Annotated in this window: 39 protein-coding genes and 1 other RNA gene; 15 read left to right on the top strand and 25 right to left on the bottom strand. The window is 50.8% G+C overall.

The window, feature by feature from the left end; translation table 11 throughout:
* From TJ79_RS17360 to TJ79_RS17370, 3 genes are all read right to left on the bottom strand, one after another.
* Positions 1-516, bottom strand: a 516-nt coding sequence (locus TJ79_RS17360) for an NAD-dependent epimerase/dehydratase family protein (RefSeq protein WP_040951616.1), incomplete at its 3' end; no start/stop codon positions are given.
* An 82-nt stretch (positions 517-598) separates the two neighbouring features.
* Entirely contained in the window at positions 599-1,765 is a 1,167-nt protein-coding gene (locus tag TJ79_RS17365; RefSeq protein WP_040951617.1) for a galactokinase, read from the bottom strand.
* 149 nt (positions 1,766-1,914) lie between these two features.
* On the bottom strand, positions 1,915-2,691 hold the full coding sequence (locus TJ79_RS17370; protein WP_040951618.1) for a DeoR/GlpR family DNA-binding transcription regulator: 777 nt from the start codon (positions 2,689-2,691) through the stop codon (positions 1,915-1,917).
* Positions 2,692-2,829: 138 nt separating this feature from the next.
* Here TJ79_RS17370 and xylB point away from each other — a divergent pair, with 138 nt between their 5' ends.
* The 3 genes from xylB to TJ79_RS17385 all read left to right on the top strand — a co-directional run bounded on the left by xylB (position 2,830) and on the right by TJ79_RS17385 (position 5,341).
* Positions 2,830-4,365: a xylulokinase gene (gene xylB, locus TJ79_RS17375; protein WP_040951619.1), complete on the top strand. Its 1,536-nt coding sequence runs from the start codon at positions 2,830-2,832 to the stop codon at positions 4,363-4,365.
* A gap of 248 nt (positions 4,366-4,613) precedes the next feature.
* Positions 4,614-4,976 carry a VOC family protein gene (locus TJ79_RS17380; protein ID WP_238323049.1) on the top strand — a complete coding sequence of 121 codons (363 nt, stop codon included), beginning with the start codon at positions 4,614-4,616 and terminating at the stop codon, positions 4,974-4,976.
* Between the two features lie 17 nt (positions 4,977-4,993).
* Positions 4,994-5,341 carry a VOC family protein gene (locus TJ79_RS17385; protein WP_040951621.1) on the top strand — a complete coding sequence of 116 codons (348 nt, stop codon included), beginning with the start codon at positions 4,994-4,996 and terminating at the stop codon, positions 5,339-5,341.
* A 40-nt stretch (positions 5,342-5,381) separates the two neighbouring features.
* Here TJ79_RS17385 and TJ79_RS17390 read toward each other — a convergent pair whose 3' ends face one another.
* From TJ79_RS17390 to cshA, 6 genes are all read right to left on the bottom strand, one after another.
* Positions 5,382-5,564, bottom strand: a complete 183-nt coding sequence (locus TJ79_RS17390) for a hypothetical protein (RefSeq protein WP_040951622.1) — start codon at positions 5,562-5,564, stop codon at positions 5,382-5,384.
* Positions 5,543-7,429 (bottom strand): ABC transporter ATP-binding protein, encoded by a 1,887-nt coding sequence (locus TJ79_RS17395; protein WP_040951623.1) that lies wholly within the window; start codon positions 7,427-7,429, stop codon positions 5,543-5,545. The genes TJ79_RS17390 and TJ79_RS17395 overlap by 22 nt, the downstream gene beginning before the upstream one ends.
* Positions 7,426-9,180, bottom strand: coding sequence for an ABC transporter ATP-binding protein (locus TJ79_RS17400; protein ID WP_040951624.1), 1,755 nt, complete (start codon positions 9,178-9,180; stop codon positions 7,426-7,428). The genes TJ79_RS17395 and TJ79_RS17400 overlap by 4 nt, the downstream gene beginning before the upstream one ends.
* 199 nt (positions 9,181-9,379) lie before the next feature.
* Positions 9,380-9,561: non-coding RNA, 6S RNA (ssrS, locus tag TJ79_RS26815), on the bottom strand.
* 52 nt (positions 9,562-9,613) lie between these two features.
* On the bottom strand, positions 9,614-10,387 hold the full coding sequence (locus TJ79_RS17405) for a YesL family protein (protein ID WP_238323053.1): 774 nt from the start codon (positions 10,385-10,387) through the stop codon (positions 9,614-9,616).
* Positions 10,388-10,645: 258 nt separating this feature from the next.
* Positions 10,646-12,271, bottom strand: a complete 1,626-nt coding sequence (cshA, locus tag TJ79_RS17410) for a degradosome RNA helicase CshA (protein WP_040951626.1) — start codon at positions 12,269-12,271, stop codon at positions 10,646-10,648.
* A gap of 653 nt (positions 12,272-12,924) precedes the next feature.
* On the opposite strand from cshA, the gene TJ79_RS17415 reads away from it, so the two are divergent.
* The 3 genes from TJ79_RS17415 (at position 12,925) to TJ79_RS17425 (ending at position 14,776) form a co-directional block, all read left to right on the top strand.
* A complete protein-coding gene (locus TJ79_RS17415; protein ID WP_040951627.1) occupies positions 12,925-13,464 on the top strand; it encodes a DUF4178 domain-containing protein in 540 nt (179 codons plus the stop codon).
* Between the two features lie 164 nt (positions 13,465-13,628).
* Entirely contained in the window at positions 13,629-14,450 is an 822-nt protein-coding gene (locus TJ79_RS17420; RefSeq protein ID WP_040951628.1) for a YitT family protein, read from the top strand.
* Positions 14,451-14,518: 68 nt separating this feature from the next.
* On the top strand, positions 14,519-14,776 hold the full coding sequence (locus TJ79_RS17425) for a hypothetical protein (RefSeq protein WP_337588954.1): 258 nt from the start codon (positions 14,519-14,521) through the stop codon (positions 14,774-14,776).
* A gap of 92 nt (positions 14,777-14,868) precedes the next feature.
* Here the strand turns inward: TJ79_RS17425 and TJ79_RS17430 are convergent, their stop codons facing one another.
* From TJ79_RS17430 to TJ79_RS17455, 6 genes are all read right to left on the bottom strand, one after another.
* Positions 14,869-17,007, bottom strand: coding sequence for a glycoside hydrolase family 3 C-terminal domain-containing protein (locus TJ79_RS17430; RefSeq protein ID WP_040951629.1), 2,139 nt, complete (start codon positions 17,005-17,007; stop codon positions 14,869-14,871).
* 585 nt (positions 17,008-17,592) lie between these two features.
* Positions 17,593-18,759 (bottom strand): Gfo/Idh/MocA family protein, encoded by a 1,167-nt coding sequence (locus TJ79_RS17435; RefSeq protein WP_040951630.1) that lies wholly within the window; start codon positions 18,757-18,759, stop codon positions 17,593-17,595.
* A gap of 29 nt (positions 18,760-18,788) precedes the next feature.
* The gene (locus TJ79_RS17440) at positions 18,789-19,670 is read right to left on the bottom strand and encodes a carbohydrate ABC transporter permease (RefSeq protein WP_040951631.1); all 882 of its coding nucleotides are present in this window, start codon (positions 19,668-19,670) and stop codon (positions 18,789-18,791) included.
* Positions 19,671-19,693: 23 nt separating this feature from the next.
* Positions 19,694-20,551, bottom strand: coding sequence for an ABC transporter permease (locus TJ79_RS17445; protein ID WP_081756973.1), 858 nt, complete (start codon positions 20,549-20,551; stop codon positions 19,694-19,696).
* A gap of 137 nt (positions 20,552-20,688) precedes the next feature.
* A complete protein-coding gene (locus TJ79_RS17450) occupies positions 20,689-22,329 on the bottom strand; it encodes a type 2 periplasmic-binding domain-containing protein (protein WP_040951633.1) in 1,641 nt (546 codons plus the stop codon).
* 142 nt (positions 22,330-22,471) lie between these two features.
* Positions 22,472-24,856: an AraC family transcriptional regulator gene (locus TJ79_RS17455; protein ID WP_238323050.1), complete on the bottom strand. Its 2,385-nt coding sequence runs from the start codon at positions 24,854-24,856 to the stop codon at positions 22,472-22,474.
* Positions 24,857-25,150: 294 nt separating this feature from the next.
* On the opposite strand from TJ79_RS17455, the gene TJ79_RS17460 reads away from it, so the two are divergent.
* The gene (locus tag TJ79_RS17460; RefSeq protein WP_081756971.1) at positions 25,151-26,179 is read left to right on the top strand and encodes a CdaR family transcriptional regulator; all 1,029 of its coding nucleotides are present in this window, start codon (positions 25,151-25,153) and stop codon (positions 26,177-26,179) included.
* 47 nt (positions 26,180-26,226) lie between these two features.
* Here TJ79_RS17460 and TJ79_RS17465 read toward each other — a convergent pair whose 3' ends face one another.
* From TJ79_RS17465 to TJ79_RS17475, 3 genes are all read right to left on the bottom strand, one after another.
* Entirely contained in the window at positions 26,227-27,369 is a 1,143-nt protein-coding gene (locus TJ79_RS17465; RefSeq protein ID WP_040951635.1) for a glycerate kinase, read from the bottom strand.
* 23 nt (positions 27,370-27,392) lie between these two features.
* Positions 27,393-28,688 (bottom strand): GntP family permease, encoded by a 1,296-nt coding sequence (locus TJ79_RS17470; protein ID WP_040951636.1) that lies wholly within the window; start codon positions 28,686-28,688, stop codon positions 27,393-27,395.
* A gap of 330 nt (positions 28,689-29,018) precedes the next feature.
* Positions 29,019-30,170 (bottom strand): MFS transporter, encoded by a 1,152-nt coding sequence (locus tag TJ79_RS17475; RefSeq protein ID WP_040951637.1) that lies wholly within the window; start codon positions 30,168-30,170, stop codon positions 29,019-29,021.
* Between the two features lie 223 nt (positions 30,171-30,393).
* Here TJ79_RS17475 and TJ79_RS17480 point away from each other — a divergent pair, with 223 nt between their 5' ends.
* Together TJ79_RS17480 and TJ79_RS17485 are read left to right on the top strand one after the other, a co-directional pair.
* Positions 30,394-31,572, top strand: a complete 1,179-nt coding sequence (locus tag TJ79_RS17480) for a putative glycoside hydrolase (RefSeq protein ID WP_040951638.1) — start codon at positions 30,394-30,396, stop codon at positions 31,570-31,572.
* Between the two features lie 147 nt (positions 31,573-31,719).
* Positions 31,720-32,562 (top strand): D-2-hydroxyacid dehydrogenase, encoded by an 843-nt coding sequence (locus TJ79_RS17485; RefSeq protein ID WP_238323051.1) that lies wholly within the window; start codon positions 31,720-31,722, stop codon positions 32,560-32,562.
* 64 nt (positions 32,563-32,626) lie between these two features.
* Here TJ79_RS17485 and pfkA read toward each other — a convergent pair whose 3' ends face one another.
* Positions 32,627-33,592, bottom strand: a complete 966-nt coding sequence (gene pfkA, locus TJ79_RS17490) for a 6-phosphofructokinase (RefSeq protein WP_040951639.1) — start codon at positions 33,590-33,592, stop codon at positions 32,627-32,629.
* A 49-nt stretch (positions 33,593-33,641) separates the two neighbouring features.
* Complete coding sequence (locus TJ79_RS17495) at positions 33,642-34,730, bottom strand: tetraprenyl-beta-curcumene synthase family protein (RefSeq protein WP_040951640.1); 1,089 nt, start codon at positions 34,728-34,730, stop codon at positions 33,642-33,644.
* Between the two features lie 261 nt (positions 34,731-34,991).
* On the opposite strand from TJ79_RS17495, the gene TJ79_RS17500 reads away from it, so the two are divergent.
* Complete coding sequence (locus TJ79_RS17500; RefSeq protein ID WP_238323052.1) at positions 34,992-36,206, top strand: MFS transporter; 1,215 nt, start codon at positions 34,992-34,994, stop codon at positions 36,204-36,206.
* 709 nt (positions 36,207-36,915) lie between these two features.
* Here TJ79_RS17500 and TJ79_RS17505 read toward each other — a convergent pair.
* The 4 genes from TJ79_RS17505 to TJ79_RS17520 all read right to left on the bottom strand — a co-directional run bounded on the left by TJ79_RS17505 (position 36,916) and on the right by TJ79_RS17520 (position 41,155).
* A complete protein-coding gene (locus tag TJ79_RS17505) occupies positions 36,916-37,431 on the bottom strand; it encodes a GNAT family N-acetyltransferase (RefSeq protein WP_040951641.1) in 516 nt (171 codons plus the stop codon).
* Between the two features lie 48 nt (positions 37,432-37,479).
* On the bottom strand, positions 37,480-38,526 hold the full coding sequence (locus TJ79_RS17510; protein WP_052339707.1) for an IS1595 family transposase: 1,047 nt from the start codon (positions 38,524-38,526) through the stop codon (positions 37,480-37,482).
* A gap of 162 nt (positions 38,527-38,688) precedes the next feature.
* Positions 38,689-38,886 carry a cold shock domain-containing protein gene (locus tag TJ79_RS17515; protein ID WP_040951642.1) on the bottom strand — a complete coding sequence of 66 codons (198 nt, stop codon included), beginning with the start codon at positions 38,884-38,886 and terminating at the stop codon, positions 38,689-38,691.
* A gap of 112 nt (positions 38,887-38,998) precedes the next feature.
* Positions 38,999-41,155 carry a hypothetical protein gene (locus tag TJ79_RS17520; protein ID WP_040951643.1) on the bottom strand — a complete coding sequence of 719 codons (2,157 nt, stop codon included), beginning with the start codon at positions 41,153-41,155 and terminating at the stop codon, positions 38,999-39,001.
* Between the two features lie 196 nt (positions 41,156-41,351).
* Between TJ79_RS17520 and TJ79_RS17525 the strand changes: the two genes are divergently transcribed.
* Complete coding sequence (locus TJ79_RS17525) at positions 41,352-41,600, top strand: hypothetical protein (RefSeq protein ID WP_040951644.1); 249 nt, start codon at positions 41,352-41,354, stop codon at positions 41,598-41,600.
* Positions 41,601-41,802: 202 nt separating this feature from the next.
* Positions 41,803-42,084, top strand: coding sequence for a hypothetical protein (locus tag TJ79_RS17530; RefSeq protein WP_040951645.1), 282 nt, complete (start codon positions 41,803-41,805; stop codon positions 42,082-42,084).
* 21 nt (positions 42,085-42,105) lie between these two features.
* Here the strand turns inward: TJ79_RS17530 and TJ79_RS17535 are convergent, their stop codons facing one another.
* Positions 42,106-42,768 carry a ThuA domain-containing protein gene (locus TJ79_RS17535; RefSeq protein ID WP_040951652.1) on the bottom strand — a complete coding sequence of 221 codons (663 nt, stop codon included), beginning with the start codon at positions 42,766-42,768 and terminating at the stop codon, positions 42,106-42,108.
* A 197-nt stretch (positions 42,769-42,965) separates the two neighbouring features.
* Here TJ79_RS17535 and TJ79_RS17540 point away from each other — a divergent pair, with 197 nt between their 5' ends.
* The 3 genes from TJ79_RS17540 to TJ79_RS17550 all read left to right on the top strand — a co-directional run.
* Positions 42,966-43,151, top strand: coding sequence for a hypothetical protein (locus TJ79_RS17540; protein WP_040951646.1), 186 nt, complete (start codon positions 42,966-42,968; stop codon positions 43,149-43,151).
* Between the two features lie 16 nt (positions 43,152-43,167).
* A complete protein-coding gene (locus TJ79_RS17545) occupies positions 43,168-44,241 on the top strand; it encodes an undecaprenyldiphospho-muramoylpentapeptide beta-N-acetylglucosaminyltransferase (protein WP_040951647.1) in 1,074 nt (357 codons plus the stop codon).
* A 265-nt stretch (positions 44,242-44,506) separates the two neighbouring features.
* Positions 44,507-45,244: M3 family oligoendopeptidase (locus TJ79_RS17550; RefSeq protein WP_040951653.1), on the top strand; the 738-nt coding region annotated here is incomplete at its 3' end.

Raw genomic sequence — 45,244 nt, forward strand, 5'->3', positions numbered from 1 at the left:
ACCAGCCGCATTGAAATAACGCAGCGCCACATATTTAACGCCGTGGGCTGTGTCAAACCACTTCATCATTTTTTCCATGGCCAATTTCGTTTCGCCGTAGGTATTTGTCGGCTGGGTCCGGTCATCTTCGGAGATCGGTACATGATCCGGTTCGCCGTAAGTAGCAGCAGTAGACGAGAAGACGATCTTGTTCACGCCGTGTTCCTGCATTTTTTCCAACAGGCAGAGAGTCCCATATACGTTATTGCGATAATATTTCGCCGGTACCTTCATGCTTTCCCCAACCAGAGAGCTCGCTGCAAAATGAATGACGGAGTCGATCTCGTTTTCCTGGAAGACCGTCTCAAGAAAGTCAGCATCCCGCAAATCTCCTACATAGAGCTTTCCGCCAAGCACCGCCTGCCGATACCCGGTCAGCAGATTGTCGACAACAACGACTTCCTCTCCCCGTTCCAACAGCTCTGCGACCATATGGGAACCGATATAGCCCGCTCCCCCGGTTACCATGACTGCCATACGAAAAACCTCCTAGTTTGGTTGATTTTTTCTTTATGTGGTTGGTGCCATGTGTACAATATGGATTTTTTCGTTGAGCCTCTTACAGTTCCTTGGCTCCGTCGCCGATTTCACCGACATAAAAGTCCGCTTTATAATCCGTCCGCTCCGCATAGCGCTTGCCCACTGTTTTAATGAAAGCCTCAATTTGATCTCCATGAACAAGGGATACGGTGCAGCCGCCGAAGCCAGCTCCGGTCATGCGTGAGCCAAGAACGCCGGGAACCATAAGCGCTTCCTCCACCATGACGTCCAACTCTTTGCAGGTCACTTCATATTGATTCTTCAGGGATTCATGGGAAGCGATCATCAGCTTGCCGAAGGTTTCCAGATTGTTGCCCTTCAGCGCTTCCACGGATTTCAGCACCCGGTCATTCTCTTCAATGACGTGACGGGCACGTTTGCGCACTGTTTCATCGGGAATCAGATGTTCATTATCTTTGAGCTGCTGCGCATTGATCTCGCCCAGCAAGGTCAAGTCGGGGAATGCTTCCCGCAAATAGGCGACAGCCTGCTCGCATTGAGCCCGGCGGGCGTTGTATTCCGAATCCACAAGCCCCCGGCGTTTGTTGGTATTGCCGATGACCAGTTTGTAGCCTTTTGCCTGGAAGGGCACGAGCTCATAGGTTAGGTCATTGCATTTCAAGAGAATGGCGTGATCCTTTTTGCCGTTGGCGACGGCGAATTGGTCCATGATTCCAACGTTTACGCCCATGAATTGATTTTCCGATTCTTGAGCCACCAGCGCCAACTCCACCCGATCAATGGGATGCCCTTCGCTGGCCATAAAACCGTAAGCCGTAACGAGCTGGATAGACGCGGAAGAGGACAGCCCGGCTCCGTTGGGAATTTCACCGAGATACAAGACGTCATAGCCGCCGAAAGTATAGCCCCGTTTGGCCAGATGCACCAGAACCGCTTTGGGGTAGTTGATCCAGTCATGCTCTTTTTCGAGACGCGCCGTTTCCAGCACGACATCTGCTTCCACCGGGAAATTTTCCGAAGCAAAACGAATCCGGCTGTCGTTGCGTTTGCGAAGCAGCATCGTCGTGCCGAAGGTCAATGCCGCCGGGAAAACGTACCCGCCGTTGTAGTCCGTGTGCTCGCCGATCAGATTCACGCGCCCGGGAGCAAAAAAGCTGCGGATCCCTTCCTCCGTGCCGCCGAATTTGGCGGTGAAGGTTTTTTTCAGTTCAGCCAGGTTTGCCATTATGACACCTCGATTTGGGATATGGATTGATTTTGCAACTTGTTGATCATTTTTTGTTTCGTATTTGATCATATACGATCGTTTTATTTCGTTTTCATTTTACTACGATCAAGGGGATTATTCAATAGAAATATTCCGTCTGTCCGGTGTTAGGCTAAAATCAGCTTGATATCCGTATCCTTGCGAATTTGCTCCGCATCGACTTCCGGCAGTTTGCTGTCCGTAACAATGGTATGTACCGTATCCAGTCCGGCGATCCGAGAAAACGCAACTTTGCCGAACTTGCTGCGATCCGCTACGATGATTACCTCCTTGGCGATATTAATCATCTGGCGGTTGACCCCCGCTTCTTCCATATTGGGAGTCGTAATGCCTTCCCGCAGATCAATTCCATCAACCCCGATGAACAGCTTATCTACGCGCATATCACTGAGGGACCGCTCAGCAAGGGGCCCGACCAGGGCAAAAGACTGGGGGCGCAGTCTGCCGCCTGTCAACATGACATTCCAGCCGGTTTGACCGCCTAGTGCGGCGGCGATATTGACCGCATTCGTCACCACCGTAAGCTCCTTTTTCCCGATGAGATGACGGGCAAGAACCATATTGGTCGTTCCCGGAGTCATCAGTACCGCGTCCCCGTCGTTCACCAAGCGTGCCGCTTCCTCGGCGATCCGCTCTTTTTCCTCGATGAAGGCGTCCTCTTTCTCTGCAAAAGAGCGCTCATGCGCTGTCTCCCGAAAACTCCGCTCCGGAGAAATGGCTCCACCGTGAGTCCGGTACAGCAGTTGCTCTTCCTCTAGTCTTTCCAAATCCCTGCGGATGGTGACAGGCGAAACGGACAGCGCTTCGCTAAGTTCCGCCACCGTCGCTTTCCCGCTTCTCTTCACCATTTCAACAATTCTGAGTAGACGTTCCTCAGCAAACATGACGTTTCCTCCGGTTTCGGCGATGGGTTATCTCAAACTTAGTTTATTCAATATACAAAGTCGATTTTCTCTGATAGAATACCAATTAGAATACCATTATAACAGATATAAATTCCATTCATTGACGAGGTGTTGTAAATGTCCTATTTTCTGGGGATTGACCTAGGAACATCGGCAGTAAAGTGTATTCTGGTAGCAAACGACGGCGCGGTAAAAGCCGGCCACAGCGTAGAATATCCGCTGTTAACGCCAAAACCAGGCTGGGCCGAACAGAATCCGGAAGACTGGTGGACCGGAACTGCTGCTTGTATCCGCCAGCTTCTTGACAAAGCAGGAGTAAAAGGCGAAGACATTGCCGGTGTCGGCTTGTCCGGGCAGATGCACGGATCGGTTTTTCTCGATAAGGAATTGCAGGTTGTCCGTCCTGCCCTTCTCTGGTGCGATCAACGTACTTCAGAAGAATGCGATTGGATCGAAAACACCATCGGCAAAGCACGTCTGGGCGAGCTTACGGGCAACCGCGCTCTCACCGGCTTTACCGCGCCGAAGGTTGTCTGGCTCCGAAATCAGGAGCCGGAAAACTATGCTCGAGTCTCCCATCTCATGCTGCCAAAAGATTACGTCCGTCTGCAACTGACAGACGCCTTCGGCATGGACGTGGCCGACGCCAGCGGCACGCTTCTCCTGGATGTGGCCGGACGCCGCTGGTCCGAAGAGGTCGTGGGCGAGCTTGGCATTCCGATGGAATGGCTGCCCCCCATCTTCGAGAGCAACGACGTGGCCGGGCACATCACCGCAAGTGCAGCGGCTGCCACCGGTTTGGCTGAAGGCACGCCGGTAGTCGCCGGCGGCGGCGACCAGGCCTGCGGCGCCGTAGGCGTAGGCGTTGTGAAGCCGGGCATCGCCAGCGTGGCTTTGGGCACATCGGGCGTTGTTTTTGTCCACGATGAAGAGTACCAAGCGGATCCGGAGCAGCGGCTTCACTCCTTCTGCCACGGCGTACCAGGCAAGTGGCACCGCATGGGCGTTATGCTGGCAGCCGGCGGCTCTTTCCAATGGTGGAAAAATCATTTTTCCGCCGAAGAGAAGAAGCAAGCCGATGCGGAAGGCCGCGACGTCTACGAATTGTTGACCGAGCTGGCGGAACAAGCGCCTCTGGGCAGCGAAGGCCTGCTTTTCGCTCCGTATCTGACTGGCGAACGGGTACCCTATCCCGACCCGAAGGCTCGCGGCGGCTTCATCGGCTTGAACATCCGCCATACCAAAGCCCATCTAACCCGAGCTGTGATGGAAGGCATCACCTTCGGCCTGCGGGACTCTTTAGAGCTGGTCAAGGAATCCGGCGCTGAAATCACCGAGCTGCGCGTCAACGGCGGCGGCGCCCGCAGTCCGTTCTGGCGGCAGATGATTGCCGATATTTTCGGAGCTCCGGTCGTTACCGTCAACTCCACCGACGGCCCGGCTTACGGCGCCGCTGTCATGGCAGCTTCCGGCGTGCTGAAACGCGACACGTCCGAGCTGTGTGAAGAATGGATCAGCGTCGTAACCCGCTGTGAGCCGAACCCGGCTAACCAAGCAGCATATGAGAAGGTTTATAAGGTATACCGCACCCTCTACCCGGTGCTCAAAGATACCTTCCATCAGTTGAGCGACTTGGCGGAAGATCAAGCATAAGGTCAGAGTGGGCGCCAATTGAACCGCCAGATAGGAATCCAGTTATTGCAACGAAGAACGAGGACATTTCGCCGCAGCCATGCTGTGAGAAGCGAATGTCCTTTTTCATGCGTACTTATAATGGTCATGGAATGACAATTGAAAATTTTACCATACCGTGCTAGAGTGGATTCATCATCCATACGCTTTTTCGACTTTTTGCCTCTTCATTCGTCGTTTCTTTTGGAGGAACTATGTTTATTACTCACATGCATTTTAAGGGGAATTGCGAGGAAGCGATCGCGTTATATAAAGAAGCTCTCGAAGCGACCGTTACAGAAATCCTGTACGATGATTTCGACAGCTCGGCGCGGGAAATTTTACATACAGAAATCAATATTCATGGGCACCGCGTCATGATGAACAACAGGCGCGATGAGGAGTCCAACGCAAATTTCCCTTTTGCTCAATTCGTGATTGCGTTTAGCAGGAGGTCGGATTTGGAAAGGGCCTTCGACCTCATGAAGGATGAAAATCTCATCGTAGCGCCTATGCGGCAAACCGACTTTACAGCATGTACAGTAGGTTTTTGGGACAAGTTTGGCATACGATGGGGCTTTATACTTCAATAACGGGAGAAGGATATAATATGAAACTCGGAGAAGTTGGGTTATTAACCCAAGATGTGGTGAGGCTTGCGAATTTTTATAAAGCTTTGCTGGGAGTGGATAACGACAGCAACGATACCGTCCATCAGACGATCATTGCGGAAGAAACCATGCTAACCGTATACAATGACGGCACTGAAAAAAATAACGCGAATCAAAACATCTGCATCGCTTTCACCGTGGATGATGTGGATGCAGAATATCAAAAGCTGCTCGCTCTCGGTGCTGAAATCATCACTGAACCGATAACACGTCCGTGGGGTGCCCGAAACATGAGCTTTTACGATCCTGACAAAAATACGGTTTATTTGCGGAGTTTTCCTAAATAAGAATAGCGAATCGTACAAATAACAGAATCCAAAACCGCGCTTATGCATACAAAAAGAAGCCTTGATGATCGTCGTTCAAGGCTTCTTTTCGTCGTTTGCGGCGCTGGCATACCCCGAGGCAAAACCAAGGAACGGCTGATTGCTGCCATACGTTCGGTTTATCCCCAAGCTGGCGGTTTACCAACCGTTTCTTGCCAGCAATCAGTCCGTTTCCCGGTTCCACAACGCCCGCATTTCGCCGCTTGTTTCCAACAGCTCTTGCAGGGTACCTTGGGCTTCCAGCCGCCCGCCCTTCAAAAGCACGATATGGTCGGCCATAGCCAGCGCCGTCTTGCGGTGCGTGACCACGAGACAAGCAGGGCGCGTCTTGCGCTCGGAGAGCCGCCCCCATAAAAGCTTCTCCGTATTGACGTCCAAAGCGCTGGACAAATCATCGAATACCATCAGCCTGGTATCACGGACGAACATCCGCGCTGCCGCCGTCCGCTGAGCTTGCCCCCCGGACAGCTTGACGCCCCTCGGTCCGATGACTGTCTCCAACCCTAAAGGGAAGCTGGCAATATCGTCTTCCAAAACAGCCGAATAAACGGCTTCCGCCAGTTTGTCACTCTCAGATTCGTCTTCTCTTAAGCCGAGAAGAATATTCTGACTGAGCGTATCGCTGTATAGCCTCGGCACCTGGGGAGTATATGCGCTGATAGGCGGAATGAAAAAGTCCGCCGGGTTTGCGACGCGTTCGCCCTGCCAGTAAATCGCTCCCTCTTGAGCGGGCAGCAGCCCCAGAAGGGTGCGAACCAGGGTTGTCTTGCCGGAACCGATGCGTCCGGTTATGACGGTGAAAGACCCTTCAGGCAGAGCCAAATCGATCCCTTCGATCCCTCTCCCCGTCTCCGGGTAGCGGTAGGTTAAACCACGCAAGGTCAGAATCGGAGTTCTTTTATCTTTTGCACGTGAGCTATGATCCGCTTTTTTCTCTTGTATTGCCCCGGAATCTTGTGCTGTCCTAGCGTTTTCTGTCCCTCGGGAGTCTCCTGCAACCTTCGCCGTTTCCCGGTACTTGACTCCCACCCTCAGGGCATCCGCCGTTGGCAGCTCGCCTCGTAGGTACAGCTCATTCGGCTCTGTCAGGCGTTTCGCTGGAGCTCCTTGCAGCAGTTCAAGCATCCGGTCTTTAGAAATTTTACTCTGCTTGAACAGCGTCATGAACCGGCCCAGATTTTGAATGCTGTTGTTGACGAAGGTAAGGTAGTACACAAACAGGGAGGAATCCCCAACGGTAAAGGTGCCTTTGCGCATCGCTCCCGCCGCTAGCAGCAAGATGAGCCCGATGCCCAAGTTGACGATATTGGAGAAAGTGGAGTCCATCGTTTGGGACAGCACCTTATCCCTCAGCATGGCCGCCCGCCGCTCATCGTTCAGCTTCCGGAAGCGGTCGATCACCCGGTCCTCCGCAACCGCCACTTGGATCGACTGGACCGAGCCGAACATCTCGCTGATCGCCGTCGTCACCCGGCCGGTAGCTTCCCGGCTGGCTGCGCGGTATTTTTGCAGGAGCGATGTAGAGATTTGGGCGGCCGAGACCACCAGAACGACAGGAAGAAATACCCATAACGCCAAGGTGGAATTGATATCAAATAGAATGAAGAATGCGATGACAGAAAACAAGACAATCCCGACAAAATCCACCGACCAACTGATCGCCTCTTCGGTCAGATCCACGTCGTCCCGGAAGGTGCTAATCGCTTCCCCCGGGGGACAGGGAATAGCTTTTGCCCCCGGCTCCGTAAGGATGTGCGCCAGCATATTTCTGCGCATCAGTCCGGCAATGCGGAATCGGTATTGAATGTCCGTATGGAACCCGAAGATGATGACAATACAGCGCGCCAGCACAGCGGAGATGAACATTGCCAATATCACGGGAATCCCAAAGCGGACAGGCGCCGACCCGGACAAGGCGTCAAAGAACATCTGCATCACCAAACCGGATGCGAGAGGCAGCAAGTAGGCGCAGGTCCACATCAAGCAGTTGAGCAAATAGCGCCAGGGGCGATATCGTATCAACCCCCACATCATTTGAAGCGTCGTCATACGGTCACCTCCTCGAGGCCGACTTCCAGCATGCGGCTGAAGCGGGATTGGGGATCGGCGGCGAGGCGCTGCCGTTCGGCAAATTCCGCAACTGTTCCATTTTCCAGTACCAAAATGCGGTCAGCCCGCTGAATCGTCGCCAGCCGGTGGGCGATGATGATGCAGGTCCGTCCTTGCAGCAGCCTGCCGATGGCGCTCTCGATCTTTTGCTCCGTTACCGGGTCGAGCCGGGAAGAGGCTTCATCGAGTATCACCAAACCAGGATTGCTGAGAAAGACCCGGGCAAAAGACAATAGCTGGGCTTCTCCCGCAGACAAACCTCCGCCGCCGGAATCCAGCTCCGTATCGAGTCCTCTAGGCAAGGAACCGAGCCAGCCCTTGAGGCCGAGGGAGTTCAACACTTCCACGATTTGAGCGTCCGCTATGCTTTCATCGTAGAAAGTCAGGTTGTCCCGCACCGTTCCCTGGAACAGCTCGATGTTTTGCGTCACCAGGCCGACTTTCTGCCGAAGCTCCGCCACTGGAACGTTCCGGGTTTCCTCCCCGCCGATGCGGATGGAACCGCTCCTCTGGTCGTAAAACCGCAGCAATAGCCGGGTCAAGGAAGTTTTCCCGCTGCCGGTGCGGCCGAGCACGCCGAGGATCTCTCCTTCTCGCAAAGAGAAGCTGACTTCATTCAGCGCGGTGCTCTCCTCTTCATAACCGAAGACGACGCGGTCTAACTGTACGTCCAAGCTGCCCTCGGGCAATCTCCCCATACCCTCATCCTTAATGGCCGATTCCGTTTCAAGAAGCTGCCGGATGCGGACAATACTGGCTTCGGCTTTTTGCAGATCCTGCAGTTGGATGCGGATATTTTCGATGGGCTTCACCATCAGTTCCGTGTAATAAAAAATCATATAAACGGTTCCCATCGTGATCAATCCATGGCGCCATGCATACGCACTAATGCCGAAAGCCGCCGTGTTGCCGAGGCCGAAAATGAGCAGCGTGGACGTCCACATCGCACCCCAACTGTAAAACGCTTTGATCCGTACCGGAAACCAGTTACGAAGCATGTAATAAAACCGCCGCATGACATACCCGGTAGCCCCGTTAGCGCGGGTGTCTTCGGTCCCTTCCAGATGCTCGCCGAGAAAGCCGAAAAACTCCGCGCTGATCTGACGCAGCTTGGACGTATAAGGCGTAGTAAACCGGCGGATTCGTTCTACGGTATAGATAGCTAGCAGCACGAACAGCGTCATGACCGTGCCGATCAGCCACCCCTCCCGAAAGAGCAAAACCAAAATGCCCGCCAGCAGCAGCATATTGCTCAAGAGCAAAATAATAAAGCTGGAGAAAAAAGTAGTCAGATTGTTTACGTCCCCGTCCACCCGTTCGATTACGGCACCGGTGGTATGGGTTTTATGAAAAGACATATCCAGTTTCAAACAATGCTCCGCCACGTCTCCCCGCAGCTTATTAGTTGCCTTCCACCCGATGTTCTCCCCGATATAGGTAGCGGTTACCGTCAGAATCTGCTGCAGCAAGGATACACCGATGAAGAAAACGGCCGCTATGTACAAATTTTTTCCACTGTCGGCATTTTGCGCCGTATCGATGAAATAGCGGATGATCTGGGGATTGACCAGCTGCAAGACGATCATCACGAGCAACAAGCTGGCAAGTCCGATCATGCTTTTCCGGTAAGGCTGTAAATAATTTCCCAAGAGAGAAACGTACGCCTTCACCGGTATTTTTTTTACGGGCATGCGGGGGTTCCCTCCTTAGCCGTATTTTGGACTACACCATGCCACTTTACCGATTTCACATTGAGTGTGTCAAAAGAATTTTTCACTCTAAAAAAATGTTCCACTCACCCGTTTCCTCTTCATCAAGCGAAAAACGGACAAAAAAATCGCCCTCCCGTTGGCCTTAACGGCCGAATGGAGGACGATGGTTGTCTTCGCAATAATACCCGCGAGTGCCGTCCGGTTCAGATGCTTCAAACCCGCTCTCGCAGGTGGGTGTCCGCAGCCGAAGTTATGAAGTCCCCGTTTGGGGCATGTCAGCCTTCCGGCAATGTAGGTCTCCCTAGAAACATGCATTGGTTTAAAACAAATAAGAACCGAGGGCGAACACCGCAGGATGCGTGAAGCCAGTAACCGTATTATAGTGCGCTCTCAGGGTAAAAGCAACCCCGTCTTAGTCGTCTTTCCCATCCGTAAGCTCCGGCAAGGAGGATTCGGCTCTTTCCTCATCTTCCTTTGCCTTCTCATTCTCTTCATTCTTCTTTACCCGCTCTTGAATCTTGACGAAGCTGCGGTGGAAGTTCCAAAAAGATACCGTCGCCATGAGACTGCCCATGAAAAAGGGAATCAGGAAAGTAAACTTAAACAAGCTGATATAGAGAATCACCCCATTGGCTACCAGCAAAAAGATGGAGTTGATCGGCTGGCCGATGGTGATGAGCAGACTGTTCTTAACGACTTGCATAAGCTTCATATGAAAATGAACGGTTATCGACAGGAAGTTAATCATAGCCGCCCCGAGAAAAACCATGAAGACGAGAAACAGAATGGATAAGTAAGCGATCATTCCTTTGCTGCTTAAATAGAAATGATAGTTGGCATAAAGCACACCACCGATGACGATAAAGATGATACCGCCGAGCATGCTCTTCACATAGTTTTCCTTGTATCCATTAAAGAATGTTTTCCACAAAGGCACGTCCGCTTCACCGGTCGTCCATTTCCGTGCTATGGTAAACATTGCCGCACTGGAAGGAAGCAGGGTGAAAGGCGCGAGGATACCTAATGGAAGGAGAACCGTCGAAAGATTCGTGATTTCCGGACTCACCAACCCGGCCAAAGCAAAATAGAAAAACGGTAAAGCAAATACAATCCATAGCACATTGATGACGGCAAGCCGCATAATCCATTCCATGATCCGGTAGAGACCGCCGGTCAATCCACGCATTTCCAACGCCAAGTTCCTCCTATAGGAAGTGTCTGCAGGAGATTATCCCGAAGCATCTTCCTTATTGTAAAAAGACAAACATTTGCTGTTCAGCATACCCTACATTATAGCCCATTACAGGCAGGATAGAAAGTAAAAGGATGGAAGAGGCAGCACGGACCGCCAGCCTGACTCGGCTTGGAACATAAAACCGCCCGCTGGCGGAACCTTGCGGTTCTGCGCCATGCGGGCGGCGGTTTTTCCTTCGTTCGAGGTCACTTATTCGCTTTGGGTGTCGCGGCTGCGGTAGCTGCTGCTTTCGCGCTTGTAGCCGCGGTTGTCACGACTGCCGTCACGGCTGCCTTCGCGGTTGCCGCCATAGCTGCGGTTTTCCCGGCTGCCATCGCGGTTGTCACGGCCTTCGTAGCTGCGGGAACGTCCGCCGCCATAGCTGCCGCCGGAGCTGCTGCCATAGCCGCCGCGTCCTTCCGGACGGCTGCCGTCGGGACGGCGGCTGCCGAAGCCGCCATACGGCGTATTCGGACGTCTGCCCGCGGTGCGGACATCGGGACGGCGCTTCTTGGCGCGAAGCGGCTCTTCCGGTGTAAGTTCGATATCGACTTCCTTCTTCTCGCCGGAAAGCAGTTTGATCGCTGCTGCCAACAGATTGACGGAATCGTATTGTTCCAGGAGCTGGATCGCTACGCCTTTGTATTCATTGATGGCTTCTTCCTGAACCAGGTTCAGGATGCGTTCCGCCGTCGCTTTTTGCTTGCCTTCAATGGCTTCCGCCAGACTCGGCAGCGACATCCGGGTAATCCGATGACGGGTGATCTTCTCGATGAAATGCAGATGATCGATTTCCCGCGGCGTTACAAAGGTCCAGGCGGTGCCTTCCTTGCCGGCGCGGCCGGTACGGCCAATCCGGTGCACATAGCTTTCCGGGTCCTGCGGCAGGTCGAAGTTGACGACGTGGGTTACGCCGGACACATCAAGTCCGCGAGCCGCTACGTCCGTTGCAACGAGTACATCCAGGCTGCCGTCGCGGAACTTGCGCATGACGTTGTCCCGTTGGTTTTGCGACAGGTCGCCATGCAGGCCTTCCGCCGAATAGCCGCGTTTTTGCAGCGCTTCGGACAGCTCGTCGACGCGGCGCTTCGTGCGGCCGAAGATGATAGCAAGCTCCGGCGCTTCCATGTCGAGCAAGCGGCACAGCCCTTCGAACTTCATCTTTTCCTGAACTTCGATGTATGCCTGTTGAATGAGCGGTGCACTTACTTGCTTCGGAATGACGGATACATGTTGCGGATTTTTCAGGAACTGCTGAGCGAGACGCTGAATGTTAACCGGCATGGTTGCCGAAAACAGCATGGTATGGCGTTCTTCCGGAACGAGCTTGAGAATGCCTTGAATGTCTTCCATGAAGCCCATGTCCAGCATTTCGTCGGCTTCGTCCAAAATGACCGTTTGTACGTCATCCAGCTTGATGGTTTTACGATTAATATGATCCAGAAGACGTCCTGGGGTTCCGATAATGATCTGAGGCCGTTTCTTCAATGCGCGGATTTGTTTGACGATGTCTTGTCCGCCGTAAATCGGCAGAGACCGGATGCCTTTGAAGCGTCCCAGTTTGCCGATTTCCTCAGCAACCTGAATGGCAAGCTCCCGCGTCGGACACATGATCAAAGCGACAATACGCTCTTCGCTCGGTTGGATTTTGTGCACCAGAGGTACGCCGAAAGCCGCCGTTTTCCCCGTACCGGTTTGCGCTTGTCCAATCAAGTCCTTGCCTTCCATCGCCAAAGGAATCGTCGCTTCCTGGATCGGGGTGGATTCCTCAAAACCCATCTCCGTAATCGCGCGAAGCACCTTGGGCTCCAGGCCAAATTCGTTAAAAGTCTTCAAGTGGTTCAAACTCCTTTTCCCGGGCGTTGTTAGCGCCCTTTTTCTTTTTCTCTTTACTTATGGTTTCTTGATCGCCTTAAGCCGACTCCGATACGTGATGCGATAAAAAGTCCGCATCTCCCCCCGACTTCGGAGCGCTCACCTGCGCATACCCAATCATAGCCGAGGCTCGGGATCGCTTTTTGAACCCTCATGCAGAGCGAACATACGCCCAAGTGTAAGAATTCTTATCCTTCCCCTATTGAGCAAAAGAAAAACGTCTTCCGACGTGTGGTTGAGCATCAGACGCACAAACGCCGTATCAAGAGCGTTTGCATGAAATTCGGCTTTAGATCAGATGGTGGCTGTCGCCCTTCAACCTCTGGTCGGTCCTAACCTTCCGTCGTTTTTGTTTTTGCTTGCGGTGTTGCATCTCACACCAAGCAGGAAATGGCTCCGGATTCATCAGAAAGCGAATATTAACGCCGTACTTAAGAATATCATTTGCTAGTATAGCACAGTCGATCTAGTAAATGCCAGCTACGTAAGACGCGATTTCGTGACTTCCCGCACAGACAAAAACGAATGCGTTTACAATTGCCTCATCATTGAAACGAACCGTAAAATAGGACGTATGAACAGTGATGCTAAACTCAAACAAGGAGCGTTTGACCATGTCCTTTTTCAAACGAGTGGGTTCCATTTTACGCAGCCAGAAACAGGCTCCGCTTCCCGCCGCGTCGCTTAATCCTTTTGAAGAATCCAAAGTCGGAGACATCGTTGCCGTCAACCTTGTGGAGTACGTCGTGACCGGAAAAGCCGTTTATTTCGACCCGGGCTTTGCACCGCACCGGTTCGTCTACTATATCCGGAACGGCCGCGACCTAGTCTGCCTGCTAATCGAAAAAGGCCGAAGCTATGACTGTTATCTGTGCGAATTTGTCGAAGGCTTCTTGAATGATCCCTTGGAGGTTCCGTCTCAGTTGGATGTGGATGGCGAGATCATGTTCAATCTCGAATCCAACAGCGCCGATCGGGTCCGTTCCCAAGGCAACACCGATTTTCGGGATGACGAGGTCAGCGTCTGGCGCTATTTTTCCGCGAACAACGACCATTTCTTTCTTCAGTGGCAGGATGGCAAATTTGTCGCGATGCAGGGAGAGCAAGTCCCAACCGCTGATGTTCAGTTCCTTCGGGCAAGCGTAAACCCCTAAAACATCAAAATCAGGAATGCCTTTTGCACCATCCAGTGCAAGAGGCATTTTCTTTTGCGCACAAAAAGAATTTTCCGTGTGTGCTGGGTAAATGTATCGTATAATGGAGTGCTGCCGGATGATTAAAACCACCTGGCGAATACTATCCACGAGGTGGATTCAGAATGAAACGCTGGATTATGGATTTACTTGCCATTTTGTTTGGAGCCTTTTTGTTGGCTATCGGTTTCAACTTCTTACTCATTCCCCACCAGCTGCTCAGTGGCGGGCTTTCTGGCGTCGCTATGCTGATCGGGTATTTTACCGACTGGAATATCGGTCTTCTCATGCTTCTTTTAAATGTGCCCGTCATTATTTGGGGCCTTATTGCCATAGGAAAACGGTTCGTCATTTTAAGCCTTGTTTCCGTCGCGGTCACGACCTGGCTGATGCAGATCATCCCTGTCAAAGCGGTAGCGGAAGAACCTATTCTTGCCGCTGTTTTTGGCGGGGTGCTGGTGGGCGCAGCTGCCGGAATCTCCCTCAGGGTCGGAGGCTCCACAGGCGGCTTTGATATTATCGGGTCCATCATTACCCGCAACCGGGACTTTCCCCTCGGCTCTTTCCTGTTCATCCTGAACGGTTTTGTCATCCTCTTTTTAGGGTATTATAAAGACAACTGGGATTTGGCGCTGTTTTCCATGCTTTCCATATATGTTGGGTCCAAATTGGTCGACTCCATTCATATCCGCCACGTCAAAATAACCGCCTTTATCGTTACCCGCGAAAAGGACAAGCTTTTGAAACACCTGCTGCAAAGCCGTGGCGTCACGTTGATCAAAACCGAAGGCGCTTATTCGAACCAGGAACAGGACATGCTCATGATGGTGACGACCCGGTATGAATTGGCGGAACTCAAAAAAGTGATCAAGGAAAGCGATCCGAAGGCTTTTGTCAATATCGTGGAGACGGCGGCTATTTTAGGCGAATTCCGCCGCAAGCATTAAGCGCAAGTCCCATGCCAATCCCCGGAAGATGTGGTATACTTGCTTTGTGAATTTCATATGGTCCTGGTGTGAGCCTGGGCAAGATCGTTCCAAATCTTTTTCTTCGTACGGAAAATACGATTGGGATGGTGATGCTTGTGGAAACCGTAAAGCTTGCCAGTATTGTAATGAAGTTTACGCCGCAGATGTACTCATTTCTGAAGAAGATCGAACTCGACTCGGACATCGTCCTCGTCAACGGCATGAACGCTCTAGAAGAAGCGGATGCCATGGAAATCATTCAGTTCAGCATATCGGAGCATCAAAAAGACGCCTTCATTCAATGAAGGCGTCTTTTGTTTTGGCTATATAAGTTGAACTTAAGATTGTAAGGATTCCGTCCCTTTCTTTCGTTCCATTTATATAGACAAAGGCATTTTTATTGGGGCAAGATCGTCCATTCGAAGGAAAGCGGAGCCGATCCGATCAGCTCCACGCTTCGCGAATCCGGCTGCGATATTCCGATATAGCCGCGGAAACGCCGACTGTCGAGCTTCCTTTGCCCATTGTCGAATACGGCTTCCATCGACTCCGGCTTAATCTGGAGCTCGACGGTTTTTTCAACTCCAACAGGCAGTTCGACTCGCTTAAAGTCAGCCAAGTTATAGTTGGGTACGGCATGAGCGGATTCCAGGTCCTTGACGTAGAGCTGGAGCACTTCTTCGACGGGAAACGAACCGGTATTGCGGATCGCCACACGGATGAGCAGCTCATCTCCCTCTTGGATTTCCTTTGGTGCAGCCAAATCCGATACAGCCACTTGAGAATAGGTCAACCCGAAGCCGAAAGGATAAAGGCTCTCGCCTTGAAAATAACGGTAGGTTCTCCCTTCCATCCGGTAATCCCCGAAATCGGGAAGCTGATCCGTTCCCCGGTAAAAGGTGACCGGAAGCTTGCCTCCCGGTGAGCATTCCCCGAATAGGATGTCGCAGACCGCTTTTCCCCCGAGGCTGCCCGGATACCAGGCATTGAGAATCGCGTTGCAATGCTCGTCCGCCCAGTTCACGCTCACCGCGCTGCCGGTTCCAAGCACCAGTACCGTCGGCTTTCCTACGGCGACAACCCGCTCCAGCAATTCCTGCTGGTTCCCCATCAACTGCAAATCCCGCTTGTCTCCAGCCGCATATGGATTGCTGGCATCGCCTTCCTCCCCTTCGAAAGTGGCGTCCAACCCCAGGCAAATCACGACGACATCCGACCGTTCCGCAATGGCGATGGCTTCCGACAAACGATCCTGATGCTTGGCCCCATCTTCGACCATCGAACGTACCATATGACATCCCTCAGAATAGTAAACCCGAGTACCCGGAGCAACGGCTTCATGAATCCCTTCCAGAATGGTGATTTTTTGCGATGCCGTACCGAAATAATTGCCAATCAGCATATTTACGTTGTCCGCATTCGGGCCGATCACCGCAATCGAGCGGATTTCCGTTTTGTTCAGCGGCAGCACGCCGTCATTTTTAAGCAGGACCATAGACTTGCGCGCCGCCTCCACCGACTTGTCCCGGTGCTCTTGGCAGTCGTTGACCTCATAGGGAATCAAGTCATAGACGCTTTCCAAATCGAATGTGCCTAAACGTATCCGGGTCTGCATGAGCCGTTCCGCAGAGCGGGTAATGTCTTCCTCTGAAATCAAGCCGTCTTCATAGGCCTGCATCAAATGCAGATAGGTATTGCCGCAGTTGACGTCGCAGCCGTTCTTCAGCGCCAAGGCCGCCGACTCAGCTGCATTCGAGGTTACCTTGTGGTGGTTATGGAAGTCGCAGATCGCCCCGCAATCCGAGACCACATGGCCCTTGAATCCCCAATCCTCGCGTAGTATTTTCTTAAGGAGCATCGGGCTGCCGCAGCAAGGCTCGCCGTTTACCCGGTTGTATGCCCCCATGATACTCTCCACCTGCGCTTCCTTAACGCAAGCTTCAAAGGCGGGCAGGTAGGTTTCGTAAAGATCCTTCTGCGAAACAACGGCGTTAAATTCATGCCTACCTTGCTCTGGCCCGCTATGAACAGCAAAATGCTTAGCGCACGCCGCTACTTTTAGATGCTTCTCATTTCCTTGCAATCCCTTGATGTAAGCAACCCCTAGCCGTGCCGTCAAATAAGGGCACTCTCCATACGTCTCTTGCCCGCGGCCCCAACGCGGATCGCGAAAGATGTTGATATTCGGCGACCAAAAGGTCAACCCTTTGTAGATATCGCGGTCATTTTTGCGGATGCTCTCGTTATACTTGGCTCGGGCTTCCGTGGAAATGATCCCGGCGATTTCCGCCAAATAATCCTCATCAAAAATGGCGGCAAGGGCGATCGCTTGAGGGAAAATCGTAGCCGTACCGGCGCGGGCCACGCCGTGCAGCCCCTCATTCCACCAATTGTACTCCGGCACCCCAAGGCGTTCAATCGCAGGAGCTTGATGCAGGAGCTGAGCGGCTTTCTCCTCTAACGTCATCCGGGAAACGAGATCCCTCGCCCGGTCCTCCGGGGAATAGCTGCTATTTCGATAAATCGGCTTTTCCATAGGTTAGCCTCCATCCTTCTCTCGACTAATCGATTTGTTCAGGCTTCACCCATTCAAACCGCGTATTCTATAGCGTGAAGCTGTCAAAGTCCACCAGAATGTCGGTATCACATTCGCCTGCGAGCCACAAAGACAATATCGCACTCTAGAATTCTCTGTTTTGTAATCCCCGACGCTTTTGATTAGGGTGATGCCATCGATCTTGACTCGACTCAAACTAATCCTATACGCTCAGCCTTTTTTTCAATAGGAGAGGATATTAAAGTTTCTGGTGTTTTCTTGTTCTGTTGTGGTTGCTTAGTGCGCATGAAGAAAAGGCCCTCTGCGGATCCATCGGGACAGGATCGCCAGCTAGTTTTAGCCTGATCTACATGAGTATGCCACTCGGCACAGCATTCGGGGTGATTTTGAAAAAAGCGTAAATAAAACCCACGGTTCCAGGAGAACCGCAGGTTTAAACTTTCTGCTGCAGCTTAATTCATCTAGTCAATCATGTTACACGACCGTTAATAAATTCGAGACGGACCGTGTAGTAGCTGCCTTCTATAAAGGTAAGTTCCCCGTGTTAACCGCTGCTATGGCTGCTTAATGGGTTCCGCTCACATCAAGTGCCCGGTCAGCGGCTTGTTCCTTCTGGAAGGTGGAAGTTTTGATCTTATCGGTCAACTTCTCAAGGAATAGCCCGGCATCAATCGGCAGTTCTACCCAGTTGTCGGTCCAAGCGGAAAGATGCATCGCATTGGAAAGCATCAACCCGCGAATCCCTTCTTCTCCCGGTGCCAGCAGTTGCTCGTTATGCAGGATGGCTTGGGTAAAGTTCCGCAAAATGCCTTTATGCTGGTCGCCCCCGCCAGGCTCCACAGGAATCTCGCATTTCCAGCATTCAGGAGTTCCGAATCCTCCCGAAAACTCCGCGTTGAATTTCGACTCGGGTACGCGCAGCCTCCAGAAGGTCAAGGTGCCGTTTTCTACCACGATTTTCCCGTTGTCTCCGTTTATCTCAAACCGGTTCGTTCCCGGAGCTTCTCCTGTTGTTGTCGTGAATAAGCCGGTGGCGCCGTTCTCATACTCGACATAAGCCGTTACATCATCTTCGACCTCAATATTCCGATACTTGCCGAAATAGCAGAAGGCACGCACTCGCTTCGGCATCATTCCTGTCATCCACTGCCACAGATCAAGCTGGTGCGGATCTTGATTCAGCAGCACGCCGCCGCCTTCCCCGCCCCAGGTTGCCCGCCAGCCGCCGGAATTGTAATAGTCTTGCGTTCTGTACCAGTCGGTAATAATCCAGTTCGTACGGCGAATTTCTCCAAGCTCTCCGGATTGAATCAGGTTCCTAAGCTTCTGGTAAAGGGGATTCGTCCGCTGGTTAAACATAATCCCGAATTTGAGTTCCGGATGAGCTGCCGCAACGTCGTTCATTTCCTGTACGGCCTTGGTGTACACACCTGCCGGCTTCTCGATCATGACATGATATCCGGCGTTCAAAGCTTGTATAGCCAGCGTCGGGTGATCATAGTGCGGTGTCGCAATCAGCACGGCATCTACCGTCTTGGCGGCGAACAGATCTTCCGGGCAGCTGTACCGTTTCACGTCCGCCGGCAAATGCTCGTTCGCCCATTCCAGGCGTTCCGGATTGATATCGCAAACCGCGGTCAGCTCGGCATCCTTGATCTCGCCAAGGAGACTGATTGCATGTCCGCGGCCCATATTCCCAACTCCGATAATTCCGTATCGTACGGTGTTCACAATCGTCCAACTCCTATCTTTATTAAGATCTACTCTTTAATCGAACCCAACATAACGCCTTTGACGAAATACCGCTGCAGGAATGGATACAGGAAGAGGATGGGCACAGTCGCGACGATAATGGTGGCGTATTTGATCGTTTCCTGGATCAATCCCTTGTCCAAATCCGAAACCGTGCTCATCATGGAGTCTGTGCTGTTGGTGATCAATATTTCTTGCAGGACCAGCTGCAGGGGATACAGATTTTTGTGATGCAGGTAAATCAGGGCGTCCATATACGAATTCCAATGACCCACGCCATAGAAAAGGGTCATGACCGCCATGATCGGCAGCGATACCGGAATGAAGATTTGGAATAGAATTCGAAAATCATTGGCTCCGTCAATTCTGGCCGATTCCTCCAACGCGGTTGGAATTTCCGCAAAGGAGGTGCGCATCACAAGCAGGTTCCAGGTGCTTATGGCCGACGGCAGGATCATCGCCCATCTCGAATCCAGCAATCCCAGGTTTTTCATATTGAGATAGGTAGGAATCATCCCTCCCGTGAAAAACATGGTGAACACGATGGCAAACATGACCGGGCCAACGAGCCGCACGCCCTTGCGCGACAGAGCATAAGCGGCAAAGGAAGTAAGGATCAGGTTTAGCGTCGTGCCCAAAACCACATAGATCAGGGTGTTCATATATCCCGTGCTGATCATCGGATTCCGAAATACGAGCTTGTAGGATTCGAGACTGAAGCCCGTCGGAAACATCAGCAAGCCGCGGTGCTGGATCAGATTGGCCGGATTGCTTAAGGAGGCGAACAGCACATACAGGAAAGGATACAGAGTCACGGCCATCAAAATCAGCATGAACAGGTAGAGGACAATGTCAAAAGACCGTTCGCCCCAAGAAATGTGTATTTTCAAACGTTGGTCACCCCCGGAATGCACTACCATAGACTGGTGTCATTGACCTTTCGGCTGATTTTATTGGCCGAGACGAGCAAAATGAAGTTGATGATATTGTTGAACAGGCCGATCGCGGCAGAAAACCCGTAATCGTTCTGAAGCAGCCCCCGGCGGTACACGAAGGTCGAAATCACGTCCGATGTTTCGTAAGTCGTTGAATTATAGAGCAGGAGAATCTTTTCCAGGCTTCCTCCGGCCATCAGCGACCCGAACCGCAAAATCAACATGATGATGACCGTCGGCATGATTCCCGGGATCGTGATATGGAGCATTTGCTTAAACCGTCCCGCGCCGTCGGTTCTAGCCGCTTCGTACAAGCTTGGATCGATGCCGGTAATCGCCGCCAGGTAGATGATCGAGCCCCAGCCGATTCCTTGCCAGATGTCCGAAGACACGTAAACGGTTCGGAACCACCCCGGTTCGATCAGGAACGTGATGGAGTGGATGCCGAATAGTCCGGTCAATTGATTGATTAGACCGTCGCTTGACAGGAAGTCGACCAGCATGCCGGACACCACGACGACGGAGATAAAGTGCGGCAGGTAAGTGATGGATTGGACGACATTTTTGAATACGCGATTGCGGATTTCATTGAGTAAGAGCGCCAGGATGATCGGAGCCGGGAACCCGAAAATCAAGGTGTACAGGCTGAGCATCAACGTATTGCGGATCAACCGCACGAAGTAATAGCTGTGGTAAAACGATACGAAATGCTTGAACCCAACCCAGTCGCTGCCCATGATTCCTTTTGCAGGCGAAAAATCCTTGAATGCAATCTGCAATCCGTACATGGGAAAAAACAGAAACACAAGATAGTAGATCACGACCGGCAGCAGCATGAGATAAATGTATTTGTGTCGGGACCAGTCACGCAGCAGCTTCAACACTAGACCTCCTCTAACCTTGATAAAAATAGCGGCGGGTCCCCGGGCATGGGATCATCTCCTGGATCGCCTTAGGACCCGCCGCAGCATTTTTACCGTTTCATGTAGCGATCGTAAGCCGCCTGTTGGATTTGAATGGCTTCGTCAATGCCCATTCCTTTAATCGTCTTCACGTACTTATCAAAATTGTCTATCGGCTCTACGCCCATGATGAACTTGTCGAACATTTCGTCACGGTAGGTCTTTACGTCCGTCATGATAGCCGCAAACCGCGACGACTCATCGGTCGTAAGGGTGATCGGAGGAAGCCAACCTGCATTGTCAGCATTCATCCAGGTATTGAGCGCCGCTTTCTGTTGGGGCATTGAGGCATTCTGCTCCTGATAGCGTTTATCTTGAACAAACGGGCCGCCGAAGGGAATCGCGTATTTGGAGACTGAGTTCGAGAAGGAAAGGCCTTCGGGATTTTTCATGATTTCGTTGGTATACGTCGGATAACCGTCTTTCAGGTCATAGCTCTTGCCCTCGACGCCGAAATTGAACAACATGCTGCCCTCTTCCCCGTATTTGAAATCCAACCATTGGACCGTTTCCTTGACATGCTTGTTGCCTGTGGAGATCGCCGCACCGTAGTTGCCTCCGACCGGCGTCACTTGCCCCAGAACCGGCTTGTCGCCTTTATTCAAAGTGGGGAAAGGGGCACCGACGATGTCGAACTTAGGATTCTTTCCAGACATGGCTGTCAGATATTTCCCAATCCCGCCGCCTACGGCCAGTTCGGATGCGCCGATCAACTCGCCGGTCCATTTGGCATCCTTCTGCTTGCTGTCGGTTGCCGCGTAATCGTGGTCAATCAATCCTTCCGCATACCAATCTTGCATAGTCTTCAGGAACTCTTTGTATTTCGGGTCGATGGCGCCATATACAACTTTTCCGTCCTGTAAATTAAATTGGCCGGTGATCCCCCAGGCGTTTAAGAAAACGTTGCTGAAATCAAGCAGCGTGCTTTTGTTGATCAGCAGCGGAATTTCATCCGCCTTACCGTTTCCGTTGGGGTCGCCGTCTTTAATCGCTTTCAAAGCGGTGTGCCATTCATCAATGGTGGTCGGTGTCTGAAGTCCGAGCTTATCCAGCCAATCCTTACGGATGGCAAGACCTTGATAGGTCCGCAGATAGGGATCGATCCGAAGGAACGGAAAGGAATAGATCTTGCCATCGTCCGTGGAGATGGCCTTCTTGATCTCCGGATTTGCCGCCAGCAGTTTGGAGAAATTCGGCGCGTATTTTTCCAGATAGTCGTTGAGCGGAATGATCACGCCGTTTTTAATAGCGCCGTCGCCGCCGCCCGTGTAATCCGTCCAATACCAGTCAATGACATCCGGATATGAACCCGAGCTCACCAACAGGTTGAACTGATTTTTCTCCTGCCCGATCGTAGGAACCTGGAAATCGATATGAATCCCCGTCTTCTTCTCTGTCTCTTGATAGGCGGCTACATCGTTGGGCGTATTGACGCCCGGTGCCGTGACTCCTCCCCCGAAGTAGGTTAAGGTAAGCGGGCTTGATACGATCTTTCCGTCCGCCGGCGCTTTGGTTGCGTCCGTGCCCGAAGGCGCAGCCGTAGATTCCCCTTTGTTGCTTGTGCTGCCGCCCCCGTTACAAGCGGTTAAAGAAGCGGTTAATGCCGTCACGACCGCAAGCGTCGCGATAAAGCGTTTCTTTCCCTTTTTCATGAACAAAATCACCTCATCTGGTTTCATATATGGTTTGTGTCCACTCTCGACCCTGCCCCATCATACCTGCGTGGCAAATGAGATGAACATTGCCCAGTTGTTGCATGGCCAAACCAAATGAAAGATCCGATACCAACCGCCCTTAAGGTTTACATTCCGTTTGTATGTTTTCCCGGTATTGTCCCGGCGTGATCCCCTCGTGCTTCTTGAAAAACCGGATAAAGCCGATATCGTTGGAATAGCCGACCTCCTGGGCAATTTGGGCAACGGTATAATCCGTCTCCGCCAGAAACCGTTTTGCCTCGTGCAGGCGGGTCTCTGCAATAAGCTCCACAATCGTCCGGCCGGTCGCTTTTTTGAAAAACGAGGACAAATACGGCTGGGTGATCCCCAATTCATCCGCGATGAGATTGACGCTCAACATGTTTTGATTGTACCTTTCGCGCACGATGCGCCTAACGGTTTCCACCGTCCGGCTGCCCTGATCGGATCGGCCTTCCTTCCAAAGCCGGCATACCGCCAAAAATTCCGTTTTCAGCATCTCGAAAGCGCCATGAGGGTCCTGGGCTATGTCCGTTTGGCTTTGGAGCAACCGTTTGGTCATCACTGAATCCGCCTTGGGCGTATTCTGCACGATACGAAGCAGGGTGGCGGACAAATGCAGCAGAAAATGCGAACCTACAAGCTGGCCGCTCCCGTCTCCGTTAAAATGATCCGTATATAAGGCATTCAGCAGCTGCTCGGTCTTCTCAGCTTCTCCCGACTTCACGTAATTCGTTAATTGTTGTTCAATATCCAGTGGATAGTAATAGCTCAGTTCCTGATCGAACAAGGCATCCACGGCGCTAGCTCCGGTTTGCCGCTTGACGTTCTCATCCATGCTCTTCAGAGCTTCCCGGAACGCCTCGCCAATCTCCTGTATTCCCAGGGCTACGAAGCTGGTACCGACCGCCACTTTTAAATGGAAACGCTGGCACAGCACCTGCTCCAACTGCTCTGCAATGGTGATCGCCTCCGCTCGGCATGTCTCCGCATCTTCTTCGCGGAAATTGACAAGAACCGCGATTCTTCCTTGATCCAATTCAGTCGTATAGGCAATATGCCGCTCATTGGCCAGATCGGCTGCAATGTTAGAAATGACGAAGTTGATGAACAGCCATTCCTTAGGGTCGTTTTCGGCGGAAAACGCGCTCATATCCTCCACGTCGACCGTAATGACAGAGAATAAATCCGAGATAAACCGAATCTCCATGAACGCTAAGGATTCCGGCTGCAGTTCATGGAGGTCGGCGTAACCCTTTATCAGCCGGTTCAGAAAATGGATCCGGATAATCGGCGCTTGCTGAGACAAACGGCTTCTAAGCTCCGATTCCTTCAGGCGCGCGGATTGAATCGACGTGCGGATGAGTTCGTACTCCGCCGGCCCCTGATGGGTTGAGTCTCCCGTGCCTCCGCCATTCACGATCGATACCAGATTACGGATGGGGCGGATATTCCGATAAGACAGATAAACCGAAACGGCAGCTCCTGAAAGCGCAGCCAAGATGAAGATCAACAAAGACCAGCTCCGCACCTCGTTAACTTCCTTCAAGAATACCGCCCGGGGGACTTCCAGCACGTACTTCCACCCGAATACGCTCGACGTTACATAGGAGACGACCATCCCTTTTCCCGCATCCTTGATTTCCATCTTGCCCTGATTGCCCGGCAAGTCCGTGTACTTGAAAGCCGGTGGAGACGGCGCATCCGTCGTCGCGCTGATAATTTGATCGTCGCTGTTTAGGATGTAAATCTCGCCTTTCCCCGCCGTGGCAATGCCCCTGAACATTTTCCGCAGCTCGTCTTCATTGATGATCATGAACAGCGTGGCCGATCCGTTGGAACGGCTTCCCAAAGGCAAGGTTTGCATGTACGTAAGGACGTCCTTCTGCTCCCCTAGGCTATTCGTTGACTGCAAAGAAGGCAGAAAGGAACGATAGTGATAGCCGCTTTGAAATTCCTTCACCCAATCCTCCGCATTCTTTCCTTCGAAACGGATGGCACTACCGAACAATATATCGGGGGTGGTCTTCACCCCAGGCCCCAGCATGGTATCGGCATTAGGCAAATAGATGTAATAATCCGAAATGAATGGCGTCAATTGCTTATACCGGTTCAAATCGTCGGCCAAAGCAACCATTTCGTATTCCTCCACACCCGACAACGGAACCCTGATTCTCATAAGCTGCAACAGCTTCGGATGATTGGCGATCTGCTGCTCCAATTGTTCGATCATTTGCAGTTGTCCGTCTGCAAACTCCCTTAGTTGTCCGAGCATGGCGGAGTTCGAGCGCTCCACGGAATCCACAACGACTTTCTTGGCGCTCCAGTAAAGCACAGTCCCAAAGACGAGCAGAAGAAGTAGTATCAAGATATATGACCAGAACAGCGCAGACCAGGCGCCATTAAACCTAAACCGTTTTCGACTTATGCCGATCTTCTCTTCCATCTGTTTCTCCCCTTTTATCCAGGTTTCGCGTTTCATCATAACCGCAGGTCCATTACCATTCGGGTAGTATAGCATGATTACAAAAGGATAGGTCCAATCGGTTTATTGGATGGATAAACCGCTTGTAAGAAACCCGTTCATTTCCGGAAAACTGCAGGTCAACGAATAACCGATTAAGCCCATGCGCATTTACATGGGCCTCTTGGTTCCGAACTTGCGGTGTATCAAGTTGACCAACTCGTTCATATTCTCCAATCGGTGAGCGGGGGTATGATATCATTGAGCAAATGCACAATATAGGTAAACCTTTTCACAAAGGAGACGGTCTCCCTGTTGGTTCAGCTCACCAAGAAGCAAGCCCAGGAAATTGTTGATAAAATGATGATGGATATTCCCTACAACATCAATATTATGAATGAACATGGGGTCATCATAGGCAGCGGAAAAAAAGAAAGGGTAGGCACCGTTCATCAAGGTGCGGTAAAGGCCTTATGCACAGGGAGAATGGTAGAAGTTTGGACAGATGGACGTTTTGAGAAGAAGGGCACCAATGAGCCTATTGTCATTGATCATAAGCGTATCGGCGTCATTGGGATTACGGGCAATCCGGATGAGGTTCGTCCTTTTTGCAATCTTGTTCGTACGACGGTTTCTCTCCTTATTGAACAACAAATTTCCTTTGAAAATCAGTCACAGGCAGAAAACCACAAGAAAGCATTTCTGGAGACCCTGTTAAACCATCAAGGTGCTTATTCCCAGAAATTAATCAAAGAATCCGCGGTCTATAAGATCAATTTGCTGTTAAAAACCGTGGTGTTGTACATTAAAAACCTGAAGCTTGACGATGATCCGATAAAGCTTTTTCAAGCCCACCCCTTTTTTGTATTGGCTGAAGATACTCATCTGATCATGATGCAAAATGAGAGCACACCGGAGGTGCTCATCGAACGGCTAGTCGAGAAACAACCGGACGTATTGGTCGCTACCGGTAATCTCGAACCCAACATCGCGGAGAGCTACCGGCAGGCGAAGTCTGCCATGAATGTATTGCTTGCACTGAAGCCAGCTGCACGGGTAATCGATTATGCAAGCGTGGAGTTCCTTATTCATTTAAGTCATGCCCCTCTAACCTCTCAACCTACTGCGGTCAGCAAATTAGTGGACACCGTGGATATGATGGAAACGATAAGGAGCTTCATTAACAATGACTGCAGTGTCTCTCTAACCGCGGCTGAACTCAATATTCACCGCAATACGCTCCAGTACCGGCTGAAACGGATACATACCCTAACGGGGAGAGATCCGAGGAATCTGTTGGAATTATTTGAACTCACGTACGGCTTGTTGTCTTTGTATAAATAGGAAAAGCGGCCACCGAGGAAACACTCGGATGGCCGCTTGCCATTCTTTTATTCGTAAAATTTGAGGACACGGGCGATGTTCTCGCAGGTGCGTTCCACGTTACGAGGTCCTTCCGCAAGCAGCTTTTCGATCTCGGCCGCCCCCGGTACGATACCGAATACCGCGTCTATTCCTTCCGTATAGAGGGTATCAATGCCTTCTCCAATATAGCCGGCTATGGCAATTACCTTTTTGCCCGACTCTTTTGCCGCTCTGGCCACCCCGTAAGGGGCTTTTCCGAACTTGGTTTGAAAGTCAATGCCACCTTCTCCTGTGATTACCAGATCCGCGTCAGCCATCTTTCGCTTGATTTCCGTGTAATCGATGACAATCTCGACACCCTTTTTCAAGACCGCTTTCGTAAAGATCAGCAATCCGGCACCCAAACCTCCGGCAGCGCCTGCGCCCGGAACATTTATCACGTCTTTTTGCAGCTGTTCCTTCACCACCCCGGCATAGTGAGCCAAGGCAGCATCCAGTTGCTGCACCATTTCCGGTGTGGCCCCTTTTTGCGGACCGAACACATGAGATGCACCATTCTCTCCGCATAAGGGATTGGTCACATCGCAGGCAACGACCATATCCACTTGCTGGAGCCTTGGATCAAGTTTCGAAACATCGATGGTGACCAGCTTGTCCAAACTGCCTCCACCGCGAGGAAGCATCTGACCCTCCGCGTCTAAGAATTTTACACCCAGCGCCTCCGCCATTCCCGTACCGCCATCATTGGTTGAACTGCCGCCGATGCCGATAATAATCCGTTTGATTCCTTTTTCCAGACATTCGAGAATCAATTCTCCCGTGCCGTAGGTCGTCGTGATTAAAGGATTTTTGGTTTCCTTCGTCACATGCTGGATCCCGCTGGCCGAGGCCATCTCGATCGCTGCGGTTTCCCCATCTCCAAGGATGCCGTACTTCGCCGTCACCTTTTGACCAAGGGGCCCTGTTACCTCTTTTGTATAGAGATGACCACCCGAGGCATCAACAAGGGATTGTACTGTGCCTTCCCCGCCGTCTGCCATGGGTACGTGGATATAATTTGCATCGGGAAAGACTTTACGCAGCCCTTTTTCCATCGCTTCGCATACTTCTTTTGCCGTCATGCTTTCTTTAAAGGAATCTGGTGCCAGAACAAATGTTTTCTGTGCCATGATCTCACCTCATCATAATGATCTTATAAAAGGAATCCGTAGATCAACGTCGCTACGATCGTCATCGTTCCACCAACAATGGCCTCGTAAGGGATAAGTCCCATCCGCTGTTTGATGCTCATCTTCATAGCGCCGCCAGTTACGTGGAAGTAGTTGCCTTGAGGCAAGGAATCGATGACAGTAGCCCCTGTGTGAACCATAACCGCTGCTGCAAGCGAACCCGTGCCCATATTCAGGATAGCCTGTCCAAAAGAACCCGTGGCCAAAATAACGCCTGTTGATGTGGAAGCGGTTGCCGCTGCCATCAAAATACCTGCAATCGGTGCGAGGAAGGTGCCCGAAATCCCAGATGCTTCAATCAAGTTTACCACCTGCGTGGACAGGTTAGATGTCGAGATTAAACCCGCAATGCCCCCTGCGCCAATCAAAATCAGTACGGTAGCTGTCATTCTATTCAAACCTGCTGCCGTATACTCCAAAATTTTGTTTCCTTTCCCCATCGCGAGCATGCCGATAACACCTGCAATCGGTAGAACATACAAAGCATCGATCTTAAAATTCGCAAGTGCATCGATACCCAGAATCGAACCAATTGGCGTGATCATGAGCAAAATGACGGCAATGAGCGGCGCAACAAGCGCTCTGCCAAGGGACGGATATTTTGAAGCGTCGAACTCATGCTCTACGGCTTCCTCGTCTGGAACCATGGCCCCTTTCTTCTTAAGCAGCGACGCTACGATCACCGTGACGATCAGACCGCATATCGCCGGAATAAACCCGGCAAGCATCACATGGCTTAGATCCAGGCCAAAGCCCCGTGCGGCCGCAATCGTATTCGGGTTAGGAGAAATAATGTTCCCAGCTTTTCCCCCGCCCGATAGCGCCAGCAGGAGTGCAATCTTTGAAATACCCATCTTGTTCCCTACAGACAAGGCAATCGGAGCAACGATCAAGACGGCAACGGGAATAAATACGCCAACCGCTGTTATGATCATCGTCGCCAAAGCTAATGCCAATATCGCTCTGCTCCCGCCAAACTTCTTAACGATGGTTTGGGCAATAGTCTCTGCCGCCCCTGATTCCATCATCACACCTGCCAATACCCCTGCGGCGAGCACCCGGATGACCGTACCCATAACACTCTGAGTCCCCGTTACCAGCATGCTAACCGTTTGTTCCAGGTTAGCGCCGCCGATTAAAGCGCCTACAATTGCACCTGCAAACAAAGAATAAACAGGATTCAACTTTCTTAAAATCAGAATGATCGCAATCGCCAGCCCCGCCAGTGCACCAATCCAACTGATCGTTAACCCTTCCATTTGTGTTCCCTCCATGGTGTTTTTGAATACGCTTTCAGTATATCTTCCGTGCTTAAAATTTGATATTGATAGAAAGACTAAATTTATTATGCATTTGCACAATGAAAAGCAATCGGACCTTTAAAGGGTAATCGTCGCAATGGACTTTTCCTTAAGCCTCCGGGTACGGTCCAGCTCATCTCCTTGTATTTTTACCGGGTTGAAATAAACTATGCCAAAAAAGAGCTCGATCTCTTCAAATAGAAATGTCTACTTGAACAGAATGAGCTCTTCATAATACGAAATGATCCATCCCATGGGGGTTTATCGAATATAATGGCGATAAAATTCCTAGGCTTCGCGGGAGCGGGTGTAAAAGCGGGTGCCGAGGAAAAGGATGGCAGCCAGGAGCGACATGGCGGCAGCGAAGCCGTACATGCCGGGGCCAGCCCAGCGTTCCTCGAACCAACCGCCGATGACGCCGCCGGCGAGACCGGCTAAGCCCGTGAATACCGAGGCGTAAAGCGACATGCCTGTGGAGCGCAAATGCTCCGGTACGAGCCGAACCACATATTGAATCGCCACCAGTAGGAAAGGCGCGTAAGTAAAAGCGTGTGTCAGCTGCAAATACATAAGCGCTGTCGGATCCTTGACGACGATGTACAAGCTCCACCGCAGCACATACAGAAGCGAGATTACCCCAAGCATCGCCAGTTCATGAAACCGGTTCAAATAGCGGTTCAGCCAAATAAAGACTGGGACTTCGCATATCCCGACTAACGCCCAGCCGAAGCTAACCATGCCAGGGGATGCTCCCATCGTTTGATGATAGTAGCCGAACAACGCGTCATGCATGCGATGAGGCGTCGAAATGATGAAGATCATAAAGAGAAACCAGAGAAACTCCCGGTTTGCGGCCAATGATTTCATGGAGGCCATGGTAAGGGCTGGACCTTCCCCCGCCTTATCCCGCAAAAAGAGCAGGAGCACAAAGGGAATCACCCACATGCCCCAATAAATATAGCGGAAATTGTCCACACCGCCGACGAGCGGCAGGAGCGAGGCGGAAATAATGGCAAAGGCGAAAAAACCGAGGGAACCGAATAAACGGATGGTTCCGTAAGGCGAGCCGCTTTCCGCGGCGGTTTTAACCGACAGGCTGTCAAGCAGCGGACTCGCCGGCCCATAGAAGAAGAAAAGCAGCGCGGTAAACAGAAAGATCGGAATGTAGCCATTGGCAAGAAAAAGTCCGATACTCGACAGAAAGGTTAGGCCGTACAGCAAGTAGATGATGGCTTTCAGCGAACGGAAGCGGTCGCTCAGGTAGCCCCATACCGGCTGCACAAACATGGCGGCAAAGGGACCGGCCATGAGGAAAAAGCCGATCTCGGCGCTGCTGTATCCCTTTTTAGCTAAATATAAAGGGAGCAGCGGAGTCAGGACGGAGTGGAATGCGTAATACATAAAGTTAAGTCCGCGGATTATGGTGATTTGCCTGTTCATGTTATTCAATATTGCTCCTGTTCTTATATTGCGAAATTTTCCGGTTCATTCCTTCCATTCTAGCGAATCCTCCGTTAATAGCAACAGGTTTTTCCATATTATTTAGGTAAAAAACCCTTTGTCCCTTCCCGTAAAATTGGGTAAGATGGTAATGCATCCTTAAAGATGCTTACAAATCAACGAACCACTAAGCTAAGCATGACATCGCTAGGGAGAGAGAGATATGGACAATTTATTGGCGGCACTGTTAATGGTATGGGGAAACTTGTCGGGGGCGAATCCCGACTTGACGATGGAGCAAGTTGCCGCTGCCGCACTCACCCCACCACCCGCCATCGCAGTGGACAGTCAAACGCCGCCGGCTGATGGCACCGATCCTTTGCGGCCCGTGAACAAAGTCGATCCGCAAAAAGATGCCCCAAAAATCAAAGGCATTTATTCCACGGCTTATAGCGCCGGCGGAGCACGTTTTACCGATCTCGTCAAACTGCTCGACGATACCGAGCTTAACGCCATGGTCATCGACGTCAAGGACGATCTCGGCTGGATCACCTATAAAACCGGCAATCCGGACCTGGAGGCAACGGGAGCGGAGAAAAATTTCATCCCGGATATTCATAAGGTCATGAGCACGCTGCAAGAGCACGATATTTATCCGATCGCCAGAATCGTCGTTTTCAAAGATTCCATATTGGCGGCGAAAGAGCCGGCCCTCTCCTTTGTCAATCCGGACGGGGCGTTGTGGAAAAACAGCAAGAAGGACAGCTTCGTTAACCCTTACAACAAGAATGTTTGGGATTACAACATTGAAGTCGCCAAAGAAGCTGCCAAAGCCGGCTTCAAGGAGATTCAATTCGATTACGTCCGGTTTGCCGAAGGATTTGAAACCCGGGCGGACGTTTTGAAGTATACCAAAGACGATCGAACCCGGATCGACGCCGTCTCCGAATTCGTCAAATACGCTAGAGAGCAATTGAATCCCCTTGGGGTTAGGGTTTCTGTCGATATTTTTGGCTATGCCGCTTCTGTACCTGCTGCTGAAGGGATCGGCCAGGATTTTCAGAAAATATCCGAGAATGTAGACGTCATCAGCCCCATGATCTATCCCAGCCATTACGGCACTGATTGGTTCGGCTCCAAGGTTCCCGATGCCGCTCCTTATAAGACCATCGACGGCGCCAGCAAAGACACGGAGAAGAAGTTGGCTCCTCTGAAGGAATTGAAGCCTGTTGTCCGGCCTTGGATCCAGGACTTTACCGCCACCTGGGTGCCCGGTCATATTACCTATAGCGCCAAACAGGTTGATGACCAAATTCGCGCCTTGAAGGATAACGGCGTTGAAGAATTTCTTCTCTGGAACTCCAAGAATAGATATACAGCCGGTGTCGATTATACGCCGTAAAGATTGCACTCGCACAAGGAGGCCCTCATGAATCCCGTCATCATCACTGCTGTCACCCATATGGATCTTCAACCGTTGATTGACGCATGGCCTCAAGATTTGCATGATTAGACCGAATTCCGCTGGTTGCGGCCAAAATCTTTTTCCTTGGATGAATTGCGGGATGCGGATGTTCTCATCAGCACCGGGCGGCTATCTCAGGAAATGTTGGATGCCGCGACCTCCGTCAAATGGATTCAGTGCTTTTCCGCCGGGGTCGACCGTTTGCCCCTATCATCCATTGCCGAACGCGGCATTGTCCTCACCAATGTTTCCGGCATTCATGCGGCGATTATGAGCGAGCACGCCATCAGCCTGATGCTGGACTATGTGCGCAATGTGCCGCTCTTCCTCGACCGGCAACGGGCATGCAAATGGGATAGCTCTATCTCTACTGGCGAGCTATGGGGCAAGACGCTGGGAATCATCGGGACCGGACAAATCGGCCAAGAGCTTGCCCGCAAAGCCCAAGCTTTTGATATGCGCGTGCTGGGCCATAACCGAAATGGAGGAAAACCGGCTCATTTTGACGAGATTTATCCCGGCGAAGATGGCTTGAACCGGCTATTAGCCGAAAGCGACTTCGTCGTCGCTCTCATCCCCGGCACACCGGAAACAGAGCATTACCTAAGGCTCTCCCACTTCCGAAGAATGAAACCTGGGAGCTACTTCATCAACCTCGCCCGAGGCAGCGTTGTGGCAGAAGAGGATATGATCGTGGCACTACAAGAAGGGTCTCTTGCCGGAGCTGCACTTGATGTATTCGCCGTAGAACCGCTGCCCGAAAGCTCTCCCCTGTGGACGATGGATCAAGTGACCATCACCCCCCACATATCCGGCAATACGCCCCGTTATGTGGAGCTGGCCGGCAGCATCTTATTCAGCAACCTGCGCCGCTACCTGGATGGCCGTACGCTGGATAAGGTCGTCGATCCATCTGTCGGGTATTAAAGTCTAAACATAAAAAAGCCCTTCGTCCGGAAGAACCGGAACGAAGGGCTTTTTGCTGATGAAATTATTGGGAAAGACGAAGAGCCAGTTCATAAAGATCCATCTTGAACGGCTTCTTGGTGTTAACCACCAAGTCGATATCGGTAGTAACCAGTTGACCGTTGATGATGCCACAGGCTTTGCCGGATTCGCCTTCAAGAAGCTTGCGCACGGCGAAATCCCCTAAACGGCTGGCAAGAACGCGGTCGGAAGGAGTAGGAGCCCCGCCCCGCTGCACGTGGCCAAGCACCGTGACGCGAATATCCTGGCCGTTGTATTCGGTGATTTGCTGGGCAATGTCTTCGCCGTGGCCGACACCTTCGGCGAGAATGATAATGCTATGCCGTTTCCCTGATTTGAAGCTGTCTCTCATCCGATCGGCGACTTCCTTCAGATCGAAGGGAACCTCCGGAACGAGAATCGATTCTGCGCCGCTGGCAAGGCCGGCGAGCAGTGCGATATCGCCGCAGTGGCGGCCCATGACTTCCACCACGGAAGCCCGTTCGTGGGAAGACATCGTATCCCGCAGCTTGTTGATGGCATCAACAGCTACGGTAACCGCGGTATCAAAGCCGATGGTGTAATCCGTGAAAGAGATGTCGTTATCGATGGTGCCCGGAAGACCCATGGTGCGGATGCCCAACTTGCTCAGCTTGTTCGCTCCTTGGTAGGAACCATCGCCGCCGATGACAACCAGTGCGTCGATGCCGCGTTTTCTCAGGTTATCGGCAGCCAATTGTTGACCTTCCGGCGTCATCATTTCCTTGCAGCGGGCCGTTCCGAGAATGGTGCCGCCACGTTGGAGAATATCTCCGACGCTGCGCAAGTCCATCTCTTGGATTTCTTCGTGAATCAGGCCGTAGTAGCCTTTTTGTACGCCGTATACCTTTAATCCGTGGTACAAACCGCTGCGGACAACTGCGCGAACGGCGGCATTCATTCCTTGGGAGTCTCCTCCACTTGTTAAAACAGCGATCGATTGAATAGTCATGTTATGTGCCTCCTAGATCTTCACAAGTGAACGACGGCTTTGCCGTCTCCTAGTGCTTGTTTCGAAAATCAATGCGAATCCAGATACTGTTCGCCAGAAAAAACAGCCGCGTCAACGGACTCTTGTGCATAAGCTTTGCGGATATGCGGCGAACCTCTGGTTGCTCTCGAACCTTGGGGTCGGAAAGATAAAGTGCAAGCAAGCCTTCGATGATCATGCGGTGAAACTGGGGAGCCGGCAGCCGAGTGACCGCCTTGCGCGCTTCCATAACGATTGCGGCGATACGTTCAACCGTTTCAGTCCGATTTTGATAATAAAAGCAAAAGTTCAAATCCCCGCCGATCCGATCTTCTTCCTGGTCGATTAAGTAATCGAGAAGAATATGCAGTCCGGTCACATATGGAAAATAAGCGTCCAGGATCGTCTCTCCCTCTTCCGGTTTCAAAGCCGGGTCCGATGCTGCCAGAAACAGCATGAACATGCCGAGTGTAGAGCCGGTTGCAGCCGCAAATTCATTCCAGTATATCTCGGGGTAATTTGTTTTATGGTGATCCCACCAAGTCATGAGCGCTTCCTCCCGCAAATCCTTGCGGATATGCTTATAGACCTGGAGGTCGCAATACAAGGAGACAAGGTAGTGAATCTTTTCCTCCACGAGAGGATAAGAGGGCAATCGGCTGATGCAAGAACGGCAGGTTTCCACCAAAGCCGTCAAATAGCCGCCGTCTTCTTTTTCATCGCGAAAAGCATAATAATCCGCAAGCTCCGCTGACGGAGTAACCGCATCCAGCATGGCTTGATGCAATCTGCGGAAATCCTCTGGATCGAGTGATGTGCTCCGGTCGCAAAGATTGTCCAGATAATCGCTTATCGTCTGAAAAGCTACGATGAGAGCCAGGAGGACGTCCTTTTGCGCCGGATTAGCGCAGGCGTAGACGGATCCGCCCTGACAATGAAATTTTTTCGTATCGATACTGGCTATAGCTTGGGAGCGAAGCTCGGCATCGGGGATGCGTTCCGCCAGATTTCGCCATTCGTTCAAAGCCGTGCGCACTCCTGGCAGTGTATGCCGGTATACCCGCCGCATCAAGCTGAACGAATTCCTTGGATAATCGAGATTCGTGTTTGTCCGGTTCAAGAAGAGAACCTCCGCTTACATTCTGATTCCCGCAAAATGAACCGTCGCATAACTGGCGAAAAAGCCGCTAAGCATGACGACATTCCGAGGGAACTCTTTTATCATAAAGGAAAACGGGCAGTCATGCAAAAAACGGGGAAACAAGCCGTGTCATACGTTCTGCCGAATCCATCATCTGATATACGTTACCATTTCACGACCTTACTGCCTGTAATCTTTTTCATATGATGACTTTTATCAAACTGATAATATGATATACTATTGCCTTACGTCAATACGAAAGGTCGCCAGTTCATCATGAGCCGCACCCATCAACAACTGTCCCTTCAGCGCACAGCCGGTAGGCAAAACGTGCTGCTGAAGCTTTTTTCTTTTTCCAACTATAGCACATCCTCCATACTGCTCACGGTCTTTCCCGTCTATTTCGCCAGTCTCGGGTTCTCCAAAACCGAAATCGGACTCATCTTCTCCATCGGACCGTCTATGGGCATTCTTTCTAATCTGATCTGGGGCATCGCCAGTGACCGCTACCAGACGATCAAGAAGGTACTGGTTGTCGTTTTACTGGGAGAATTAGCTGCCGCCATGCTTATGTTTCAATTCAACCGGTTCGCCATCGTCTTTCCGCTCATGGCAGCTTTCTATTTTTTCCAGACGCCAATTACCTCACTCAACGATAGCCAAATCCTGCTGGCTACTCGCAACAGCGGAAAAAGCTACGCATCCTTCCGTGTCTTCGGCTCTCTGGGATTCGCCCTCTCCTCCGTCGTCTTCGGCTTTTTCCTTTCAAAGGAGGACATGTCCCGGACAGCCTTGCTGTGCGTGGTTACAATCTCGATCACTTTACTCATCGCCTTATGTACTCGGGATGCCAGGGGAAGCAGCAAGAAGATGGATCTATCCGGCATCCGCGGCGTGTTTCTATCCCGGCCGTTTCTGGTCTTCTTGGCACTTGTGCTGTTTTTGGCGGTGGCAGCGAAAATCAATGACAGCTTCCTCTCCCTCTATATGGTGGAGCTCGGAGCGAGTCAAACCATCATCGGCTTCTCCTGGATGATTTCTGCGGTCAGTGAAATCCCGATGTTCTTGCTGCTCGCTCGCTACGGCCACAAATTCAAAGAGCTTCCGCTCCTCGCATTTGCCAGCGTCGCTTTCGCCCTGCGCTTCCTTCTGCTCGCTCTGCCGATCTCGCCTTACGCCGTCCTAGCTATTCAAACGATGCACAGCGTATCCTACGGCATCTTCCTCGTCACTGCCATGCGTTATCTGCAGGATTTGATTCCCGACCGCTTCCGCGCCACGGGACAAGCGGTGTTTACCATGACCTGGAGCGGGTTGGCAGGCCTATTAAGCGGCTCGATCGGCGGAGCTGTTTTTGACAATCACGGGCCTCATGCCCTCTATAGCCTGGCCGCCGCCTGCGCCGCCATTGCAGCATGCGGATTTACCCTGTCCAGCTTACGCACCCGAAGGTGAATCATCTTTTATCAGGTACGACTCGAAGTCATAACGACCAGCTTAGCCGGTGGCTTCCATCAGCCCTATAAGGGGCATGGTACAAGCCAGCGCCACAAAGGCACACGGAAGATCTGCCAACCGAACGACTTCCACAGGCTAGCCCACTAAAGGGGCCACGTTACCTGCCCTTCTGGCTGACTCCCCCGTAAAAGGTCAATAAGTTTGTCCTACTCTCGAACACATGCGCGATCCTCATGGGGTTTGGGACAGTGTTGTGGCGAATACCTGCGAAGATGCAGGTATTTTCAACGAATTTAACCCATATGCAGAAAATTACTGCAATTATACAGTTATTTTTGTCTTGTGGATAAGAATGAAGAGTTTGAGCTCGAAATAACTGCAGGTTTGCAGGTAATTCAAAAACTCCTCTCACGGGAAGAGAAATAACTGTAGATTTACAGGTATTCAACCACTCGCTCTCCGCGCTCCTGCACATTTTTCAATGGTTCAACTTGCGCGAGTGGCAGACCGGCACTCACTTTTTCATCGAGCTCAAAGGATTTTCTAGTCATAGCTATAAGTTTTCCTGAACCCCCGGTCAAACTGGAGGTTTCTTATACGATAGGCTATGTTAAATTCTAATGTTGATATTTAACCAAAAGAAAACCGCCTTGCTTGAAAGGCGGTTTATTAAGCTATCGTCTCCCGTTAGCTCAATTTCACCTGCTCATTTTGTTCGCTCTACAGAATACAGAAAAAATTCCATGTCTATATTCCTGAAATTCTTAGTATCTTTATCAATAATATTCATACCGTTTCGAACAGCAACTTTTTGAGCGGCTATATTTGTGTCCCTAATAATAGAATAAACCCTATTTGCATTAAGAAATGAAAAAGCGTATTCCTTGCAAGCAATTGCCGCTTCTGTTGCGTAACCTTTATGCCAATACGCTTTTTGAAACAAAAATCCTATTTCCAAAATTTCTTTTTCTCTCCAGCCTTGCATTGTCAAGCCACATTGACCAATCATTTCGTTTGTTTCTTTTAATACAACAGCCCAAAGTCCAAAACCATATTCTTCATATCTTTTAAGATGTCTGTTAAGCCAATTTTGTGCTTCTTCTAAGTTGAATGCACTTTCATAAGCAGCACGCATTACTTCCTCATCACACAATATTCCGCACAATGCATCATAATCGGACTGCACCATTTCTCTAATTATAAGACGTTTTGTTTCTATCAAAAATCTCCGACCTTTCTATTGTAAAATTCCTTATCCTGCCCCGTTAGCTTAGCAAGAATAAGCAGAAAGCCGAAGTTTGGTATTCGTTTCGGTTACAGTAAACAGGCACGATTTCACCAACATATTCTTCTTATTCGATGAGGTATTCTCATATTCCTTGCTATCTATAAAAAGAAACCATGCCAAATAATGTTGCAAATATTTGGTGGCAACACCATTAAAGCGGTCCATCCATTTCTTCAAGCGACTGTGGTAACTGTTTACGTTCTGGATATGGTACACGCCTTTTACCCGTTGTTTTCCATCGGATTTGAATCTGTAATGAGCCAAGCCCTTTGAGTTCGCATAGGAACTAAATGCTCTCCACGAATCAGTGCATAGCACGTTTGACTCAGATATATGAATGCCAATCGCTTCATCCAATTTTGTAGTCCGAATACGTCCACGACCAAGGACGCCAGAGTAGGTCATTTTCTGGCGGTCACGGGCAACGAGTACACATACTTGGTCATTACTAATACCACGATATTTGGCTTTTCCGCCACGTTTACGTGGCTTACGTTCAACAATATTCCGTTTGCCCTTTTCGGAGTATAAAAAATACGTTTCGTCCATTTCAACGATTCCCTGGAACGCTTCCGTTGGAATCTGCTTCAGAGCGGCAAGAATCTTATGTCGCCAGTAAAACAAGGTGACGTGCGTGACTTCACCGTTTAACTGCTCTGCACATTTTCTCAGAGAATACCCCTCAATCATACATTCAATGAAACGAACCCTAATATGAGGTCTCCTCGTTCGTTGCAGAGGGGTATTTGTAAGGTCATTGAACGTTTGGCGACAGGACTTACAACGGTAACGTTGACGTTTAACCTCTCCAGTGCGGGTTTTTACAGGGTACTTCCCAAATCGCACAACAGAATGGTTTTTGCAATGTGGGCAAACAAATCCATCTTTATGCTTCTGCTCTTGAATTTCATCAATTGCTCGAACGGGAACCGCCACACCTTTGGTTCGGGATTGCAAAAAGTAAATAAGCTCTCGCTTACCGTTATCGTCCAATGTATCAGCAAGCCTCTTTAGTTCCTTCAAATCCATGGGTAAATCATCTCCGAATAGTGATATTACCCTTATTTTAGAACATTAGTTCGTATATATCAAATATCAACAACAAAGTTTAACATAGCCATACGATAAAAAAGGCAGCGCCAGTTGGCACTGCCTTAAAAGTATGCGTGTTTAATCTATAACGAGCAGCTATTAGAATTTGGTAACGTTAGCTGCTTGAGGACCACGGTTGCCTTGAGTAATTTCGAATTCAACCTCTTGTCCTTCGTCAAGCGTTTTGAAACCGTCGCCTTGAATTGCGGAGAAATGAACGAATACGTCTTCGCCGCCTTCAACTTGAATAAAACCATAGCCTTTTTCTGCGTTGAACCATTTAACAGTACCTTTCAAACTGAACTACCTCCTAGATTATACGCCATTTTTGGCGAATAAGGACATTATAGCACCGCCGATTAGCCGTTTCAAGAGAAATGACTAATATGAAATGGTGAATGTGATTATTTTATTTTACAGATACCGAAATCGATACGGTTTTACCGCCAAATTTAGCAGTTACGGTAGCCGATCCTTTCCCAACTGCTTCGATGCGGCCTGCCGACACTTTCACCACGGATGATTTCGAGGTGGACCAAACAGCGCTGCCCGTTACCGTCGCCACTTTACCGGAATCATACTCGGCAGTTAAGTTCAAGGTTTGCGCCTGTCCGGTAGACAGCTTCACCTGCTTATCGCTTACCATCAGCTTCAGCAGCTTCGGAACGACCTTCACGACCACGCTCACGGGTTTCCCCTGGTAAGAACCACTTAGTACAGACGTGCCTTCCGCCACTGCTTTCGCCACAGCTCCGTTCACCACAACTGCATTGGGGTTGGAAGATTCCCATTTGACCTTGCTGGACAGAAGGACCGATCCGTCGTTGACATAATACCCAGTCACTTTTATCGACTTCGTCTTGCCGATGTTCAATTCGATGATTTGCGGGTCAACCACCAGCTTCGTGATTTCCTGTTCCACGGTAACAGGGATTTTCACGCTTTGGTTTAAGTAAACGCCTTTCAGTGTCGTGCTGCCTTTTACCAAACCTTTGATTTTGCCGTCCACAATCACAGCATTTACACCGCTTAATGTCCATTCAATCTGGTCGGTTGCGTCCTCCTCCGCTCCGTTCCCCCGCACCGCCGTCACTTTAGGAAGCTCCATCGTCTTCCCAATGACGATGCTGTAGGACTCCGTTGAAGGAAGCAGCACCAGCACCTTCTCTTCAATCGTTACGTGAATGACCGTCTTGAAGCCGCGGATCGCCGCAGTCAGGAAGACTTCACCCGCCGTTTTGGCCGTAATTATGCCATTATCCACTGTAGCGATCGCTTCATTGCTGGAGGTCCATTCCACCGCTCCGGAAAAATCTGCTTTCTCCTCATCCAGCATCGTCGCATTTATTTTCGGTACACTGGCCGTTTCCCCTTTGAAAAGATGCAAGCTCGATTTATCGCTTTCGATTGCCGTAATCGTCGGATAAACGATGGCTTTCAATTCCTTGCTTAATCCGCGATAAGAGATTTTAATGATTGCAGCACCAACCGCTTTTGGGGTAATCTTCCCATTTTGCACTGTGACGGCCAAAGAATTGGACGAGGTCCACTCCGCCTGATCTGTTACATCTTCCTTGGAGCTGCTGTCGTTGCGAACAGCCGCCTGAACCTGCACGGAACCTTCATTCAGAAAAAAGGTAAGGCCATTGGACGGCGTAACCAGCAGTGCCTGATAGGGCGCGCGGACATATACCGTAATTTGCGTAGACACACCGAGATACTCCACGCTTAACGTTGTCTTCCCGGCAGCCAGCGGCGTAATTTTGCCCTCCTTCACAGTAGCTACTTTGGGGTCGGATGAGCGCCAATCGGCTTTGTCTGACACATCTTCCTCTTTCGCATCGCTAACTAATTTGGCGATAGCTTTCAGATTCTCAGGCTGATCCCCGATTAGTATTTCCACATCACCAGTGGGCAATGTGCCGCCTGGGATGATCGAGAGTTTGGAATATGGGGAGACGACATTCACTTTATAGGAGGCCGATAATCCCTTGTATTTTGCCGTGATGACGGCGCTCCCTTTCCCTGCCAACGACAATTTACCAGCGGTAACGGTAGCTACGTTGGTGCTGGAGGATGACCATTCGGCATTTGTGCTGATGTCGCTGGGCTGATTCTTCTCGTCAACGACATACGCACGTACGGTAATGTCTTCACTTCCCAAAGCATATTCTACGCTCTCGGGCTGATCCAACTTCAACGATTTAAACAAGTATTCGGATTTCGCATTCAGGCTAATAGTAAATCCTTTATATTTGGCCGTGATCGTAACATCCCCGTCTTTAAGGGGGGTTAACAATCCCTTCTCCACTTTAACAATTTTCGGATCGGAAGAAATCCAAGTGGTGTCAGCCGTAACCTCTTTCTTGTCGGTATAGCCTTCCACTTTCGCTAGAACCTTTAACTGTTGGCTCGATTCTGCGACATAGAGATGAACCGCAGCGCCATTTTCGAATTCAATGGCTGTAACATCCCCCGTTGCCGCATAAACCCCTGCCGGAAAAACAGCAGCCGCCAACAGCACGATTGTGAGAAGCCATTTCGTCAAGATCTTGTTCCGGTACATTAGGTTCTCTCCTTTTCGGGTGTTTTCAGTTAAGCAATTAACCTCCTTATCTTCTTTATCGTCATCTCCAGTCCTTCTCGTTACCTTTCCGGAAGCCAACTATTTCCTGCTCAGAGCCTCCCCTCTTTTGATATTTGCAGCTGTTCATGCTAAGGTTATAAATAATTGGACAACTCTTATAAGCGAGGAAAAGACAATGAAAAACAATCAAGGAATCAAGAAACATATGATTTATAAAAAAGACAACTGGAATATGCTCACCGTCGAAGTGAACGGAAAATCCCTTATCGTCCGGGAAATCTCGGATCAATGGGGTGAGGATTCCCAGACGTTCCTGAGCCGACCGGCTCTTATGCACTGGGCGCAGGAGCGCTTTACCCGGGACCGGTTCGACGGTACGGATGAAGAGTACGAAACGATGATGGAGAACTTCCGCCAAGTGTAGCCTTATCTTTCGCTCGCCGCCCATGCAGGACGTGCGACGTTTGCCGTAGCGGCATAAGGCTAAGATTAGGTGAAGCTTATGTTTCCTTATAGAGAAAAAACAGCCATTCAGGAAAATCATTCCTGGACGGCTGTTTTTTTGTAACGAATCTCCTTCTGAAGCTTTCTAGTAGAGTGAACCCAAAAAAGTAAGGAGAGAATTTATGATCGATTCCAACCTAGATGTGGATGAGATATTGAAGGAGATGGGCATCTCTTACCCCATCAATGCTGAAAACCGGCATAGCATCAACAAAGCGCACAGACGTATAAAACGAAAAGCGCGCTTCAAACGTTTTGCCCTAAGTGCCCTGTCAACGGGTTCTGCCTTTGCCTTAGGCGCATTTCTCTTCGGCTCCCCGATGGCTCTGAAAGCTTACGGCCATATCTGGTCGTTTCTCAAACAGATTTGGCGATTCATTGCCAGTAGTCCATTCCGTATTTGAGAAAGCCTGATACGAACAGGCTCAGCTGCCGAAGCTCCAAACAACTGACGAACGCAAAAGTCCGATCACATCAGGGTGAAGCAACCCTTCCCGCTTGTGAGCCGGCGTCAGGCAGATAACTCGGCCTGCGCCGAATTCATGCCGCCAACCAGCCACCGATTCACCATCAACGGATTCCGAGCGCAAGAAGACATCGGTATTTTCCGTATCGCACTCCACAAAGTAATGCTCGTCCTGAATGGAGAAATCAATGGGTTCGGAAGACCCGTCTGTGTCTGGAGTATTCCCTATATAACGGACGCTTTGATTAAGCTCAGGGTGACTGATGAAATGGCCCCGAAGCATGTTGACGTAGGTTTGATCCTCGCCAAAATGATAGGAGGCAAGGCCGGAGTGCCAGACGAGCCAGCCTCCCCCTTTTTCCACATAAGAGGCAATGGACGCGGCGGTTTCTTCGGTCATCCAATAGAGTGGCTCCGACTCCTGGGGATTCAGACGGTTTTCTTTGAACATGACGACGGCATCCGGCCGTTCCAAAAGCCGTGCAGGCAGTTCCTCATATCCGATATAAGCAACGCTTGCTTCCCCTTCTTCAATCAATGGCTCCAGCGCCCAATTCAAAGCATCCTTGGCGAGTTCTCCGTTATGGTAGTAATCGCCGACGACGGCAAGCACTTGTTTCATTTCGTCTTCCTCCTTCTTCCCCATTTCTGTGTTCACCTTTTCATGCAAATTTGAAAAGGCTTTCATCATCTTGTACACAAGTGTTACCGGTATCAGGTTTCATGATAGCAAGCCCGTTTCCTACTGTCAACGAGTGGGCGAATCTGGTATCATTACGGAATGGATAACGAAAAATATCCAGTCCATGAGGTGAAAACATGTCTACAAGCCAAACTTCCGCAACGTTTATTATCGTCGCTTTTTGCTTTGCCGCAGTGCTGATCCTCTCCAAAGACCGCATTCCCGGAAAAATCCGCCGTTATCTCGCTATGATGGCCATGGTGATGGTTATTTTTTCATTCGTCTTAATCGTGATCTCCCTGCTGACCGCCAGCACATCATAATCAGGAGGCGATCCTTATGCCAAATAAAACCCTAGTATTTACCGGAGGCGGCTCTGCTGGCCATGTGACGCCGAATCTCGCTCTCATCTCCCGTCTCTCGGAAGAGGGCTGGAACATTCATTACATCGGCTCTGCAGATGGAATCGAAAAAGGAATCGTCACCGAGCAGGGCATCCCCTTCCACCCGATCTCCTCCGGCAAACTGCGCCGTTATTTTGATTTGAAAAATTTCAAGGATCCATTCAAGGTATTGAAGGGCGTCGGTGACGCTTACCGGGTGCTGCGTAAGCTGAAGCCTAAGGCGATCTTTTCCAAAGGCGGTTTCGTCGCTGTTCCTGTGGTACTTGCCGCTCGACTTGCCCGGATTCCCGTCATCATCCATGAGTCCGACATGACGCCGGGATTGGCCAACCGGATCAGCTCCCGTTTTGCCGATAAAATTTGCGCGACCTTTCCGGAAACGATGAAAAGCCTGCCTGCGGGCAAGTCGGTGCTGACCGGTCTTCCTATCCGGAAGGAGCTGGACACGGGCAGCGCGGAGAAAGGCCGCAAAGCTTGCGGCTTTTCGTCAACGAAGCCGGTGCTGCTCGTAATGGGCGGCAGCCTCGGTTCAAAAACAATCAACGATGCCGTACGCGGCCAACTCAAGGAACTGCTGAACAAGTTTCAAATTTTACATCTCTGCGGAAAAGGTCATCTCGACAAGTCGGCTGAAGGCATACCCGGTTACAAACAGTTAGAGTATGCTTCCTCTGACCTGCCAGACCTCTTGGCCATGGCCGATATGGTCATCTCCCGCGCCGGCTCCACTTCCTTGTTCGAGTTTCTCCATCTGAAGCTGCCGATGCTGCTTATCCCTCTCAGTCAGCAGGTGAGCCGGGGCGACCAAATTTTGAATGCGAAATCCTTTACGGAGCAAGGCTTCGCCGAAACCTTGCAGGAAGAAGAACTGACCGAAGAGAGCTTCCGCAGCAACCTAAACAAGGTTTGGGATAACCGGTACCGCTACAAGGCGGCCATGGAAACATTCAGCGGTCAACAGGCTGTAGAGACTATAGCCGAACTGATTCACCAAGCGGCAAAAGCCTGATAATTGAAGAAGATGAACGACTGATCAAGCGGCGGGATCATTTTGCGATCCTGTCGCTTTCTGCTATCATAATATTTGGAAGCTAGGAGATGCTAAGCGGAAAAAAGCAGGAGCATCCCACTCAATGATTAAACCGCTGAACATCGTCCTGACGATCTGCCTAGCCGGAGCTTCTTTAGGCGCCGCCCCATCAATCCGAACGGTGCAGGCCAATGTCAATAAGCCCGCGGCAATTCCATTTCAAAAAGACGTGAGGAGGATCCCTATGAACGAAGTGCAGAAACGATCCGAGGTTCCAGAGGAGCAGCAGTGGCAGCTTACCGATCTATTTCCTGACCAGAAAGCCTGGGATAAAGAGTTCGAGGCAGTAAAACAATCCATGGAGAAAGCAAAGGCGTTTCAAGGCAGGCTGAAAGATGCCGCTGCCATCAAGGATTGCTTCTCCCTGGAAGATGAAATTTCCCTACATACGGAACGGCTTTACGTATACGCTCATCTGCTACACTACGGTGACACCGCGGAATCCGCTCCCCAAGCCTTAACCGACAAAGCGAAAAAATTGAGCGTCGCCGCCAATGAAGCGACCTCCTTCATCACGCCGGAAGTGTTGGAACTGCCTGAAGATCAATTGAAGGAACTGGCACAGGCTCCCGAGCTTGCTCCCTACAAGCACACCTTGGAAGAAATGATCCGGCAAAAACCACACATCCTGAGCAAAACCGAAGAAGCCCTGCTGGCGCAAGTAGGTAATATCAGCCAAGCGCCGGGAACGATTTTCAGCATGCTCAACAACGCCGATATGAAGTTTCCCAAGGTCAAAAATGAGCAAGGTGAAGAAGTCGAGCTCACTCACGGCCGGTACATCCAGTTTCTCGAAAGCAAGGACGCCAAGGTGCGGGAAGGCGCCTTTAAAGCGATGTACGAAACCTACGGCAAGCTGAAGAACACCATCGGCGCTACCCTTGCCGCCAACATCAACAAAAACATCTTCTACGCCAATACC

Source organism: Gorillibacterium massiliense (genome assembly GCF_000455485.1).
GTDB classification, from domain to species: domain Bacteria; phylum Bacillota; class Bacilli; order Paenibacillales; family NBRC-103111; genus Gorillibacterium; species Gorillibacterium massiliense.

Bases quoted from the DNA above. Each gene is read 5' to 3' on its own strand.
- TJ79_RS17365 (WP_040951617.1), bottom strand. From the start codon at position 1,765: ATGGCAAACCTGGCTGAACTGAAAAAAACCTTCACCGCCAAATTCGGC.
- TJ79_RS17370 (WP_040951618.1), bottom strand. From the start codon at position 2,691: ATGTTTGCTGAGGAACGTCTACTCAGAATTGTTGAAATGGTGAAGAGA.
- xylB (WP_040951619.1), top strand. From the start codon at position 2,830: ATGTCCTATTTTCTGGGGATTGACCTAGGAACATCGGCAGTAAAGTGT.
- TJ79_RS17380 (WP_238323049.1), top strand. From the start codon at position 4,614: ATGCATTTTAAGGGGAATTGCGAGGAAGCGATCGCGTTATATAAAGAA.
- TJ79_RS17385 (WP_040951621.1), top strand. From the start codon at position 4,994: ATGAAACTCGGAGAAGTTGGGTTATTAACCCAAGATGTGGTGAGGCTT.
- TJ79_RS17395 (WP_040951623.1), bottom strand. From the start codon at position 7,429: ATGACGACGCTTCAAATGATGTGGGGGTTGATACGATATCGCCCCTGG.
- TJ79_RS17400 (WP_040951624.1), bottom strand. From the start codon at position 9,180: ATGCCCGTAAAAAAAATACCGGTGAAGGCGTACGTTTCTCTCTTGGGA.
- TJ79_RS17405 (WP_238323053.1), bottom strand. From the start codon at position 10,387: ATGCGTGGATTGACCGGCGGTCTCTACCGGATCATGGAATGGATTATG.
- TJ79_RS17415 (WP_040951627.1), top strand. From the start codon at position 12,925: ATGTCCTTTTTCAAACGAGTGGGTTCCATTTTACGCAGCCAGAAACAG.
- TJ79_RS17420 (WP_040951628.1), top strand. From the start codon at position 13,629: ATGAAACGCTGGATTATGGATTTACTTGCCATTTTGTTTGGAGCCTTT.
- TJ79_RS17430 (WP_040951629.1), bottom strand. From the start codon at position 17,007: ATGGAAAAGCCGATTTATCGAAATAGCAGCTATTCCCCGGAGGACCGG.
- TJ79_RS17445 (WP_081756973.1), bottom strand. From the start codon at position 20,551: ATGCTGCTGCCGGTCGTGATCTACTATCTTGTGTTTCTGTTTTTTCCC.
- TJ79_RS17450 (WP_040951633.1), bottom strand. From the start codon at position 22,329: ATGAAAAAGGGAAAGAAACGCTTTATCGCGACGCTTGCGGTCGTGACG.
- TJ79_RS17455 (WP_238323050.1), bottom strand. From the start codon at position 24,856: ATGATGAAACGCGAAACCTGGATAAAAGGGGAGAAACAGATGGAAGAG.
- TJ79_RS17465 (WP_040951635.1), bottom strand. From the start codon at position 27,369: ATGGCACAGAAAACATTTGTTCTGGCACCAGATTCCTTTAAAGAAAGC.
- TJ79_RS17470 (WP_040951636.1), bottom strand. From the start codon at position 28,688: ATGGAAGGGTTAACGATCAGTTGGATTGGTGCACTGGCGGGGCTGGCG.
- TJ79_RS17475 (WP_040951637.1), bottom strand. From the start codon at position 30,170: ATGAACAGGCAAATCACCATAATCCGCGGACTTAACTTTATGTATTAC.
- TJ79_RS17480 (WP_040951638.1), top strand. From the start codon at position 30,394: ATGGACAATTTATTGGCGGCACTGTTAATGGTATGGGGAAACTTGTCG.
- pfkA (WP_040951639.1), bottom strand. From the start codon at position 33,592: ATGACTATTCAATCGATCGCTGTTTTAACAAGTGGAGGAGACTCCCAA.
- TJ79_RS17510 (WP_052339707.1), bottom strand. From the start codon at position 38,526: ATGGATTTGAAGGAACTAAAGAGGCTTGCTGATACATTGGACGATAAC.
- TJ79_RS17520 (WP_040951643.1), bottom strand. From the start codon at position 41,155: ATGTACCGGAACAAGATCTTGACGAAATGGCTTCTCACAATCGTGCTG.
- TJ79_RS17525 (WP_040951644.1), top strand. From the start codon at position 41,352: ATGAAAAACAATCAAGGAATCAAGAAACATATGATTTATAAAAAAGAC.
- TJ79_RS17530 (WP_040951645.1), top strand. From the start codon at position 41,803: ATGATCGATTCCAACCTAGATGTGGATGAGATATTGAAGGAGATGGGC.
- TJ79_RS17535 (WP_040951652.1), bottom strand. From the start codon at position 42,768: ATGAAACAAGTGCTTGCCGTCGTCGGCGATTACTACCATAACGGAGAA.
- TJ79_RS17540 (WP_040951646.1), top strand. From the start codon at position 42,966: ATGTCTACAAGCCAAACTTCCGCAACGTTTATTATCGTCGCTTTTTGC.
- TJ79_RS17545 (WP_040951647.1), top strand. From the start codon at position 43,168: ATGCCAAATAAAACCCTAGTATTTACCGGAGGCGGCTCTGCTGGCCAT.